General features: G+C 37.6%; 48 protein-coding genes and 1 pseudogene (2 of these 49 running past the window's edge). 20 read left to right on the plus strand and 29 right to left on the minus strand.

The features are described from left to right. From BMX24_RS08555 to BMX24_RS21335, 21 genes are all read right to left on the minus strand, one after another. On the minus strand, positions 1-1,957 hold the 5' portion of the coding sequence (locus tag BMX24_RS08555; protein WP_228404746.1) for a glycoside hydrolase family 31 protein. Its footprint begins 515 nt before the window's first position; only the first 1,957 of its 2,472 coding nucleotides appear in the window; its start codon is at positions 1,955-1,957; the stop codon falls past the left edge of the window. A 30-nt stretch (positions 1,958-1,987) separates the two neighbouring features. Beyond that, positions 1,988-2,860 carry an alpha/beta hydrolase gene (locus BMX24_RS08560; RefSeq protein WP_089791608.1) on the minus strand — a complete coding sequence of 291 codons (873 nt, stop codon included), beginning with the start codon at positions 2,858-2,860 and terminating at the stop codon, positions 1,988-1,990. Between the two features lie 74 nt (positions 2,861-2,934). Further along, entirely contained in the window at positions 2,935-4,554 is a 1,620-nt protein-coding gene (locus tag BMX24_RS08565) for a glycoside hydrolase family 43 protein (RefSeq protein WP_228404748.1), read from the minus strand. 85 nt (positions 4,555-4,639) lie between these two features. Further along, positions 4,640-6,358, minus strand: a complete 1,719-nt coding sequence (locus BMX24_RS08570; RefSeq protein ID WP_089791609.1) for a glycoside hydrolase family 43 protein — start codon at positions 6,356-6,358, stop codon at positions 4,640-4,642. A gap of 82 nt (positions 6,359-6,440) precedes the next feature. Then, positions 6,441-7,256 (minus strand): SDR family oxidoreductase, encoded by an 816-nt coding sequence (locus BMX24_RS08575; protein ID WP_089791610.1) that lies wholly within the window; start codon positions 7,254-7,256, stop codon positions 6,441-6,443. 60 nt (positions 7,257-7,316) lie between these two features. Further along, on the minus strand, positions 7,317-8,489 hold the full coding sequence (uxuA, locus tag BMX24_RS08580) for a mannonate dehydratase (RefSeq protein ID WP_089791611.1): 1,173 nt from the start codon (positions 8,487-8,489) through the stop codon (positions 7,317-7,319). Between the two features lie 87 nt (positions 8,490-8,576). Beyond that, positions 8,577-10,526, minus strand: a complete 1,950-nt coding sequence (locus tag BMX24_RS08585) for a RagB/SusD family nutrient uptake outer membrane protein (RefSeq protein ID WP_089791612.1) — start codon at positions 10,524-10,526, stop codon at positions 8,577-8,579. Positions 10,527-10,538: 12 nt separating this feature from the next. Then, positions 10,539-13,412, minus strand: coding sequence for a SusC/RagA family TonB-linked outer membrane protein (locus BMX24_RS08590; RefSeq protein ID WP_089791613.1), 2,874 nt, complete (start codon positions 13,410-13,412; stop codon positions 10,539-10,541). A 75-nt stretch (positions 13,413-13,487) separates the two neighbouring features. Beyond that, the gene (gene xylA / locus BMX24_RS08595) at positions 13,488-14,816 is read right to left on the minus strand and encodes a xylose isomerase (protein ID WP_089791614.1); all 1,329 of its coding nucleotides are present in this window, start codon (positions 14,814-14,816) and stop codon (positions 13,488-13,490) included. A 39-nt stretch (positions 14,817-14,855) separates the two neighbouring features. Continuing rightward, a complete protein-coding gene (locus BMX24_RS08600; protein ID WP_089791615.1) occupies positions 14,856-16,340 on the minus strand; it encodes a xylulokinase in 1,485 nt (494 codons plus the stop codon). Positions 16,341-16,360: 20 nt separating this feature from the next. Beyond that, a complete protein-coding gene (locus BMX24_RS08605) occupies positions 16,361-17,086 on the minus strand; it encodes an NUDIX hydrolase (protein WP_089791616.1) in 726 nt (241 codons plus the stop codon). 782 nt (positions 17,087-17,868) lie between these two features. Next, positions 17,869-17,997: a hypothetical protein gene (locus BMX24_RS21435; protein WP_262485636.1), complete on the minus strand. Its 129-nt coding sequence runs from the start codon at positions 17,995-17,997 to the stop codon at positions 17,869-17,871. 204 nt (positions 17,998-18,201) lie between these two features. Continuing rightward, complete coding sequence (locus BMX24_RS08615; protein ID WP_089791618.1) at positions 18,202-18,576, minus strand: hypothetical protein; 375 nt, start codon at positions 18,574-18,576, stop codon at positions 18,202-18,204. Between the two features lie 19 nt (positions 18,577-18,595). Then, positions 18,596-18,778, minus strand: coding sequence for a hypothetical protein (locus tag BMX24_RS08620; RefSeq protein WP_089791619.1), 183 nt, complete (start codon positions 18,776-18,778; stop codon positions 18,596-18,598). Between the two features lie 456 nt (positions 18,779-19,234). Continuing rightward, complete coding sequence (locus tag BMX24_RS08625) at positions 19,235-19,471, minus strand: bacteriocin immunity protein (RefSeq protein ID WP_089791620.1); 237 nt, start codon at positions 19,469-19,471, stop codon at positions 19,235-19,237. A 258-nt stretch (positions 19,472-19,729) separates the two neighbouring features. Then, the gene (locus BMX24_RS08630; RefSeq protein WP_139176794.1) at positions 19,730-20,317 is read right to left on the minus strand and encodes a hypothetical protein; all 588 of its coding nucleotides are present in this window, start codon (positions 20,315-20,317) and stop codon (positions 19,730-19,732) included. 152 nt (positions 20,318-20,469) lie between these two features. Continuing rightward, positions 20,470-20,958 carry an SMI1/KNR4 family protein gene (locus BMX24_RS08635; protein WP_089791622.1) on the minus strand — a complete coding sequence of 163 codons (489 nt, stop codon included), beginning with the start codon at positions 20,956-20,958 and terminating at the stop codon, positions 20,470-20,472. A gap of 6 nt (positions 20,959-20,964) precedes the next feature. Beyond that, positions 20,965-23,379, minus strand: coding sequence for a hypothetical protein (locus tag BMX24_RS08640; RefSeq protein WP_089791623.1), 2,415 nt, complete (start codon positions 23,377-23,379; stop codon positions 20,965-20,967). 56 nt (positions 23,380-23,435) lie between these two features. Next, positions 23,436-23,915 (minus strand): hypothetical protein, encoded by a 480-nt coding sequence (locus tag BMX24_RS08645; protein WP_089791624.1) that lies wholly within the window; start codon positions 23,913-23,915, stop codon positions 23,436-23,438. Between the two features lie 2 nt (positions 23,916-23,917). Beyond that, positions 23,918-25,480: a hypothetical protein gene (locus BMX24_RS21170; RefSeq protein ID WP_089791625.1), complete on the minus strand. Its 1,563-nt coding sequence runs from the start codon at positions 25,478-25,480 to the stop codon at positions 23,918-23,920. Between the two features lie 27 nt (positions 25,481-25,507). Continuing rightward, positions 25,508-29,167 (minus strand): hypothetical protein, encoded by a 3,660-nt coding sequence (locus BMX24_RS21335; RefSeq protein WP_228404750.1) that lies wholly within the window; start codon positions 29,165-29,167, stop codon positions 25,508-25,510. 620 nt (positions 29,168-29,787) lie between these two features. Here BMX24_RS21335 and BMX24_RS08660 point away from each other — a divergent pair. The 5 genes and pseudogenes from BMX24_RS08660 (at position 29,788) to BMX24_RS08675 (ending at position 33,842) form a co-directional block, all read left to right on the plus strand. Continuing rightward, positions 29,788-30,474 (plus strand): recombinase family protein, encoded by a 687-nt coding sequence (locus tag BMX24_RS08660; protein ID WP_089791626.1) that lies wholly within the window; start codon positions 29,788-29,790, stop codon positions 30,472-30,474. Beyond that, positions 30,474-30,740, plus strand: a pseudogene (locus BMX24_RS21510) (zinc ribbon domain-containing protein); the annotation flags it as partial. The gene BMX24_RS08660 and the pseudogene BMX24_RS21510, both read left to right, overlap by 1 nt. 96 nt (positions 30,741-30,836) lie before the next feature. Next, positions 30,837-31,238, plus strand: coding sequence for a hypothetical protein (locus tag BMX24_RS21340; RefSeq protein WP_228404753.1), 402 nt, complete (start codon positions 30,837-30,839; stop codon positions 31,236-31,238). 2 nt (positions 31,239-31,240) lie between these two features. Further along, the gene (locus BMX24_RS08670) at positions 31,241-31,477 is read left to right on the plus strand and encodes a hypothetical protein (protein WP_089791627.1); all 237 of its coding nucleotides are present in this window, start codon (positions 31,241-31,243) and stop codon (positions 31,475-31,477) included. Positions 31,478-32,159: 682 nt separating this feature from the next. Continuing rightward, positions 32,160-33,842, plus strand: a complete 1,683-nt coding sequence (locus tag BMX24_RS08675) for an NUMOD4 domain-containing protein (protein WP_089791628.1) — start codon at positions 32,160-32,162, stop codon at positions 33,840-33,842. Between the two features lie 144 nt (positions 33,843-33,986). On the opposite strand, the gene BMX24_RS08680 is transcribed toward BMX24_RS08675, so the two are convergent. Beyond that, entirely contained in the window at positions 33,987-34,616 is a 630-nt protein-coding gene (locus tag BMX24_RS08680; protein ID WP_089791629.1) for a TetR/AcrR family transcriptional regulator, read from the minus strand. A 211-nt stretch (positions 34,617-34,827) separates the two neighbouring features. Between BMX24_RS08680 and BMX24_RS08685 the strand changes: the two genes are divergently transcribed. The 3 genes from BMX24_RS08685 to BMX24_RS08695 all read left to right on the plus strand — a co-directional run bounded on the left by BMX24_RS08685 (position 34,828) and on the right by BMX24_RS08695 (position 37,561). Further along, positions 34,828-35,673: a helix-turn-helix domain-containing protein gene (locus BMX24_RS08685; protein ID WP_089791630.1), complete on the plus strand. Its 846-nt coding sequence runs from the start codon at positions 34,828-34,830 to the stop codon at positions 35,671-35,673. 89 nt (positions 35,674-35,762) lie between these two features. Beyond that, positions 35,763-37,307, plus strand: a complete 1,545-nt coding sequence (locus BMX24_RS08690) for a MauE/DoxX family redox-associated membrane protein (RefSeq protein WP_089792851.1) — start codon at positions 35,763-35,765, stop codon at positions 37,305-37,307. Next, the gene (locus tag BMX24_RS08695) at positions 37,304-37,561 is read left to right on the plus strand and encodes a DUF6520 family protein (RefSeq protein ID WP_089791631.1); all 258 of its coding nucleotides are present in this window, start codon (positions 37,304-37,306) and stop codon (positions 37,559-37,561) included. Before BMX24_RS08690 ends, BMX24_RS08695 begins: the two co-directional genes overlap by 4 nt. 14 nt (positions 37,562-37,575) lie before the next feature. On the opposite strand, the gene BMX24_RS08700 is transcribed toward BMX24_RS08695, so the two are convergent. The 6 genes from BMX24_RS08700 to dinB all read right to left on the minus strand — a co-directional run bounded on the left by BMX24_RS08700 (position 37,576) and on the right by dinB (position 49,930). Next, positions 37,576-40,068, minus strand: a complete 2,493-nt coding sequence (locus BMX24_RS08700; RefSeq protein ID WP_170835673.1) for an alpha/beta hydrolase family protein — start codon at positions 40,066-40,068, stop codon at positions 37,576-37,578. Between the two features lies 1 nt (position 40,069). Then, the gene (locus BMX24_RS08705; protein ID WP_317040874.1) at positions 40,070-41,359 is read right to left on the minus strand and encodes a RagB/SusD family nutrient uptake outer membrane protein; all 1,290 of its coding nucleotides are present in this window, start codon (positions 41,357-41,359) and stop codon (positions 40,070-40,072) included. Between the two features lie 93 nt (positions 41,360-41,452). Continuing rightward, positions 41,453-44,551 (minus strand): SusC/RagA family TonB-linked outer membrane protein, encoded by a 3,099-nt coding sequence (locus BMX24_RS08710; RefSeq protein ID WP_089791634.1) that lies wholly within the window; start codon positions 44,549-44,551, stop codon positions 41,453-41,455. A gap of 157 nt (positions 44,552-44,708) precedes the next feature. Beyond that, positions 44,709-45,347, minus strand: a complete 639-nt coding sequence (locus BMX24_RS08715; protein ID WP_170835674.1) for a FecR family protein — start codon at positions 45,345-45,347, stop codon at positions 44,709-44,711. Positions 45,348-45,702: 355 nt separating this feature from the next. After that, a complete protein-coding gene (locus tag BMX24_RS08720) occupies positions 45,703-48,765 on the minus strand; it encodes a DNA polymerase III subunit alpha (protein WP_089791636.1) in 3,063 nt (1,020 codons plus the stop codon). A gap of 10 nt (positions 48,766-48,775) precedes the next feature. After that, positions 48,776-49,930, minus strand: a complete 1,155-nt coding sequence (gene dinB, locus BMX24_RS08725) for a DNA polymerase IV (protein ID WP_089791637.1) — start codon at positions 49,928-49,930, stop codon at positions 48,776-48,778. Positions 49,931-49,991: 61 nt separating this feature from the next. Between dinB and BMX24_RS08730 the strand changes: the two genes are divergently transcribed. Next, positions 49,992-50,759, plus strand: coding sequence for an XRE family transcriptional regulator (locus tag BMX24_RS08730; RefSeq protein WP_089791638.1), 768 nt, complete (start codon positions 49,992-49,994; stop codon positions 50,757-50,759). A gap of 71 nt (positions 50,760-50,830) precedes the next feature. Here the strand turns inward: BMX24_RS08730 and BMX24_RS08735 are convergent, their stop codons facing one another. Continuing rightward, the gene (locus BMX24_RS08735) at positions 50,831-51,358 is read right to left on the minus strand and encodes an RNA polymerase sigma factor (protein ID WP_089791639.1); all 528 of its coding nucleotides are present in this window, start codon (positions 51,356-51,358) and stop codon (positions 50,831-50,833) included. An 895-nt stretch (positions 51,359-52,253) separates the two neighbouring features. Here BMX24_RS08735 and BMX24_RS08740 point away from each other — a divergent pair. The 11 genes from BMX24_RS08740 to BMX24_RS08785 form a co-directional block, all read left to right on the plus strand. Further along, the gene (locus tag BMX24_RS08740; protein ID WP_089792853.1) at positions 52,254-52,646 is read left to right on the plus strand and encodes a single-stranded DNA-binding protein; all 393 of its coding nucleotides are present in this window, start codon (positions 52,254-52,256) and stop codon (positions 52,644-52,646) included. Positions 52,647-52,699: 53 nt separating this feature from the next. Next, on the plus strand, positions 52,700-53,773 hold the full coding sequence (locus BMX24_RS08745; protein WP_089791640.1) for a DUF932 domain-containing protein: 1,074 nt from the start codon (positions 52,700-52,702) through the stop codon (positions 53,771-53,773). A 69-nt stretch (positions 53,774-53,842) separates the two neighbouring features. After that, positions 53,843-54,307 (plus strand): hypothetical protein, encoded by a 465-nt coding sequence (locus BMX24_RS08750; protein ID WP_089791641.1) that lies wholly within the window; start codon positions 53,843-53,845, stop codon positions 54,305-54,307. A gap of 59 nt (positions 54,308-54,366) precedes the next feature. Beyond that, positions 54,367-54,816, plus strand: a complete 450-nt coding sequence (locus BMX24_RS08755) for a hypothetical protein (RefSeq protein WP_089791642.1) — start codon at positions 54,367-54,369, stop codon at positions 54,814-54,816. Positions 54,817-54,877: 61 nt separating this feature from the next. Then, positions 54,878-55,213, plus strand: a complete 336-nt coding sequence (locus BMX24_RS08760) for a penicillin-binding protein (protein WP_089791643.1) — start codon at positions 54,878-54,880, stop codon at positions 55,211-55,213. 50 nt (positions 55,214-55,263) lie between these two features. Next, positions 55,264-55,542 carry a hypothetical protein gene (locus BMX24_RS08765; RefSeq protein ID WP_089791644.1) on the plus strand — a complete coding sequence of 93 codons (279 nt, stop codon included), beginning with the start codon at positions 55,264-55,266 and terminating at the stop codon, positions 55,540-55,542. A 42-nt stretch (positions 55,543-55,584) separates the two neighbouring features. Continuing rightward, positions 55,585-55,791, plus strand: coding sequence for a 3-isopropylmalate dehydratase (locus tag BMX24_RS08770; RefSeq protein ID WP_089791645.1), 207 nt, complete (start codon positions 55,585-55,587; stop codon positions 55,789-55,791). Beyond that, positions 55,772-55,987 carry a hypothetical protein gene (locus BMX24_RS21025; RefSeq protein WP_139176796.1) on the plus strand — a complete coding sequence of 72 codons (216 nt, stop codon included), beginning with the start codon at positions 55,772-55,774 and terminating at the stop codon, positions 55,985-55,987. The genes BMX24_RS08770 and BMX24_RS21025 overlap by 20 nt, the downstream gene beginning before the upstream one ends. Then, entirely contained in the window at positions 55,984-56,514 is a 531-nt protein-coding gene (locus BMX24_RS08775; RefSeq protein WP_089791646.1) for a PRTRC system protein E, read from the plus strand. Before BMX24_RS21025 ends, BMX24_RS08775 begins: the two co-directional genes overlap by 4 nt. Positions 56,515-56,542: 28 nt before the next feature. Then, positions 56,543-56,761, plus strand: a complete 219-nt coding sequence (locus BMX24_RS08780) for a PRTRC system protein C (protein ID WP_089791647.1) — start codon at positions 56,543-56,545, stop codon at positions 56,759-56,761. Positions 56,762-56,777: 16 nt separating this feature from the next. After that, positions 56,778-57,671, plus strand: the 5' portion of a protein-coding gene (locus BMX24_RS08785) for a hypothetical protein (protein ID WP_089791649.1). It continues 255 nt past the right edge of the window; 894 of the gene's 1,149 nt are visible here — the first part of the coding sequence; it begins with the start codon at positions 56,778-56,780; its stop codon lies off the right edge, out of view.

The following is a 57,671-nucleotide window of genomic DNA, read 5'->3' on the forward strand; positions in this document are numbered from 1 at the left end:
CTTCATTTTCATCGGTTTTTACTATTTTTTCAGGAGTGTATTGAGCCTTCAGAACCGGTGCAACTAAAAATGCTTTTCCGAACATATATTCATTATTGATATCCCAAACTTTTTTGTCTGAGGAAAAATCCATTGCAAGCGGCCGCATAAAACTCGACTGATTTTTGGAAACATCCCATGAGACGGAATAGATATAAGGCAGCATACTGTAACGCAGTCTGATGAATTTTTCTATCGCATCATACACAACATCTCCTTTTTTCCCGAACTGATAAATTTCTCTTGGTACATCAGTTCCATGCGAACGCATCATCGGGGTAAAGGTTCCGTATTGCAGCCAGCGTACATATAGCTCCTGAAACATCGGATTTTTTGACCCTGAACTTTCATTCCAGCCTTTTTTATATGTTCCTGCGAAAAATCCGCCGATGTCCGAATTGAAATTAGGATTTCCGGTGAGGGTAAAATTCAGACCTGCCGGAACTTGGTTGCGTAAAGATTCCCATGAAGAATTAACATCTCCGGACCATGTATTCGCACCATATCTCTGCTGACCCGCGAATGCCGATCTTGTGAGAATAAATACTCTTTTGTCACTCGTTGTTGCCCGCTGATGATCATATACACCACCAACAGCCATTAATGGATAAGCATTTCTTACCTTTCTGAATGATCCTAAATATGTTTTTGTGTTTAAATCTTCCGGTTTTTGGCTAAGATGGTCAGGTTCTGTAGAATCCATCCACCAGCTGTCTACTCCGAGACTGAAAACCCCTTTGTTCAGATATTTCCAGTAAATATCTCTGGCTTCCGGATTGTAGGCATCATAAACCCGAACTCCGGATGGGTAATTCATATCGGGAGGCCAGACCTCTCTGCCGGATTCCGGCCAGGTTTTAAAATTAAAAAGCATTCCTTTTTTATCCATTTCACGGTAAGGATTGGTCATCGGCCCGAATGACGACCAGATGGAAACAGACAAATGCGCATTCATTCCGTGGATGTCATTAATCATTTTTTTGGCATCAGGAAAATCCGGACTTATAAAATCCATCGCATTCCACTGATAATTATTTCCCCAATACTGCCAGTCCTGAATAATTCCGTCTAAAGGAACTTTCGAATCACGGTATTTTTTTACAACATCCACAATCTCAGTCTGACTTTTATAGCGTTCTTTGCTTTGCCAGAAACCATACGTCCATAATGGAAACATCGGGACATTTCCGGTAAGGTTGCGCATTAAAGCAACCACGCCGTCAGCATTTCCTCCGTACATAAAATAATAATCCACCCCTTCTCCCACTTCAGAAGAAAATGAAGTTTTCTGAATAGTATCGGTAAACTGAGTCGGAGACACATTGTCCCAGAAAATACCATACCCTTTCACAGACTGAAAAAAAGGCACAAAATCCCAGGTATTGTTCTGCACCATCCTGATGTCCTGATTACGTTGGGATAATTTTCCGTTTTGAAGAATACCCAAACCATAAATCGGTTCGTCTTTTTCCAACTGAAAAGACTGTGTTACAGAATAAGTGGGATTTCCTGCATCATCAAAAGGTTTAATATCACTTCCTTTTTCTTTCAGAAGCTGTTTTCCTGATATTGTGGCATAAGCTATTTCCCCGTTTTTTATATTAACAGATATTTGTAAATCATTTGTTTTTATTGATAAAATTTCTTTATTTTCTGTAACAGAGAATTTTGTTTTCTGCTCCTCCTTGATGACAGAAAGGCTGTTTTTAATAAAAGATTTTCCCGTAGGATATTTGATAACCCGTACTGTGTGAGGACCATAAAACTTCACTTCCACATTCATAGTAGACGCAGAAAAACTTAATCCTGTGTCCGTTTTTTTGTATGACTGCGCATTGATATTCTGGTTCATCATAGACACTAATGTGACCGTGATGATGTATGCTTTTATTTTCTTAACATTCATTCTCGTTATCATGGTTTGAATTAATTTTTCCGGCTGCTTTTGTTATTCAGACCTTAGCTGAACAGAAATTTGCTGCTGGTCGATATTCTTAAAAAGCAATTGAGAAAACAGGTACAGATCATTCTTCCAGACTTTGAAGTCGTGACCGCCCGGTTCTACATAAAAAATGTGAGGAATATTATTTTCTGTGAGATAATCACTTGTCCTTTTGCTGAAAGACATCAGTCTGTCCTGATCTCCGCAGGAAATCCAAAGGAGTTTTAATTCTTTAGCTTTGGCTGGATTTGGAAGAAGCTGTTGAGGTTCTTTGGTATTGGGAGCGGAAGAAAAACCACCGACCCAGGCAAATTTGTCGATATTTCCCAATCCAAAATTCAGGGATTGGCCCCCGCCCATAGACAATCCGGCAATCGCTCTGTTTTCCCTGTCTTTTTTTACAGGATATTTTTTTTCAATAAAAGGGATAAGATCACTCAGCAAATCTTTTTCAAAAGTCGCGAAAGCTTCCACTTTATCTTTTGCCATAATATCACCCGTCGCCCTGTCGTCTTTCATCGCCCTTCCATTGGGTAAAACGACAAGCATCGGAGTTAATTTTCCCTGAGCGTAAAGATTGTCGAGAATAATTTGGGGTGTTCCGTTCCTGAACCATTCTTTTTCGTCTCCGCCAATGCCGTGAAGCAGGTACAAAACCGGATATTGAGTTCCTTTTTTGAAGCCCGGCGGTGTATAGATCAGAGCTTTTCTTTGGGTTCCTACCGTTTTTGATTCGTATGTTACGGTATCAATTTTACCATGGGGAATTTCTTTCTTTTCAACATCAAAACCTTGCGGAGCTTTTTTATCAAAAGTTTGTGCAGAAATACCTATTCCTGACAAGATTAAACCTAATGTAAATATGACAGAATTTCTCATAAATTTTATTATTTGTATTTTTTACACTTATTAATTTAGATAAAAAAATATTTATCCAATTTTTACTTTACGTATTATTTTCCAGTTGAGGAATCCGATATTCTGAAAAAATCAACATCTACAAAACCTCCTCTACTTTTTGTGGCGTAATTAAAAATCGCAAATTTAGATCCCATAAACAACCTTCTGTAATCGAAAATCATTTTATAGCCCTTCTCGATGACAGTCCAGTTTTTTTGGTCGGTGCTGTAAGAAAAATCCGCCAGATCTTTTCCAAGGTTAAAATCGGCTTCAATACGAAGATAAACTGTGTCTAAAGTGAGAGGAAAACGCTTTTTTTCTTCTTTTTTTACCCCCAAAATAGCTTTTGTTTTATTATCAAGACTCACTTCATTGGTAGAAAACGTAAGAAATTTCTGACTGCCTTCTTTTACAACAGACAGCAACCCCGAATCACCGTTGAACGCGCTGAAACCTGCAATATCACCGTCTTTCATTCCTTTTACATCCAAAGCAACAACAGCACTTGATTTCGGGCCGGTCATTCTTTGCGTTAAAGTATTCGGAGCAGCGTACATATTATCCACTACCCGACTCGTTTTCAATCTCATAAAACCTTTTCTTTCAGATAAAGACCAGGCTTCGTTTACAGGATTATGGTTCCATTGCCACTGGATTTTCAATTTTTTATCTGAAAATTCGTCACTTTCTACGATATTATTTTTAGGCTTAAACGGAGGAAGCGGAACTTCACCATGCAAAGGGATTTTCCCGTTATCTCCCAAAACCGGCCAATCGTTTTCCCATTGTACGGGAATCAAAATCGGAACACGTCCCACTCCGCCTCTATCCTGAAAAATAAGCGAATACCAGTTGCCGTTTTTATCATCAATTAAAGCCCCTTGTCCGGCATAAGAAAATCCTAAAAAGTTGTCTTCAAGAATAACTTTTTTCTCATAAGGACCAGTCACTTTATCTGCTCTGTATACTTCCTGGCGGCGTTTTTCACCTTTAGGCCAGGAAATCATCATCATATAATATTTTCCGTTTCTTTTAATAATCTGATTGCCTTCTAAAAGTCCGGTTTCCGTAGAATCTTTCTGAAAAACTACAGTTCCTTCAGGATTTCCGATGACTTCTTTAAAATCTGAACTTAATTCAAAAACTTTATTGGAAGTGAAAACATACACCTTGTCATCATCATCAAAAAACAAAGAAGCATCGTGAAAATGTCTGGTTCTGGTGATCAGCTTCCATTTGCCCGTTTCAGGGTTGTCTGTTACATAAAAATACGATTTGAAAGGCTCATCATTCGGCGAAAATAAAACGTAATATTTCCCTTCATGGTAGCGGATGGAAGATGCCCATTGTCCGCGACCGTAGACCGTACCGTTAAGCAAATCATATTTGGAATTGTCATTAAGTGTATTGAAAACATAACTTGACATTTCCCAATGTACAAGATCTTTGGAATGCATTACCGGAGCTCCCGGCATCAGGTGCATTGTGGTGCTTATGAGATAAAAATCATCACCGCTTCTCGTCACCGACAAATCCGGGGCATCTGCCCAAATAATGGGATTGGTAAATGCTGTTGTCTGCTGTTTCTGAGAAGGATTTATCTGGGCTGAAAGGAGATTCAGCCCGATAAATCCGTAAAAAGAAACTATATAAAATGATTTTTTAATGTTCAAAGCTTTACTATTTTGATTGGTTATTTAATTTTTTTCTCTTGTCTATTTTACTGATTTGGCAGATGATTGTTTATCATTTTTAATATTAATTAGGTACAATATCATTAGACGAAGTGCTGTACAAACCAATCAGACTTCCGGTAAATCCACCTGCAACATCGGTAGAAAGAATATCTCCGGAGACTGAACCTCCAAGGTTTTTGAAGTTTTTGCCATCTAAAGAATAATTAAAATTATACTCATCTTTTTCACCAACTACCTGTAATCTGACCGTTTTTGAAAGTGAAATTTTTTCGCTGGCAATCAATTTGGATTCTCCTTTTTCAGTTCTCTCCAAAACGATATAATAATCTTTATCTTTTTTTGTAATTCCGAATACATAGTTGAATCGTTCACTTTGATAGCAGGTAATTCCTGCCAGTTCTTTTTCTGATTTCGGTTTAAAATCCAGCGTTACAGAAGTTTCAAAGTCTTCGTGCTGCAGCCTGTGAAATAGTGCCGAAACCGGTGCCAATGCTTTAATATTGGTCTCAAAAGGATTTATTTTTACCCCGTTTTTAGAAATATTGATGAAATTTTCACGTGGTCCGCGCATGGCGATCCATCGGTAATCCAGATTTTTATCGGTCAGCTTGTCAGAGTATGTGAAGTTTCCGTTCGGGAAAAATCCGTTTTGCCCGGTCTGATTTTTTACGCCTTCCGGTACTTTTAATTTTGGTTTCATCGGAACCAGTCCGTTTTGGAAAACAGGATATGTTCCGCTCCAGTCAACAGGAAGAATGAAAGTCTCGCGACCACTGTTTACCCTGTTGTTTACATTAGGACGAATGGCCAGAAAGACCCCGTAATATTGACCGTTCGGAGTTTCTACCAGATCGGCATGACCCGCCCAATCCACTTTATCTTTTCTGTCTTTGGGGAAATATCGCTGCGTCAAAATAGGATTATTCATTGCAGGAACAAATGGGCCTTTCGGAGAATCTGACATAAAAATGACTTCGCTGTGATTACCGCCAGTTCCGCCTTCTGCACACATCAGAAAATATTTTCCGTTTTTTTTATATAAATGTGGCCCTTCTATCCAGATTGGTTTTTGAGAAAGATCGACACCGCCATTCACAATAATTTTATCTGAACCTGCCACTACCTGGTCTTTTTCCAAATCATAATCCCACATCTTGATGACACGATGACCGTTGTACTGCTCGGTTACTTTCGGCGGCGCATCATTGTGAACGATATACGCTTTACCATCATCATCAAAAAAAATGGAAGGATCAATACCATCAAAATTCAACTTTTGCACTTCACTCCAGCCTTTTGCGGGATCTTTGGTTTTCACAACCATATTCCCGATTCCACTGGCAATCTGCGTGGTGATCATATAAAAAGTATCATTATGCTTATTATATTTAATATCCGGAGCGTAGATTCCTTGTGAAACGCCTGATTTTTCCACTTTCAGCTGTGAAGGCCTGTCCAGAACGTGACCCACCTGCTTCCAATTGACCAAATCTTTAGATGTAAAAATGGGAACACCCGGAAACATTGAAAATGAAGAATTTACAAGGTAATAATCATCTCCTTTTCTGGTAATACTTGGATCCGGATAGCATCCCTGGAGAATCGGAGAGTAAAATTCATCCTCTTTCAAAGGATTGTTTGTATATATTTTATCATTTCCACGATAAGAAAAGTCTGAAAAGGTCTGCCCTGAAATGCTGTCAAAAAATAATAGAGCTACAGCAGCCGTCAGCATGGTTTTCTTTTTTAAAAATACCGGATTCATTATTCTCTGTCTCATAGTATATTTTAGATTATTATTTAGTTTTTAATATATTTAATTTTCGGATTTTGGTCTTTAAAAATTAATCCTAAGACTCATCTTACACCCCGCTGAAAGCACTGAAACCACCATCAATAGGCAATAATGCACCAGTGATGAAGCTTGCGGCATCTGAACATAGAAATTGGACGGCACCGTTGAGCTCATCAGCATTTCCGAAACGTCCCATGGGTGTTTTAGCGATTACTTTTTTGCTTCTGTCAGTGAGAGAACCATCCGGATTTAGTAAAATCGCCCGGTTTTGATCTCCGATGAAAAAGCCCGGAGCAATGGCATTTACACGAATTTTGTCACCGTATTTTAAAGCTAAATCAGAGGCCAGCCATTGTGTAAAATTGGTAATTGCAGATTTGGCTGCCGAGTATCCTGCCACTCTTGTGATTGCGGAATATGCTGCCATTGAAGAGATATTCACAATGCTACCGCTTCCCTGTTCTGCCATTACTTTTCCGAAGACATAGCTCGGGTAAACCGTTCCGTTGATGTTTAAATCCGTCACTTCGTTCCAGGCTTCCATTTTCATGTCGAAAAAGCACTGGTCAGGAGCTAATGTCGCAGCAGGAATATTTCCGCCGGCAATATTGAGAAGAATATCGATTTTACCATATTTTTCGAGGATTTTTTTTGAAGCAGATTCAAGACTTTCAATATTCATCACGTTGGCTTCCACTGCTAATGCATCGCCACCCAGATCTTTCAGTTCTTTTACCCTTGCGCCTACTGTCTGTTGATTTCTTCCCAATGCAACAATTTTTGCTCCGGCTTCAATAAAACTTTTAGCCAAACTTCCGCCGAGTACGCCTGAAGCACCTGTAATGACGGCCACTTTATCTTTTATGCTGAATATTTCGTTCATACTTATAATTGATCAATAATGATTTATACATGATAATATTGAACCCTTTGGTTGTGTTCATTAATTTGACATTTCGTTTTGTATGGCTGCCATTACCCCTTCAATTTGCCCCAAAGCGAGCATTCTTCCTAAAAATGAGTATCCGGGATTGTAACCTTTATCAATATCGTCCGTCAATAATCTTCCGTGATCGATGCGCATCGGCAAATCCGGGTTTTCTTTTTCAAATATGCGGATGACTTCAATCAGTTTTCCCCGTCCACCCAAATGATGGGCTTCGATAAAATCTCCGTTTTCAAAAACATTGGTACTTCTTAAATGGACAAACTTTGTTCGGTAGGCATATTTCCGGGCAAGTTTCGGAACATCATTCTGAAGACCGGCACTCAAAGAACCTGCGCAGAAAGTCAGTCCGTTGTGAGGATTATCGACAGCATTTAAGAACCAGTCTATATCTTCTTCGTTGGTCACAATTCTCGGTAAGCCCAACAATGAGAATGGCGGATCATCGGGATGTACACACATCTGGATACCCCATTTTTCACAGACAGGCATTATTTTTTCCAGGAAATATTTCATATTCTCACGAAGCTGGTTTTTATCAACCCCATCATATAAAGCCAATAAGCTTTTGAAAATAGCTACCGGATTTTGATCTCCTTCTTTAATATTTCCATTAACAAAACCTTGAGTTTTTACAATAATAGAGTCTATTAAATCATCATTGTCTTCCTGCGTTAAAGTATTTTTTAATTGTTCTACTTTTTGAAGAATCTCAGAATTATAATCGTTTTCTGCACCTTCTCTTTGCAGAATATGAATTTCAAAATAAGCAAATTTGGCCTTATCAAAATATAAGGACGACGATCCGTCTTCCCACTGATAAAACAAATCTGTCCGAGCCCAGTCCAGAACCGGCATAAAGTTGTAACAAACGGTTGTTACACCAGCTTTACCGAGGTTTTCAAGGCTTTGGATATAATTTTCTATTAATACATCTCTGTTTTCCCCTCCATATTTTATCGCTTCACTTACTGCCAGACTTTCTACGACCGACCAGCGAAGTCCAAAACTTTCTATGTAATTTTTATAATCATTAATTGCCTCCAGCGACCAGATTTCCCCGTTAGGGATTTCATGAAGTGCAGAAACAATCCCTTCTACTCCGATTTGGCGAAGCATATCCAGCTTTATTTTGTCTTTTTTACCAAACCAACGCCAGGTTTTTTCCATCGTCTTTTAAATTTTTAATTAAAAAACAAGGCAGATATTTTAGGATCTGCCCTGCCAACTATATATAAATGTGAAATTAACCAAATTTTAATATCCTGGGTTTTGATATTTAGCCTTGATATCTGCAGAAACTTCCATCGCATCAAGCTGACTTTGAGGAATAGGTCTTAAATAATGGAATTTCTGAATATTACGTGTAACCGTCTGAGGCGTATGATCTCCATAATTAGATCCTCCTATCTGATAAGAAGATGCATATTCCTGCCACTTTTGCGTTCTAATAAGATCGTACCATCTATAAAATTCGCCATAATATTCTCTGGATCTTTCTGCCAAAATATAATCAATTGTAATGGTTGAAGGTGTGGCAGCAACCATCGCAGCACTGTTATCCGCTATATAGGTAGTATTTTGGGCATTACTAAATTTCCATTTTCCGGCTCTTGCACGAATTACATTGATAAGATCTCTTGCAGTCATCGCTCCTGAAGCTCCTTTTACAGCAGCTTCTGCCGCGATGAAATAAAATTCTGAAAATTTAGCTGCATTAAATGGACGTGTTAATCCTGCATTAGGAAATCCTAAACCATTACCGTTATCTGTACGGTAAGTTCCTATTTTCCATAAACCAGGGAAAACCATTCTGCTAATACCATTGGGCGCAATAACCCAATCTGCTCTTCCCGGTAATGTACCGGCTCCTACACCACTTTGCCCTGCTCCTGAAGGATAGGTTGGTGTTTGAGAATCATCATTCAGAAAAGTAAGAATGGCATCATTCGGCTGAACGGGTAAATTATTTGCATTGTATAATACCGGTATAGTGGTAAGACCTGTTGCTTCTTTATTCCAATTTCCTCTATAGCTTGTAACAAAAGTTCCATCATAGCGAGAATCATTTGTTTTGTCTGCAAAGGTATTTTTTATTACTCCAATGGTAGGACACATACGTACCCAAGGACGACCTAATGTCTGGGTAGCAGCACGCTGAACGGAGCTACCGGCATCCCAGGTGGTAGAAGACTTGCTGCTTTTAATATTGGTATAATTCCAGGTCTGCATCCAGGCTGCAAAGTTGTCCGGGCTCCAGCCGGAACCAAATCCTATAGGATCACTTTCATTATAATATGAGCTAGACGATGTGTGATCTGCATACAGCATACATTCATTATTTCTGTCATTGGAGCCTACATTTAAATCATAGTAAGTAGGCTGCAGGGCATATGGCCCAGGACTGTTAATTCCCTCTAATGCAATATCATAAGCCTGTTGGAAATACCATTGGGCATTATGACCATCAGGATCCGTTCTTGCAGCTTCCGGATAGGTGGGAATATCATTAGGATTTTGCAGCCACCAGCCATAAGTAAGGTATGCTTTTGCTAAAAACAATCTTGCAACATTTTTGGTAACCCCACCCGTAACCCGTGGAGAGGCTGGTAGATTATCTATAGCTTTTTTAAGGTCAGGAAATATAGCTTTGCTATACACCTCAGGCACTGTATTTCTTACTGACGTTGCAGACGGATTAATATTAAAAGCCAGTTCCCCGGAACCAAGATCTAATGGAACACCACCGTAAGTCTGCACCAATAAAAAGTAATCAAATGCTCTGAAGAATCGGGCCTCGGAAATAAGAGATTCGGAAATTCCGAAAGACGGGCCTTTTTCAATAATTCCATTGGCAGTATTGATGTACGGAAACACAGAATTCCAAATCATACTCGGAGGAAATGTTGATGGAGTAATATTTCCATTTCCTGACATATCCAATTCTTTAAAATTGCCATCAGCCTGTTGCCCAAAAGTTGATTCATCTGTACCATTCTGGCAATTGCTCATAAAATATCCATTCCCATACAACATACGGAGATGTCTGTATAAAGACGTAACTCCCTGGTTGATGCCTTGTTCTGTATTAAAATAATCAACAGTATAACTTGTTCTTGGCTCTTCATCCAATATTTCATTACATCCGGTGAAAGTTAATGATAAGAAGATTGCTCCTGCTATCATTTTTTTATTATATTTTATCATGACTCTATAGTTTTAAAAGGTTAAATTAAGTCCCATTAAGTAGTTTCTGGTAGATGGATTATTGGTTCCAATAATTAACTGTCTCGGTCTATAGCCGCTTACCGCCTGATTTTGATCGCCAACGGAATTTGGTTCCGGATCCATTCCTGAAAATTTATGATAAGGAGAGAATAATACAACAGGATTCGTTACAGTAAAGTATATTTTCAGTGCTGTAATTTTCATATCCTTTAAAAGTTCCTTATCAAAATTGTATCCCAAAGTAATGGTACGTAGTTTAAGGTATGAAGCGTCAAACATTGCTAATGTTGAAGAATACTTCGGATTATCACCACTCAAATGGCGACCTGGTCTTGGATAGTAAGCATCGGTGTTGTCTTCTGTCCAATAGTCTACATCCACGTTATTTCCTCTTCCGGTTAATCTGTTAAGGTAACTTGCAGATCCATATAATGAACTGATCAGAATTCCTCCTTTTTGGAATGCTCCTACAGTACTAAGTTCGAAATTTTTATAAGCAAAACGCATATTAAACCCTCCCTGGAATTTAGGTGCCGTATCAAAAATCTGTCTGTCTGCTTCCCCTATAGCTCTTACAGGAGTACCGTCTGCATTATAGCCTCCGGTGTAAAGAACTTTAATAGATCCTATAACGTCAGCTGGAGTTCCCGGCTCTAAAATACTTTGATAGGGATCACCTGCCTGCCATAAGCCTATATACTGAAAATCATATAGTGCGTTGATGTTATGTCCTACAAACCAAAGGTTATTGATATCTCTGTCAATTCCAGAGGCCAGCGCTAAGATTTTGTTCTTGTTGGTATAAAGATTAACTCCCGCATCCCATGAAAAGCCGTCGGGATTATCGAAAATAATTCCGTTTAATGAAAATTCCCATCCTTTATTTTCTGTTTCGGCAACATTTTTAGTTACGTATGAAAGACCGGATGAAGCTGGAAGAGATTTATTAGATAAGAGATCAAAAGTATGGGTTTTGTAATATTCAACAGTACCAGTCAACCTGTTATGAAACAATCCGAAATCAACTCCATAATTCTGAGTCTTAGAATATTCCCATCCAAGATCGGCATTGGGTGCCTGATTTACATACACTCCGGTACCATTCGTTGTACCAAAGTTATACGGAACAACCGTCAGTGAACCTAATGTAGAATACGGTGAAACTGCCTGATTTGAAGTCTGCCCCCAACCTGCTCTAATTTTTAAAAGATTAAGAGCTTTTATATTTTTCATGAAAGATTCGTTGGTAATATTCCATCCTACGGATAATGCGGGATAGGTATGCCATTTGTTTCCCGGAGCCAATACTGATGCTCCATCTGCACGTAATGTTGCCGTAAGCATATACTTATTATCAAAAGTATACATTACCCTTCCCATGGCAGATATAAGACCGGTCTGAGAATAGATCTGATCATTCGGATTAACTGAAATATCAGCTTGTGGAGATTGCCCTAAATTGTAATACTGGAAAAAATCTGCGGGAACGTTTTTTGCACTCATATAAGTACTTATATATCTGTTGCCCTCCGCTGAATATAATCCAACGGCATTGATCTTATGCTTGCCAAAGGTGCGGTCGTATGTCAGTAAGTTTTCCAACACCCAGTGGTAGTTCTGGTTATTTCCTCTTCCTGCAGACGATGCCGTAGCGGGATTTGTACTGAAAACACCTACTCCTACGTAATTTCCACTATTGGTCGTACGGTAATCCAAACCTACATTAAGTCTATATTTAAGGCCGTTAAGAGGCAAACTCACTTCTCCGTATAGATTATTATATGATGCAAATATTTTGCTTTCGTCAACGTATTTTTCATCAAGGTTATTTAATCTTTCACGAGTAAAAATCCATGTATTGTCATTACCACCTGCGGTATTCATCAAAGATCTTAAGCTTCCATCGGCATTATAAGGGTTTACAAGAGGAGAATATCCTACGACCGCTCCCGAATTTACGCCATTACCTTCTGTTTTTGTGTAGTTTGTATTTGTTGTAAAACCAAACTTGAATTTTTTACCAACCTGCTGATCCAAAGCCAGACGCATAGAAAATCGCTCATAATTTTGTAGAGGAATCAATGCATCCTGTTTGAAATAAGATAAGCCGGCACTGTAATTTCCTCCTTCTGTTCCACCGGAAACACTAATATCATGATTGGTCATCATCGCCGGTTTATAGTATAAGCTTTGCCAGTCTGTATTGGTATCATTAGATTCGTCTGCTCCGTTTGTATATATTCCTGCATCTGCACGGAGTTTCGCAAACGTTGGCCCGTCCATCATTGGATATTTCGAAAACAATGTCTGAACTCCTGTAAAAGTACTGTAAGAAAAACGCGGTTTTTGGCCTCTTGTTCCTCTGTTTGAAGTTACTAAAATAACACCATTGGCACCTCTGGAACCATAAATGGCCGTTGCAGAAGCATCTTTCAAAATGTCAATACTTTTGATATCACTTGAGCTGATGTCTGATAATGAGCCCGCAAACGGAATCCCGTCAAGAACCACAAGAGGATTGTTATCTCCCGATAAAGATCGTGTCCCTCTGATACGGATCTGCATCGCAGCACCCGGCTTTGTAGATGATTGAGAAATATCAACACCCGCCGTTCTGCCTTGCAATGCCTGTGTGATGTTTGCAGAAGGCACCTCACGAAGTACATCCCCCTTTACACTAGCCACGGATCCTGTCACGGATTCTTTCCTCTGAGTTCCGTATCCAATTACCACAACTTCTTCAATCTTCTTCTCTTTTGTAACGGTATCTTTTTTACTCTGTGCGTACATTAAGCCAGAAGGCAAAAGAGCCATAGCAAAAAACAGGGCTGCTCTGTTGGTTTTATTTAATAAAAATACATTCATAATTATTATTTTAAAGTTAGTGTTTAAGAGAGCCAATATCATTTCTAAAAATTCTATCGGCTTTCTTATTTTTTATTAGATGTGCATATTTACAATCGCCTCGAATAGTTCCTGCTTGCCGCTCTTTGGCTGAGGCTCCCCTATTTCGTGTGCTATTTTTTGTAAATCCTCTAATGTAAGTTTACCATCTTCAAAAGCTTTCCCATTTCCATTATCAAAAGATGAATATCTCTCTGTTCTTAATTTTTTATAATCTGAGTTTTCCAAAATATCAGCTGCTACAAGCAATCCTTTTGCGAAGGCATCCATACCGGAAACATGCGCTATGAAAAGATCTTCTGCATCAATTGAATTTCGGCGGATTTTGGCATCAAAATTAATACCTCCCGATCCCAGTCCTCCATTAGGAAGAATTACCAGCCATGCCTGTGCAAGCTCGAAATAATCTACCGGAAACTGGTCGGTATCCCAGCCATTCTGGTTATCACCTCTATTGGCATCTATACTTCCCAGCATACCTGCATCAACAGCTGCCTGCAGTTCGTGTTCAAAAGTATGTCCTGCCAATGTTGCATGATTAACCTCAAGATTAAGTTTAAAATCTTTATCCAATCCGTAATTTTTTAAAAAACCAATTACGGTTTCAGCATCATAATCATACTGATGTTTTGTAGGTTCCATTGGCTTAGGCTCAATTAAAAATGTTCCCTGGAATCCCTGCTTTCTTGCATAATCACGGGACATGGTAAGAAAACGGGCAAGATGCTCTTTTTCACGTTTCATATCGGTATTTAAAAGGCTCATGTATCCTTCTCTTCCGCCCCAGAAAACGTAATTTTCCCCGCCCAATGCAATCGTTGCATCGATGGAATTTTTAACTTGAGTTCCCGCACAGGCAACAACATCAAAATTCGGGTTGGTAGATGCTCCGTTCATGTATCTTTCATGGGTAAAAACATTGGCTGTACCCCAAAGAAGCTTGATTCCCGTCTCCTTCTGCTTTTCTTTGGCATATTCTACAATGGTCTGTAGATTTTTCTCGTAGTCTCTCCAGTTGTCTGCAGGGTCTACCAGATCAATGTCATGAAAACAATAGTACTCAAAGCCCATTTTATTCATAAATTCAAATCCTGCATCCATTTTGTATTTCGCTTTGGAAACAGCGTCAGTACCCTGACTCCAAGGGTGATGAATCGTGGGACCACCAAACGGATCACTTCCGTCTGCACATAGCGTGTGCCACCAAGCCATTGCAAAGCGCATCCACTCTTTCATTGGCTTACCCATCACCACTCTTTCTGCGTCATAATGACGAAATGCTAATGGATTTCTGCTTTCTTTACCTTCAAATTTTATTGGTGCAACACCAGGAAAAAACTGTTTTGTTCCTTTTAAAACGTTCATATATATATCTGATTTTTTATGTTATTGTAAAATTTCTATTTATACTATTTCTTTAAGATGCTCGTGCCATCTTGAATATGCTTCGAAATACTGTTCTCTTTTTTCTTTCTCAGGCTCAATGACCGCTAATTTCTCAAGTGATGAAAAGGCTTCATTAGAGTCTGCATAAAATCCTATTCCCATTCCGGCTGCTCTTGCAGCACCTACGGCTCCATCTGTGTCGTACAGCTCAATCACTGCATTACTCACACTGGAAAGTGTCTGACGGAAAATCGAGCTTAAAAACATATTGGCATTGCCTGCGCGAACCACCTGGATATCCATTCCCATACCTCTCATGATATTCATTCCGTATTCGTAGGAAAAAACGATTCCTTCCTGTGCCGCCCTCAAAATATCTCCTTTTGTATGAATATTAAAATTAATTCCGTGTATGGAACAGCGGGTATCCTTGTTCTCCAATACTCTTTCTGCTCCGTTTCCGAAAGGAATAATGCTTAATCCTTTTGAGCCGATTGGTGAAAGTGATGCCAGATCATTCATATCTCCATAGGAAGAAAGTGAGGTTGCAAAATTGTGTTTCAGCCATGAGTTTAAAATTCCTGTTCCGTTAATACACAGCAATACGCCTAATCTCGTTTCCTCCGGACTGTGGTTGACGTGGGCAAAGGTATTTACCCTCGACATGGTGTCATACTCCAATTTATCCAGTACTCCATAGACTACTCCCGAAGTTCCTGCCGTCGAGGCAATTTCTCCCGGGTTGAAAACATTTAATGATAATGCATTATTAGGTTGATCTCCGGCTCTATATGAAATAGGTGTACCTTCTTTTAAGCCTAATTCCTGAGCTGCCGTTGCAGAAACTGTTGATTGAATCCCGAAAGTAGGGATGATTTCAGGGAAAAAGCTTTTCGGAATCCCATAATAATTGATAACATCTTCCGAGATACAATTATTTTTAAAATCCCAGAAAATCCCTTCTGATAATCCTTCTACCGTCATTCCGATTTCTCCGGAAAGTCTCATGGCGATATAATCTCCGGGAAGCATTATTTTATCTATTTTTTCGAAAATTTCAGGTTCGTTTTCTTTAACCCAAGCTAATTTTGAAGCGGTAAAATTTCCCGGCGAATTCAATAAATGTGATAAACATTTCTCTTCTCCAATTTCTTTAAAAGCCTTTTCACCATACGGAACAGCACGGCTGTCACACCAGATAATCGACGGACGCAGCAGATTCTGATCTTTATCGACTAAAATCAAACCGTGCATTTGCCATGTAATGCCAATTCCCTTGATGTCTTCAGGGTTGATTCCAGATTCATGCATCACCGACTCATGTGCCAGTTTTAGATTCAGCCACCATTCAGCGGGGTTCTGCTCGGCCCAGCCTGAGTTGATGGCCATAATTTTCATTTCCTTTTTTGGAGAAAAATCTGATGCAATAATTTTTCCACTGGATGCCTCAATGAGACAAACTTTTACAGAAGAACTGCCTATGTCATATCCTAGCAAATACATAATTTGATAAAAGGGGGAATTTATTTAATTAGTTTAGTGTTGTTTTTCTTGTAGATCTTAGCGTCGAACTTGTAATATCTTGCTGCCCGATGCGATACATTTTTTTCTATTTCTTCTAAAGGAATAATATAATTAAATGATGAAATTTTTTTATGAAAATTCTTGATATCGATCTGTTTTTCACTTAATGCGCTGTACAGCTGATACAGCTGTCTTATGGTAAATTTTTTCGGCAGCAATTCAAAAATAATTGAAAAATCTGTCTCAATCCATCTTCTTATCTCGGTTAAAGATTCGTTGATGATTTTATTATGATCAAAAGGTAATGCAGGTACCTGATCGATAGGATGCCAGTCTACGGTCTCATACTTGGTACTGTTGATTTTCTGATCTATTTTACATAAAGAAAGGTAGGCGACTGTAATAATCCTATCAATATTATGCATATACTCGGTTCCCATCCACTTGATATCGCTCTGATTGCTTGCACGAAGCGGATCGGCAAAGCACTTGAACTGTTTCAGAACCATTTTTTTTATTCCCGTTAACTCGTGAAGAACTCTATGGGCTGCATCATCGACATCTTCGTTACTAAAAATCAAGCTACCTGGCAATTTTCTTTGCTTATCTGCAGGTACATCATCTATGTATCGTTGCACAAGTAAAATATTGAGTCTGTTATCATGATCAAATCCAAATACCACACAATCGACAGAGACATAAGTATGAATAAAATCCTGGTTCATTTTTTATTAACATTTACGTAACATGACAAATATAAAAATTCAATCGAGAAAAAAAAATAAAATCTACACTACAGACTATATATCAATAGTTTACATATCTATTTTTTATGATAAGAATGATATAAAAAATATGATAAGGTTATCATATTTTTAATGATTAATATTTCAGAATAGCTTAATAGATAGTTATTTAAATGTAAAATTAACACTTAAAAAAAATAATATTTATTTATATATATCTTATGATAAGAAAATTTTAATTTTTATTGATTTTTTTTAGAAATTCATTAAGAAAAACAAATATTTCTGTCAAAATACGTACTTTTAAGACGTGTATTTTTTACAATTATTCGAGCCAAGATCCAAAATTTCTCAAAATTGTAAATTTCAAATACAAAATCGGGACAAGTTTTAAAGTTTTCCAAAAGTTGAAAAAATCTCCTGTATATAAGGATAAAATAATTGCTAACAACCTATATGAACAACAATCCTCTCCTGTTGTTTTGATCTCTTTTTTTGAAATATCAAAGAAAAATTATTTCAAAGAATTGAAATCTCCATTTAATACATCTTGACAATATTTTGATAATATCAAATAAAATACATAAACAGATATTTTAATTTGGTCATCGAAAGATTTGCATTTTTGTTTATCTTCTTCCGTTAAATATGAATTATTAAATATTTTCTTTTTTTCAATTAAGTCTAAGGCATCATATGATTTTCCAGATGGAGACTTAACGACAATTATAGCACCCTCCTCCCTGTAAATAGTTGAAAATTCAATAGTTACATTTGTTTTTTTCTAAAAATAGAATATCTGAGTTTTGCTGTCTCCAGCTAAATCCATACTCTTTAGCAATATCTTTAAATTGCTCCTTTATAAAATCTACATATTCTGTTATTTCCATTGTTTTAATTATCTTATGATTAATCTACTATTTTATGTTCCTCAAATCGGGTTAATGTAGGCAGTTTCCTTCGGTTAAGTTCGCTTGGTAAAACATTCGTTTGGTTTTTGGATCAAATCGATACCCATGTTTCCATTCAAAAAGATTAAATTCTTTTCCAAAGCCTGTTAAAATAAAAAGTCGCCATTGCTGACGACCTTAAAATTATTTCAAAGAATTGAAATCTCCATTTAATAAATCTTGACAATGATTTTTAACAAATATTGCTACATTAAATATTAAGGATTTATTATCATCATTAAATTCAATGGATTTTGTTATTTCATCTTCTGTTAAAAAATCAGGATTCCCTAATTTTTTTATAATGGATTGATATAAACTATAATAAGTTCCTTTTTTAACATTTCTAAAATATGCATTCATTCCATCATCATATTTTTCAGTTGAAAAATAAATTTCTAAAAATTGATTTTTCAGTGCCACTATGCCCGCATTTCTATTTTCGAATATCATATTATTTGCAGTTGCTACTTCTTTAAACTGTTCTTTTATAAAATCTATATATCCTGTTATTTCCATTGTTTTAATTATTTTATGATTAATCTACTATTTTATACTCCTCAAATTGGGTTAATGTAGGAAGTTTCCTTCGGTTAAGTTCGCTCGGTAAAAGCATCCGCTTGGTTTTTGGATCAAATCGATAACCGTGCTTCCATTCAAAACGATGAACTTCTTTGCCGAAACCTGTAAGTTTTTCACCAATTACATTTCCATTTTCCATTATTGGATTTCTTAAATTAATTAAATCCGACATAATCACGACTTCCACTTTCTGTCTTACCGCCGCATCTACCCATTTGGCTCAATTCTACATCTATTGTGAAATTTGCCTCATCGATAACTCTGGATTCAAATTTAGTAATTTGTAAAGCAAACCTTCACCTCTGGCTTTTGTATTACAACAAAAACCACTACAAAATGTGGTGGTTTTATTTATTGAAATTTGTAATGATGATTGTATACTATAAGTTCTCCTTCATTTCAAAAACAAGAATATTTTTCCACCTGTCTCTAGTACGGGTGCCATAAAAAAAGTATTATCTCTTCTTCTTCAGTTGCAAAACAGGCAAAAAAAGAGGTTGTTTCAAAAGTAATCACTGTCTCAGACTCCTTATTTAAGAGATTTCTAAAACATTATTTTACCTTTTAAGACATCCTCTATATAAGATATATGGTCTTATACTTCTTTCGCCTTATAGGATAACGCAAGCTCAACTACTTCTTCAACAGATGGATTGTATTTAGATAAATCATCTGTTCTTGCATTGTAATTTTCAGGGTAAAAAAATAGATTTGCTCCATTAGGATGAGGAACGTTTTTACTGAATAGTTCATAATACTCATCTATTTGCTCTTCCGTTCCTTCAGCATTTACAATTTTATATCCTAATTCTATTAATTCTTCCTTTGTCATATGTTATAATTTTTCAAAACCCATAGGTAATCGGAGATTCAATATCTTTATGAAATAATCTATCTGTTTATGAAGTCCCAGAGGTTTGGTTCTCCTTAATAATCTTTAAAATTAAAGTTTTATTTTCTACAGTTTAATTTTTTAGAATTGAACGTCAAGACTAATCTCTGAAGGAGATAATATGCTTTAATAATTCTACTAAACAATAAAATAGAAAGAGCAGTCTTCAACAAAAAAATATGCTATTAGGAGAACAGATCAAGTTTGGAATGTTTTTATTTTTTCTTCCAACCAAGAATATAATTCCTCTGGAGTATTTAGTCGTTTTTCACATCCTTGTGTAATTAAGTTTTTGGAGTATTCTTGAACTTCAACATATGATATGTTAGAAAAATCTTCAAAATCTTCAACTAAAAACTCATCAGACTGATAGAAAAAAGTGGACATAAAATATCCATATTTGAGGCAATTCAATAAATTATTCCTACTGATTTTATCTTTATTTTCAAGTAAAATACTAAACGGATTTATTTTTAAAAATTTATTCAAGATGATCAAATCATCATATTCATATAGATCGATAATCCTTCCATCCGGATTGTCAGGTATTGCTGGCCTATTAGTGTTTTTTATCAAAACCTCTTGCCAATCCTGCTTTGTAAAATCTATCCATAATTCCGTATTTGATATAAATAAACCTTTAGTGACCTTATATAAAGTCATAGAATATATAAAAGCATCAATCCTTTCTCTTTTGGAGAATTGCTTGAAGTATTCTTTATATAATTCCGAATAATCAATATTAGGATTGCTATCCATCATTTTTATAAAATTTATTGCACTCATATCATTACTTTATTTTTGTTGTAATTTCTTTCCATCTTTACAAATTTTTTTAGTTTGATAATCCTAATGATGATTTTAATTTTCTATCTAATCTAGACCATCATAAAAGTCAGTATTGCTATTTCTTCCATAAGTTCCATCGAAATTCATTTTTATTTATCAGATGTATGATTATATTGATTAATAAAACTTTCTACATACTCAGTAAAACTATTAGCTATCTTTTTGTGATATCTTTTTGGGTCGGAATTATCATCAGTATACCCTTCCATATCTAGCCCGTAAACAGGGGGGTTCTCTCCTTCATCAAAAAAAATGTAATGTATATAAACTCCATCTGATTCTGCGATTACCCAAAACTCTTTATTTATTAAGTTTTTCAAACCATAATCTTCTAATTGTTCAAGAGCATCAGCATTGGCAGATTCTAAAAAATCAAATGCGCCCCCTAAGGCTGTATTAGAATTATGAAGAGGATAAAAGTGCATACCCGTTAGCTCTAGAAATTCTTTGTATGCTTTAGGAAAGCTCTTTTTTATTTTTAATTCTAAACCGTTTATTAATGAAGGATCAACATTGCTATTTTGCCATTTGTTTTTAATGAGATAATCATTAAGATTTTGAAAGTATTGTAAATTCATAATAAATTATATTTTAATTCCATTTTGTTTTAAAAACAGTACGAAGGTTTCATTATTAGTCACGGGCTCAATAATATTCTTATTATTCTTATACATTGGCCTTACTACTTTGATTTCAGATTTTGGATAAACAATAGCTCTGCTAAGAATCTCTCTTTTACAAACATTACACGGATCGTAGGTTGTAAGAATTCTTATTTTTATTTCTAATTTATTTAGGTCAATGTTATGTTCTGTTGCAATTTTGGCAATGTCTTCATCCATTAATGAAGTAATTTTCACCTCAGAGTCATCAATTCTTGATCTCGAAGGATCTAATGCAGAATCTTCAAACATTTCTTTTTGAATTGGTTCTAAAGTTCTTTCAATACCTTTTCCATTATTCATTAGATCTTTTTTAGATGCACTTGCCCAATAATCATGCTTGGAAAAAAGCAGTTTGCCTTCAAACCATATTTCTAATTCTGCATTTGCAATATTTGTGAATCTAGCCTTCCCACTTTTTAATTTTGCTAAAATTTTAACTTCTTCTAATGAGATTTCTACTTTCTTAATTCTATTAGACAATTTACCATAATACCATTCATGTCTTACCTTTCTGAAGTCCAAACCCGCTCTTTCCCTTTGAAAGCTTTTTCTGGCGTATTTTAAATGACTTTCTATTCTCTGTATGTTTAGATTTGTTGATCTAAACTTTTTCCTTTCTTTAATTTTTTCATCTAAAATCTTTCGTGGATCTTCTTCAATCTCTTGTTTAGAGAGCTTTTTGTCTATCTCTTTTTCAGCATTATCAAAAGATTCTTTAACTTCACTTTCAGCCGTTTTCGCTTCCAGTTTCTTAGAAAAATCATCAGACTCTTTCCTCAAAGTTTCATAATAACCTTCAAGATATTTTTGAGTTTGCTTTTCTAGTGCCAACTCTTTTTCTGCTTTGGAAAGATTTTTCAATAAAGAAATTTCCTCTGCAACCTTGCTTGCTTTTCCAGCCTTCAATGCCGGAACTAAAAGAGTAATGATATCTGGCATTAGCTCTCCAAGTTCTTTATAGCGATAATACTGATTACTGCCATATTTCAAATACCAATTAGGAATTTCTTTTATTGCAATGCGAAACTTTTCCCATAGCTTTTTTATAAAATCCTCAAAATTATAAACGATTTCATTTAAAAGTTCCTCAAAAGCTTCTCCTAATGCATCTGTAAGTGCAAAGCCAATTCCATCTCTTGCAATGATCATTATTAAAGAGACTAAATCTACAATTCCGGCAGCAAACTCTATGCATCCATTCCAAAGACCAACTAAAAATGCATTGAGATTATAAATCTCATTAAGCATTTCTCCTTCAGGTAAAAGATCATCTAATATTTTTAAACCTTCATCCAATAAAGAAGAAAACTTATCAAACAAATATAATAAAACATTGCCTAAAATTTCTTTGAAAATCTTATCTATAGCAGCATCATTTTTATCAGGCTTCGAGATATTATCAATATGTTGTTTGAATTCATTTTTTATGGTTTCTTTTATACTTTTTCTGTTTTGGGGAGCTATAATATCTGGAAGAAAAGCCGGGGTAAAATCTTTTTCTAATAAGGCATTCCAATATTTTTCTTCATTATATTTTTTTGTTCTCATCCATTGTGAGATTTCCAAAAGCTTTTTAGGTGTGTTCAATCCTAAAAATTCTTCTCCTTGCAAAAGAATTAAAAACAATAACATGTCATCGAATTTCTTCTTCTTATAATCATATTGTATGGCTTTTGCTAAAAGATTTTTTAATTCCACAGCATTTAGCTTTCTTTCTTTTTCCGCTTCTGAGAATGCAAGACTTGAATCAGTTTTTATTTCAAAAGATCTATTCAAAAATTCTTCGGCTAAATGATCTTCGTCAGTTTGTCCTAAAAAAGGATATTTAAAACGTAGCTTTTCTATAGCTTTTTCCCCAAGTTTGACTCTTACAATTTTTCCAAAATCGAATTTTCCGTCGTCTGTTTCAATAAGAAACATGACTTGATTATCTTCGGGTTTAAAATCAGGATTTGCGTATTGTTTTAAAACTTCTTGTCCATCAGGATTCGCATATACTACAAACTTTATGTCATCCCAATTTTCTTCTATGGAATTGTTATATAATGAGGCTAATGCAGAACTGAGCTTCTTGGAAAGATCTATAATACTAAAATTGGACTCGTTTAAAACTCGAGAGGGACCATAATCTGAAACTGCAAACGCGGGTAATCTTTTTTCCCAATACTGCCCAAAAGGACTGTCTTTAAATGCACTTATTTGATCAAAAGTTTTCTCTTTGGTTTTAAAGAAGTTTTGTTTGTTGAGTAATCCATTTTGGATATCATTTTCTGAAAGAAGTTTAGAACCGGATAACCCGATACTTCCTTTACTATTTAATATTTCTAAACTCATTTTGTGATTTTTAAGATTAAAAAGGCAGAGTTTTTCAGGCTCTGCCTAATATTAATTTATGAGAGTTTATCCAGTTCATCTTTGTGGTTTTCCACAAACAACTGCAGGTAATAGTCTAACAGTTCTAAAAACCTGATCTTATTACTTTTCAAAAGCCAAAGCATGTATTTATAGCTCGGCACTTTTACTTTATCTGTTGTCTGGTCACCCTGAGGCTCTTTTAAAGGAAGCTCGATGGGACTGTTGGAATCATCCAGGAGATAGCTGGCTGTTTCTTTATAGATGATCCATTCCGGAGCCGGCAAAGAGATCTTAACTTCTTCACCGGTTTCCTTATTTTTCAAAACCTGCTCATATCTGAAATAGATAAACTCTTGCTCAGATTTGGCGTCGATATCTAACACACGGATACTTCTGTTGAATTGGGGAAGGATCGGGTGTGCATGCATCGGCAATTCTGCAAGGTTTAAAGAGGTATTTCCGATACTATTTAGGATTTCCTGTATATTTTCTGGTATTATTATATGATCGTTCATGGTTAAAATTTATATTGTTCTAAAATGTTAAATGATGCTGAAGTAGCAGATGGTGAGTTTCCTATCATGGCAAATAAGCTTAATGCAATTACCGGAGCTGATTTGGTATAAATCCTCGTGGTATTATTCATCGTAACGGATATGGTAAATAGTCCATTGTTGCGTATGATCTGCATTTCACCCGTATAGATACCCCAAAAGGTAACCCCTTGTGAGCTTAAGTCTGGAAAGATAGAAATTCCTCCTCCTCTGTAGTTGATACTCCCTCTTCCTTTTATCACTGATAAATCGCTAAGGGCAACCGCATCAGCATTATTACAAAGACCAATGACAAAAGGGGTATTGTTGTCGGCTCCGGATTGAACATTGGTAATATTAATTCCTATTCTTAAGTAGAAATTGTCATCTTCACCAAATAGTTCACTTGATTTCCCTGCCGAAACAGTTGTTAAATCATTGCCTTGATACGCCTTATTTGCAGGGTTACTGTTATAGGTAACCGAACTGTTCCCTCCTATCATCGTATTAGAACCTGGCGTATATTCTGCATAAGTCCAGGTTAGTGGAGGGATAGAAGGTACAATTGAATTAACAATCTGAAGCATTGTATTGGCTCCGGTTAAATAATATGCCACACCATTCCACAATCGTATTTTGTATTTTCCTTCTGCAATGGTTGAAAAATTAAACCAAAAAGAAAGATCAATACCGTTGTCGTACAGCTGTACCTGCGATGCAGGGATCTCAGCAACTACAACAGGATTCAAATCGGTGCTTGATTCCGTACAGAGTTCAATTTTAAAACTGGTAGGAGGTAAATTCAAATTGGCTCCCTTTAATGTTATCCAAGTGGGTTTATTAGCCCTGTCAACAATAGGCGGGGATATAGAAGCTACACTCATCGTAGCTGTTGTCCATCCACCGTTCATCGCTGTTTTCCAAGCTGTTTTTTCTGCAGTAGAAAGGGTTGTCGGTAAGCTTAAAAAAGGCTGCTTTCCATTAGTTTTCCCCACCCGTCCTGAAGCATTCTGGGATAAAAATGTATTGAATGTGGAATCATTCGAAACATCACTCAGTCCTGTAATTGAATAATACAATCCGAATGTATTAAGCGTCCAGTTGGCTCCCAAAGTAAGTCCGGCTCCTGCTACAGTTGTAAGTGATGAATTGGCAACATTCTTTCCCAAATCTCCCGCAGGAAGTTTTGCCACTTCTCCATTATCATTCAAACCAATAATCTTGGGATAATCCTGTGCATTGCCATCTACTGAAGGAATATCTAATTTCAGGGTTAATCTTTCACGTGTATTTGCATTGTAGTCTGCCTGGCTTGCAATACCTTCGGCAATTAAATCCGGATTAGAAATGCTTACATGTTTATCTGAAAGTTCCACCGGAATTGATCCTTCTACAACAGCATGGGTCTTTAAATCTCCATTAACATCAATCGCGTAGTCTGTATAAGTTGCTCCGCCCGGTTCTGCTACCTGGTAAATAACATTGGTTTCTCTTTCTCCTATCGGAGGTAATGCATTTACTCTTATAATTTTTCCAATATTGGACATAATCTTGTTTTTTAGTTAATAGTTTTCTTAAAGCCAATCGCCCGTAATGATTTTTTCTTCTTCTCCGGGCTGAATACCAAGCAGGTTGTCATTCTTTTCAAAATTGAATTTCCCCGGAGTAATCACTTCAGATGGAACTTCAAAATCATCAGGATTTTCCGTAGTAAATGGTAAAGCGTGTGCTACTTTCAATCCAATGCTTTCTGCCTGAAGAATATTTAATGTTGTAGGAATTCTTGTTAGCCAAGCCTTTCCTTCTTTTTTTCCTTTTGGCTCTTTCATTTCGTCTACGATCGATAAATACAACTCATCCCCGATTACAGGAACTTCACCGCCATTCCAGATTTTACCGGTTGCCAGATAGAACTGTACTGCATCTTCAAAGCCGGGACGAACCGTTACAATCACTCTTGCCATACCGCTCTGCAGGAAATTTCTGAACAAAGGATCCGTATTTTCTGATTGATAGAGATCTACCCAATTCTGTTTCTTTCCCCAGTAATACGGGTACAGGTAATAAGAAAGATTATCCCATTCAAACGCCTGTTCCATGAATTTTACAAAAGCAGTGTACTTATCTAGTTTTGAAGAAAGCACAGTCTCATAATCATTAAATGAATTTCCCTGAGTGAGTCCTGATAAACCATATCCATGAGTAGAATCAGTGGCTCTGTCTGCCATATAGGAGATACAGTTTTTACGTAATACTGTATTTTCAATCTGTCTGTAGAAATTAGGATTTGAATCTTTAATCACTACCGCTTTGTTATCCGCTTCAGCTTTAGCATTATTATAAGCTATAAGAGCGTCTTCATAGGCATTGATAATAGCATTGAAAGTTTTTTGCTGCCATGCATTTCTAGCCTTCTGAGTAAGTCTGCAGGTGATATTTAAAGCGCCCTGAATAATTGGGCTCTCTCCGGTGGCAAATGAGAATTCCAATTTATCTTTTACATTTAATCCATCGATAGTACCGCTTTTTTGGGTATCTGCAGTACTCATAATCCATGACGAACTTTTACCTGCAATAGACATGAAGGCAGCATGATTCCCATAAAAACCATGAGGCCAGGTATTGAACACATACTCAACATTAGTAGCAGTATATCCTTCAGGAATAAGAACTTCACCATTTCCGTTCACTACTTGAATCTTTTCATCATCTTTACCGCTAAATGCAGGATCTCGCCCCGTAAAAGCTTTGGTGATAGAAAAAGATTCCATTGGTTTTTCATCAAGCTCTGCATTGTATTTCCCCATCCAGTACTTCAACTTCACCTCATTGGCTAAAGCGCTGTAATCACTGATCTGCATATCACCCTCTGCCCTTGGATCAACAGGTTTTATCAAATCAATTTGGTCAGGATCTTTTATTTCTTTCATTCCTAATAAATGAAGCCTGGCGGGTTCGGGTATCATGAATTCGAACATTGTTCTTATGCCATAATTATAGATCTGGTTTTTCATAAGCTTATCAACCCATCTATATACTCCAACAACATGCTTGTCGCCTTTTCGGTTATCCAGGCCGTGAGAATTACTTTCTTCAAATTCATCAATGATTTTTTCAATTCTTTCTTCATGAATTTTTGTTACGATCCTGTCCATCGCTCTCGCTGTGATATCCTGAGCTTGTATAGTTGCCTGTCTTGTACTTTCTTCTTTCGATGTATGATTAGCAAAATTTGCAGCAATTCCAGTATTAAAACTAGCTCCCATTCCTGCTCCTCCTGTCTTCCAAGAGGCATCAAAATGAGTGCTTAGACTCATATCTCTAGCTTCCTGTGCCATTTTTGAGATCTCGCTCTGCATTTCAAAACGATTGGCAGTAGTGGTATCCGTAAGCTGTTCCCGTTCCGTATCTGATGATGTAGTGGTCGTATTTTCACTTCTTCTCAATCTTCTGGTAGATTTTTCACGGTATTCTCTTGCCATTACGTTTTCGATATGGGCAACTTCGCCTTCTACATAAGCGTGGGTGCTTTGCTCTACCTTTAAATAATCTGCCACACCAATATTTTTAAACCCGAACCCGGAAGGAATAAAGTTGTTTTCATCGTCAATGATCACAGGATCTTCCCCTTCTTCAACCTGCAGGACAAAATCTCCTGTATTGCATGCTCTGGCCGTAACACCGGGAACGGTAAACTCGGCGACCCTGCCATTGGCAAATACCACTTTAACCCTTAATGTAGAATCCTGAATAGTGTAAAAATCCAAACCTGGACTGTACAAATCATTTAGGAAAATGGTATTCCCTGTTCTGGTTTTTACAAAATACACCCCATCAATTGAGGATGGCGTTCCATTGGGAGTAAGAGCATAGGATAATAAATTTACATCCCATGAAGAGTCCGGAACATTCAAAGCCAGATTAAGAGTATATCCTTTATAAATAAAATTCGGGCAAACCTGGAAGGTAAAAGGAACAGAAATAGTTTTTGATGCAGGGATGAGAATACCTCCGATACTTTTATAAACTTCTTCATTTCCCTGAAAACTCTGAACGATCAGATTATTCAGCTCTTCTACATTTTTATCGACTGCAGTATTGATTTCTCCAAATGTATTCCTCCCTTCTAAAACAGATTCAAGGTCATTAATGCTTTCTTCCACAGAACGTGAAGATGATTCTCTTTCGGGATCGAACGTATATCCTAATACATCGAGTAAAGCTTCTAAATTTTCCGGTTTTAGTTCTGTTACTAACGATTCTGCGCTTACTTCATCCTTAAACTTGAATTCAAATTCCGGAAGTCTTGGAAAAGGAACCACCGGCAGCTGCTGGCATGGATCTTCAGGGTTATACTCTGTTCCGGGAGGTCTGGTACTGCAATATTCTTGTTTAGAATCAGCAACTGCCTTATTATATTCTTCAAGAATAGGAATTATTCTCTCTTGATGTGCTTGATTCTGAATCTTAAATTCTGTCTCATAATCCTTTTTATATTGTTTAATGACGGCAGAAAGATTCCTGTTCAACAGTTCGATTCTACTGAGTTTTGTTTTTGCAGCGGAAATTTCCTGCTGTTTTTTCATATCATCAGTAGGCAAGGTTTGCATAACTTCACTACCCAGAGCTTTAGAGCTGGAGGTTATAGCTAGTATGTTATTATCATCCAACATTAGTTCTTTTGGAAGAACTACTTTTGCTGCAAGAGCCAACAAAACATCATTCTCCCCTGTAACAGAAAGAGTATGAAGTGCCAAAAGCATTTGTATAAGGGTTTCTTTAAGATAGAAATTTTCCTGTGTAACTACCTGGTAAATTAAGTTATTCCATAAAACATGAATTTCTGGAATCAGGTAGCCCGGCGGTAACATCTCTTGTTTTGCTGCTTCAAATTCTTCGTAAGTACATCTTGTCTTATTTACCGCCAGCCAAATGGCGAATGTATACAGTTCAGGATAGCCGGCTTTAAAATCGGTCAAGCTTTCAATACGGTCGGCGTTTGTTTTAAAAACTTCAGCCCTCTCACGTAAGAGCTTTTGTTTAGGTCCTGTACCTTCCGTTACCGGTTCATAAAAAGCGGTATCGGACTTCATTTGTTCAGGAAAAAAAATAAATCTTTTATCCTGATCTTTTTCATCAGAAAGTTGAGGGCTACGTAAGCTTACAAATCTAAAAAGTGTCTGGGTCGGGGTGTTCTCTGCAATTGGATCTGCAGCGCTTTCATTTTCTGTCATTTGGTAATCTTGTTTTGGGTTATTTTTTAGTGAGTTCTCCGTTTATACGGATAGGTAATTTGCTACTATTGTGGAAAAAAAGTATCGGTTCTTATGGTTATTAAATTATATTATCAGTTTTGTTAAATATATAAAAAATACATAATATTAATTCACATATTAACGTATATTAATACACAAAATCAAATAAATCAACCAAATAAATCAATATAACTAAATATTTACTAATATAAATACATTATTATTTATCGTATTAATTAGTTTAAATACTCACGTTAATTTTTTATAATGAAGTAAAAGTTCAGATCTTTATCATTCTATTTTTTTTCTTAATGCAAAGATCTGAACTGGAAGCGACAGAACTTGTCGTGTTAAAATTATAATTTGAAATTTTTGTAAGAATTTTTAAATCCAGTCATTCTTTTTTAGACAACTTAGATGAAAATTCTTATCATATTGCACGTATACATTCTTCTCCAATTCTGTTGTTATTATTAAAAACATGTCTGCATCATTTTACACATCCGTGAAGGACAGATAAACAAACGAGTATAAAAGTATTCTTAACTAATATAAAGCAGTGCTATTAAAACGTTCATACTTCATAAATCTTAATATTTATGAAAACAGCATATTTATATGTCAGAGTAAGCACTGACGAACAGAAGAGAAAAGGTTATTCTCTTCCTGAACAGGAAGATAGACTACTGAAATATTGCGAACAGAACCAAATTGTCGTCAAAGGAATCTTCAGAGAAGATTTTTTAGCAAAGGATTTTAACCGACCCGAGTGGAAGAAAATTATTAAGAAATTAAAAAGTAATAAAAAAAGACCAGCTGAAAATATACTTTTCATCAAATGGGATCGTTTTAGCCAAAACATTGAATATGCCTATCAAATGCTTGGTATATTAAGGGGGCTAAATACTAAGCCATTGGCTATTGACCAACCAATTGATTTTGATGTACCTGAAAGTATAGTGATGCTTGCGGTATATCTTTCAATACCCGAAGCTGAAAACAACAGAAGAGGTAGAAATGCTTCCGATGGGATACGTAGATCCCGGAAAATGGGCAGATGGGCAGGAAGAGCCCCCATGGGATACATAAACCAGTCAACACAAGAAGGAAGAAAAATCATCGTACCAAAGCAACCACAGGCAGGTTTGATTAAGTGGGCTTTCGAACAGTTTGTAAAAGGTACATATTCTATCAATCAAGTTAGAATCATGACTGTTCAGAAAGGATTACAGTGTAGTAAGAACAATTTTGGAAAATATTACGCAATCCTATTTATTGCGGGATAATAACGGTTAAAGCCACTAAAGATGAAGATGTTCAATTTGTAAAAGCAATCCATGAACCTATTATATCTGAAGATCTTTTCCGAACAGTTCAGTTTCTTCTTAAAAGCAGGCGTAAACAAAATGAAGCAAAGCTTTATACAAAATTCTTATTCCCACTTAGAGGACTCATAGACTGTCCTTTCTGTGGGCAAAAGTTTACAGGAAGTACCTCTAAGGGGAAACGGGCAAAATACAGATATTACCATTGTACAACTTCGAAATACAAGGGCAGATTTAGAGCGGATATTCTTGAATCTTCATATGGAAATTACTTAGAAAATATTACTCTCCTCCCCAATCTATACAAGCTTTTTAATCTTATATTGGAAGAAGAAAATATATTCTCTGTAAGAAGACAATGTTTAGATGAAAGAAAAACTATTTTTTCAGAAATTTCCCAGCATAAGCAATTCTTAGCAAAAGCTAGAAGATATCTACTTGCAGGAAAAATAGATTTTGAAGATTTCAGGGACACAAAAAAAGAACATAATCAAATTATGCATAATCTAAATGACAGATTACAACATCTTACTCGTAAACTAAGTATAGATAATTCTGAACATGCAGATATATGGTCTGATAATGGAATTAATATTTTTCAATTCTATAACATCCAAGATTTCGTAGGTAAAAGATACATTGCAAGTATGTTTATACCTTCTGAAATAGACATATTTGAAAGAAATTTTAGATCAATACAAATAAATCCAACTCTAAAAAAATAGTAATGTATGATGCTACAATCGAAGATAGGACTAAAAAACCATTACAAATTACAGAAAAGGATATTAATAGAATTACACAATCTTTTTCTGAAAGAATGGTTTCTATCAATCAGGCAATAAGAATACTACGGGATAATGACATACGTATTAATAATGACGAGGCAATCATTATCTTAGATTTTCTCTATATGTTAGCAGCATCTTTTAAAAAGGATACTAATCTGGAATTGAGAGATTGATTGAGTAAAGGATTATTGAACACAAAATAATGGATAATGCGAAAATTATCAAGACAAATATTTTTTCGTCAAAAAACAGTAGAAAACTCGAACACTTTTTAACACAACAACAAAGTAATGTAATCAACTGAAAATCAACACACATAAAACACAAAAAAAGGAGACGTTAAAAAATAAACGTCTCCCTAAGCGGAGAGTGAGGGATTCGAACCCTACCTTCCAATATGCGATGGATATTGACTTTTTATGTTGATGATTTAAAGAGTGCCACAAATGCGCCACAACTTTCAATTGTCTCCTAAAAAGTCATCTTAAGAACTTTCTTTTTTTTGGTGCGGAGAAAGAGGGATTCGAACCTAACTGATAAACGCTGTGGTGGTGCTGATTTTCACTTGTGAAAATTAATCAGAGCCACGAATACGCCACAACTTTCTATCGGATGTTCTAAAACCAATTCTCCTTATAAGCACATATTTTACATACCTGCAAAATACTAACGACTATATTCAAAGAGCATATATTTCGAGTTATAAATATAATTAAAATTAATGAGTTAAGTACAAAATGTAACAAACATTATCAATGACATCTTATTGAGATCTAGTTTTGGTATTAAAAATAATTATTATAAATTAGGATCAACCTATATGTAAGCCAAATTGATAAAATATATTTTGACCCCGTGAAACTACCTAGTGAATTTGAAGACCAATATGTAAAAGATGTTCTTTATAATAGATCATTAGAAAACCTGCCGGATGAAAAATGGGAACCCATAGAAGGTTATGAAAGTTATAAAATTTCGAATTACGGAAGAGTGAAAAGTCTTGCACGTGAGACTTTATCATTATTTGGTAAAGAGCGAACACTCCCGGAGATGATAATGAAACCCGGTTTTGTAAAACATTTTAACAAATACCTCAATAAGTATTTTTATAATATCAATTGTAGATTATCACGGGATGGCAAGAAAACCAGTAAACCTGTATCTCGTCTCGTATATTATCATTTTGTTGAGGAATTTGATTTCTATGACCAACGTATTCACATTGAGGCTAAGGACGGTAACAGGCTTCACGTGCATAGTTCTAATTTAAAAAAAAATTCAGCCAGTGAGAGAAGTTTGAAGACCTTTCGTATGGACAAAGCTAAAAATCGACATGTCTTTTACCAGCAAACTGTCAGCCAATATACCACTGAAGGAGAGCTTGTTGCTAATTTTGACAGCTTTTATGCAGCAGAAAAAGCTTTCGGCATAGATGCAACAGCTATTTACCATGCAACCACTAAACAAACTTTAGTCGCAGGAGCATATCGCTGGTTCTTACAAAGCAATCCTCCTAAAAAGGAAGATTTTATCGTCTCTGATAAATCCGGAAAATGGTTTAATGAAGAACTATGGATAAGATTGGGTAAGCCCCTAATTGATAAAAAGAGCCCACCCTCTTGTATGAATCTCTCTATTGAAGATCTCCCAAACGAAAAATGGAAACCGATACCCGGTTTTAAGGGACGGTTCAGTATTTCCAATAAAGGAAGGATAAAAAGATGGGGTAGCTGGAATCCAGTCGGAAGAAAGTTTTTTCAGAAAGATAGCATCGTCCCCCAGTTTGTTGAGTTTAAAGGGGATACTATATATTCAATGTGTGTCGTATTAGATGATTTATATGATAAAAAGAAGAAAAGCCGAATTGAAATTGCTAGATTTCTTTTTCATTGTTTTGTCAAGGCTATTGACCTCAATGATAAAACGCTTATTGTACTCAATGAAAATAATCCCCAGTGGGAATTAGATCTGTCAAAGCTTGTATTACGATCTGTCAAAGATATTCCCAAAGGGAAAAAATTAAAATCGATACGTATCCTACTTAATTCAAAAAAAACATTTAACGATGTTCTTTGGGAAAAACTAGGCAAACCAGACGTTAAAAAAAAAAATCCTCCACCAATTCTGAATTTGTCTCTATCGGATCTTCCTAATGAACATTGGAAGCCCTTGCCTGGTTATGAAGGGAAATATGTTATTTCCAATAAAGGAAGAGTAAAACGACTAAGTGGCTGGAAAATGGGAATTCAATTTTTTGCTGAAGAGCAGATTTTGACCATCAATACAGATAAGTTCAAAGACAGTCTTTATCTATGCTTTCGGTTACATGAACAGATACGTAGAAGGTCGATGAGACTTCACCGCCTACTCTATCATTGCTTTGTGGAAGAATTTGATCTGAACGACACCTCAATGGTTGTGGTTAATGATAATATCCCACTATGGGAAATGGATCTCTCAAAACTATCATTACACGATTCCAATTCACGGCTTAATCAAAAGAGACTGATCGCACAAAACAAATCGGGAAATAAATAATTATCAGGTTACGTGTAGTAAAGCCCTGGATTACTACTCTATTACATTTATTCATACTCTTTCGTTTAGGATTCTTTTAGGACGTACAATTCTATAGGAAGGCATGTAAGCACATAAGCTACCTTATTCTTATGTAAAGCATCGTTATATGTCAGAATATGCTTTATCAATAATAAAAGAGATGGCCTCCTTCACCTTTTGTCTTCCTTCTTTGCTTTTAAGATCCAGCCCACAAAACGTATTATTATTGGTCGTGGCATAAATATCGAGATAATAGATACCCGAAACAAGCAGAGCCGTTATTGCCCGGTAGCGTCCCGCCTTATCACCAAAATGTGGATCACAAACATTCTTAAAAATCACCTCACCTTCTTTCTCCCGGTTGTCTGCAAGTTTTTTCAGTGATTTTCTGTTTTCGGTCAGCCCCCACAGAATAATTTTCTGAAGTTCCTTGTTTTCAAAAACGTAATCAAACTGGGACTGTAGAAGTTCCTTAGAAATAGCCTGCCCGCCATCCCGGATATCCGGACTGTCCTCTTCCTGCTTTACATTGCTCCAAAAATCCTGAGTGCTTATGTACTGGTCGATCAGCTGCTCCGTACCTCCAAAATAATTATAAATCAGCTTTTTATCCAGTCCTGCCGTTGCTGCTATGTCATTTACTTTAAGCGCTGAGACGCCCTTTGTCTTCAATATTTTCCCTACCGCATCCAAAAACTTCTTTTTACTCCTTTCTTTATTTTTGAAAACTCCATCGGTAATTTTTCTTTTCATAAATTCTCAATGCATGGATAAAAAATATGATACAATAAATATAGTATTATTTTATCACCAAATGGTGATATATTTGTTACGATTGCATAATTTATTTTGGTATAGAACATTTGACTTAAAGAGTAAATATAAGTGATCCGGACAACTAGAGCATAAAGAATAGCCCTGTAATTCCTCATCATAACCCTTTAGTTATAAAAACAAATGCACCATGCACGTACAACTAGTCACTATTCTCGACAGCAAATTAGAGGAAGTGATCCGCAAATTCGCCAGGATGCCATTTCAGCTGTCGGCCGCCAACTTCAGCATTGCTGCACAGATACTTGAACATAGCTCGTTAATGTTGAAAAATTATATAGACCTGTTAATAGCCCTACGACTGCTCCCAGAAAAACACGAATATTATAAGCAGCAAATTCATATCACACATACCCACAGTAAAATACACCTGGTATCGGGCGATATTAATGAAAAAATCCTTATTGCTATTAAGGATAGAGTAACCCTGATGCTTCATAAATATTCGGAGCATGAACTGAACCCGGTTATTTCCATATATCAGCATTACAATAGTCCTGATGAATTAATACTTGTAACTGGTTTAAGTATTATTGATAAAAAAGCATCGACCGCAATAAGCCTCCTTCATCAATTGAGTTTACCGGTGAACCTATTCGAATTCAATACGTACAGACCGGTTTACCTCATAGAACTCCTGAAATCCTATCAAAAAGATACCAATCTCTCCGTACATAGGCTGGCAGCACAGTATGGAAAAAGTTATAAACAAGTCCAGAAAGATTCGAAGTCATACTTTGGAAGTACACTGTACAGCTTTATTTTGAAACTCAAAATGCTCGATACTGTTGAGGACATTATGTTTACGGATCTTAGCTTAAAAGAAATCGCTTATAAGAACGACTTTGCAGACTATGGCAGCATGTATAGGTTATTCAAGCAGTATCGATTTTCTTTAAAACAGATTCCAAGATTTTTAGAGTTTAGTACCAGTGGAATTATATGCTATGTTTTGGCTGCTTTTTATTATATGTGAAGTACTATTTACAATAACATGGTAATTATTTGTCTCTTTTAGTTTTAGGGGGAATCCGAACTTTACAACAGATTCTAAAACATAGTCCGTTGAAAAAGATATTCCCTCATTTAACCCAAATACTAAGTTATTTCTTTGTACTTCTGTTCTGCTACGCAGCAGTAAGCAAGGTTCTGGACTTTGAAAACTTTACGGTGCAATTAGCCCAGTCTCCACTCTTAAGTGCATATGCAGGAATTATTTCTTATACTGTCATTATTGTAGAAATTGTAACTGTCATTATACTATGTTTCCCCCAAACAAGATTGTGGGGGTTGTATGCTTCACTTGGATTGATGGCAGGCTTCACAATCTATATTTACCTGATCTTGTACTACAGCGATTTTGTACCCTGCAGCTGTGGGGGTATTTTGGAAAAGCTGGGATGGACAGAGCATCTTATATTCAATATAGGCTGCATTATCATAGCTCTATTAGCAATTTCCTCCTTTTACCAACGCAAACAAATCAGTTTGCTCAAACCTCTATTCTACTCTGCGTTACTAATAATAATGAGCACCAGCATCGTTATTTTATTATTCATCACTTCGGAGCATATCATAAAAAAAGAAAACAACTTTACCCGGCGTTTTTTGCTCCATCCGGTTTTAGAAGACAAAACATTCGATCTTGGAATGAACTCATATTACTTTGCAGGTTTGGATGGAGGAAAGATCTATTTGGGAAACGTTACTGCTCCACTTCTATTAACAACTGTTGATACGTCCTTTGTTAATCTCCGGTCAGTAAAAGTAGACCTTGATAGGGAGAACTACCCTTTCCGAAGTCTTCAACTACAAGTAAAAGATTCAAACTATTACCTATACGATGGAAGTATTCCAGTTATTTTTCGCGGAACTTTGGGTAACACAATCGCTCACACCATCAGCTATCGAGATGCCTTTTTTACCCAACTGGTTATCCTGGATAGTTCCTATTTTGCTATCCGAACCCAAAGCAGCCATAACCGCCAGTATATGCTTGCAGCGCTTAACCTACAGCAAAATCCTAAACTACAAATGCATCCTTCTATCCTTAAAAAACAAATTGATGGTGTCTTTGATTCTGATGGAAAACTCGTTACAGCAAATAACAGTTCAGAAATCCTCTATGCATATACCTACAGGAACGAGTTCATCGTTTTGGATCAACGACTTACTATCCTAAAGAAATTACATACCATCGATACAACAACGGTCGCCAAAATTCAGACACGCAGGCTTTCTGACGGAACTCATAAAATGAGTGCACCGCCGCTTAAAGTGAACGGCGCAATAGCTGCTAACCACAATCTGCTCTTTATTCATTCCAACCTAAAAGGCAAACATGAATCTTCACAGATGTGGAAGAAAGCAAGTGTGATAGACATCTATCGGACAGACGAACAAGAATATGTTGGCAGCTTTTATGTTGATAAGCAAGGAGAAAGTGCATTGTCCTATATGATAGCAGACGATAGATACTTATACGTCCTCATAAGAAATGACCTTAAACGTTATCGGTTTCGGGAACCGATCTCCAAATACTTTAAAGCAGGGAATGCCGAAAACCTGATCCAGAGTAGGCAAAAACTAATAAATTTAAAAAAAAAATGAAAAAACTAATCCTTCCTGTAACCCTTTTATTACTGGGTACAGGCGCAGCTTTTGCAACTAAAATGAACAGCAGTAAAAGAATTCTTGTAGATGCTTATCGTATTGATGCGGTATCTGGTCGATGCGTAACTGCTAACCAAAAATGTAGTACAGTTCAATCAGATCCATGTACTTGGAACGAAAATTCATCAATCTTCCTACACGACGCACCTCTAACTCAAACCATGTGCGGTGATGAGTTATACAAGCCTTAACAATAAGAAGGGCGCTATAACGCGCCCTTCTTCATTTGTTTATCAATCCAAGTAACATTTTTTTTATCCTTTAAAAAATAGTCCCACCACTCCATCACCTTTATGTATAAATCTTTCTTTTCAATAGAATTGTATGCGAATGCATGTCTTCCATTGGGATAAAATATAGCAATGACGGGCTTTCCATTTCTTTTAAGTCCAATAAAGAACTCGGTGGTCTGGTCCCAGGGGACATTTTCATCCTGTTTTCCTGTCCATAATAAAATCGGCACCTTCACTTTGTCCACATGAATGATAGGGTTATTATCAAAATAAATGGCCTTGTTCTCCGAAAACGGATAATTCATTTCAAACTGCCCGGTTTCATACTGCCAGTAATAAGGCCCCGGAAAGTGATAGTTGTATGAAAAATACGACCGGGTGATATCACTAATACCAGAGCCTGAGATGTAGGTCTCAAAACGATCAGAGTGCGTGGCAATAAAATTAGTTTCATAACCGCCGAAGGAATGCCCCACTAACCCCACTTTCTTCATATCAATATTCGGATTCTGCCCGACCGCATCCAACGCTTTATGAACGCAATCCAATGCAGACAACCCCGGTCCTGCAGGTCCCACTGCGGTATCCGGCAACAAAACAAAATATCCCTTCTGGATCAGGGTACGGATATCCAGTCCGTCACTGTTATGGTACCCTGGAATCATATATTCATTAGATTTCTCACTTTGAATTTGGTAAATATAAACGACCATCGGGTATTTTTGATGAGGCTTGTATCCGACAGGATAATATAAGATTCCTTTAAGAGAGCGCCCATCCGTTGTTGCATAATGAATAATATCTTGCTTGAGTAGAGGAGCTTCAGAATCTGAACTACCGCCATCCAATAACAGCTGCTTTTGACCTTCACTTTTTATATACAATTGGGGAGGTTTATTAAAATTTTCTTCGAGTGTTAAAAAATGGGTTAACCTGTCATTGTATGTCAACCTTCCTACCTTGTCCTTTATTGGCGGCATGATCACTTCCAAATTCTTGCCTTTAAGGATGTAATAAGAAGTGTCGCTACCCCTCTCTTTAATCTCCAACAGCAGTGGCTTCTTAGTTTCAAAACTTCTTATACCGATTTGCGAATTATAAGAAGTTTTATAGTCAGCCACATTAACCATTGACACCGCTTTGTTTCCTGCAATATGAGATTGGAAAAAGGATTTCTTTACTATATCGTACTCCCACAAACCCTTTTCACTCTCAAAAAGAACTAGGCGGTTATCGTCTGAGAAAACAGGATTACGCAATCCGGTTTGATCAATCAGGTGCTTTTCTTTTTTTGCAAGGTCAAAAATTGTCCATTTCTTCCGCTTCTCACTAAACAAGATCCACATGCCGTTTTTGGAACAGATGACCTCAGGTGATCCGTACGTGACACCCTTTAAAGCACCTAAAGGACTGTACTTCTTTTGCTTCGCATCATAAATAGAAGCATCCATAAATTGGGGTTGAAGGGTGATGAAATTATGTCCTTGTGTTGAATAGGCTAAGAAATATCGCTCACTATTCAGAGATGCTATTTCAGGATAGACATCATCAGGCAGCGGATCAATGTGGTCGGAACCCAATTTCCAGAGCCAGAATCTTCCCTTTCTGCTTCCTCTCTTCTTAGCATCTAATTTATCATCGTTGCCATACCATATGTCCACTAGCTCGCTTTCCGCTTTCTTCGCACCATATAGGGCAATAAATAAGGCTTTTCCATTCTGTACTCTCGTGACATTAAAAAAACTTTCATCTCCTAACCGCGGAGCTGTAAGTGATACTGATCTGCCATTTTGCGTATCAATAATACTCATTCTCGGATCGCTCGATTTGCTATCTTGCCCCATTACAAATACCTGCAGCCCCGAAGGGCTTACCTCCATTTCTTTTACTGCATACTCAATTATATAAAGCTTCCTCTGTTTTTTACCTGAAATTATCCAAATTTCACAGCTATTTTCAAACAGCTTGCATATATACAAGTTACCCTTATCATCAGTAACCGGCAGCCCCTGTATTTCTGTAATGCGATGCTGTAGTTTTCCGTCTATTGAATATATGCTTAATACAGCATCTTTTGTGAGTAAGGCATATTGACTGGATTTAGGAAGAGGATAGGCAGACCGGATATTATCATAGTGTTTTACGGCTCCTGATTTCAGGTCTAAAAACTTTGCTTTACCCGCTCCGGATATTAAAAGACCATCATCTTTAAGGAAACTCACCGTGCCATCTAGTGCCAGCGTAGTGGCAGGAACCCGGGGCTTACTCGTATTGACAACAATTAATGTATCCTGCGAGATGTCATATCTTTTCCTCACTGCCGCCCATTTTCCTCCTTCTGAGAGAACAGGATTGGTAAGGCGGTAAAATTTGGACATCCAGCTTTGCAGCGTATCTTTTCTGTCTTGAGCAGGAATGCTGATACCTGTGAATAATAATACGTAGATCCAGATTAACTTTTTCATTTTAATAGCCTGCATTTTGAGGGTTAAGCTGAGGGTTAAGTAACAAATCCTGCTGCGGCAGAGGCCACAGCCTGTGAAAATCCTTCCAGTTGGTTTTTACTGATGTAAGGTCAGTTAAACGGTCAAAGCGTTTCAAGTCGAGGAAACGGTGTCCCATTTCGGTAAAAAATTCTTTGCGGTTTTCCAATAGAAGCTCATTGAGCAAAACCTCCTTTGTGATCCCGCTAAGGGCCGAAAGCCCTGCCCTCTGTCTTGTCGCATTAATAAAAGGCAGTGCTTCCACAATCTTATTCTGCTGCGCCAACGCTTCCGCTAATAAAAGATAGGCTTCTTCCAATCGGAATATAATCGAGTATTCAGTACTGTTGTTAGCCCCGTTCTTATACTTATCCGATCTATACCAGGTATTAGGCCCAACCGTAACCAGTGCTGTCCAGCTTGTCTTTCGCAGGTCATTACCAGAGAAACTGCCGATTAGATTTTGTGTAAGCGCATAGGAATAAGGTGCCACGCCATTAAAATAATAGGTCTGATTTTCTCTTGTCGGATCACCGGGATTTTTTGGCTTCAGCTGCCAGAGGATATGAGAACTGGATTTTATGAATACTTTCGTGATGTCACTTTGAAATTGATATAAAGGACTTTGAATAATACTTTTCAACATAGATTCTGCCTCTGCCCAACGGTGCTGGATCATATAAACTTTAGCCAGCATCAACTGTGCTACCTTACGGTTCGGGTAGATCCGTTCTACATTTCTGTACTCGTCTTTTAAAAAACCTATCGCTTCATTAAGGTCATTCTCGAGCTTCAAGCCCACTTCCGAAGTAGGAGTCTTGGATAAAGTTTGATTAACCTGGTAATTAGTGGTCACAGGATATGGAAAATCCCCAAATACCTGCCAGAGATAAAAGAAGAGTACAGAACGGGCCAACAGTGCCTCTCCTTTGATCCTGTTTTTGTCTGAAACTGATAATGAAGATGAACCAGAGACTCCTTCAATAATGCTATTGGAGAGGTAGACCTGTTGGTATGATCCACTCCAAAATGAATAAATATCTACATTGGCCGCAATATGCTGGTTTCGGTACAAATCATATACTCCGTTGGAATTCGCAGTAGCGTAAAAATCTAAATCATCAGTATACGTTCCAAGTATTGCTCCTGAATTATCTCCAGCAATAGGGGAGCTGTCTCTCAGTCCAGCATATAACGCAGCTAAAGCCGCATCTGCCGTCTGAACATTTTCAAAAACCAATCCTGATTCAATTTGGTTATCAGGAACGTCCACTTCAATCAATTTTTCGCATGAAGAACAAATAGCGAAAAAAATTGCAGTTAGTGGTATTGATATAATTTTTAAAGATTTCATAGGTTGGGGGTTTTAAAGGTTAAACTGAGCTCCAAAGGAAAAGGTTCTTAACGGGGGCAGAAAGCCCATAAACAGAAATTCAGGGTCAATACCAAAGTATTTCGTCCAAGTGTAAAGATTCTGTCCTTGAAAATAAATTTTTACTTCTTTTAATACACTGTCTCGTAAAGGAATTCGGTATCCCAGCTGTAGATTTTTTAAACGGATAAATGAAGCATCAGAAATAGCAGCATCACTATTTTGAAACAATATTTGCGAGGCACTGCTTCCCGAACGGTATGGCATATAAAAACCATTTGGATTTTCAGGTGACCAAACATCAAGTACCTGTACCGGCTGGTTATTCATACTTCCGGGTACAGGCATGATGTTATTATAGTTTCTGTTTCGCTGTGTAACAAACTGTATGAGAAACGAAAAGTCCCAATTTTTATACCTTAAAGTATTGTTCCAACCGCCAAAGTATTTCACGCCTATATTTTCAATGACCTTATTGTCATCGGGAGATGAGATCTTCCCATCTCCATTAAAGTCCGTAAACTGGTATTGGCCTGTTTGGTTGATTCCTTCCAAATGATAGACTTTGATAATCGAAGTCGGTCGTCCAATAAGATATTGATTGGCATAAGTTGAACCTTCGAGTCCGGGAAAAGAAATCAGTTTATTCCTCGGAAAACTGATGTTCATGCTTGTTTCCCATTGAAGACCTTTACCGGAAAGAGGACGGGCACTAGCCTCAAACTCCAAGCCCGTATTCTGTACGACAGCATCTAAATTGGCAAGCACACTGGTAAATCCTGTCATTGCTGGTAATTGATAACCCACCAGCTGGCTGGAAGAACGGTTCCTGTACCACGCCGCCGTGAGATTCACCTTATTTTTTAAGAATCCAAGTTCCAAAGCAATTTCAAGCTTGCGGGTCTTCTCCCAGCTGTAATCAGGGTTGTAAAGGCGTGACGGGGTAAGTCCCGTAATTCCGTTATATAGAGAAGAGGAAGAAACCGTATAGGTATCTAAATACTGATAATCACCAATATTATCACTTCCCGCTGTTCCATAACTTCCACGAAGCTTACCGAAACTGAGCCATTTGGTTCCGGAAAGAAAATTTTCTTTGGAAAATAACCATGCTGCACCAACAGCTCCAAAGTTGGCAAATTTATTGTTGGGACCGAAGCGGCTGCTGCCATCCCTTCTTCCGGTAATATTGAGAATGTATTTATTTCTATATTGATAATTTACTCTTCCAAAGACCGCCGCGTAACGGTATTCTGTTCTCAATTGATCGGAGATGATCTTGGTCTGCGCAGCACCGATATTCCCAATAAATGCATTGCTTTCAAATCCTATTCCCGTCATCGTGCCTTGCTCATTAATCTCACTTTGGAAAGTTCCGCCAACTAAGGCATCCAATTCATGACTGTTTTTTTTAAAAGTCCAGTTCACCTGTGGTTCGAGGATATAGGAAAATCGATCCTGATTGCTTTTTGAGGCTCTAGAAGTGGCACTCGACTGACCCAGGGCAAAAGTGGGATTATACATGGTATTAGGTTGAAGCGCAGTCTCTTCGTAATCCTGATAATTAAGTCCTCCATTCAGCTTAATACGTAGTTGGGGTAAAATTTCATAGCCCATATTAATGTTGATGAGTAGTTGTTTATTCTCATTGGAGTACGTACTGTTAAACAGTGCCGCAGGATTGGCAAATGTATTGTTCTCCCAGTTAAGACCGCCGTCAGCATGGTATAATTCCGGTGCATTGGGAGAAAGGAAATACGCCTGTCTCGTCATATCCGTTCGGGGTACATTATTTTTCTGCAATGAGAAAAGATTGGATATGTTAAGTTGGAAACGTTTATCTTCTGAATGATGGGTTATACTATTGGATAAGGTATTACTGACGTACTTAAAATCCTTCATAAACACTGTCGATTGCTCGTTATGTCCCAGACTGAGTAAAAAGGTAGTAGTACTGCTACCTCCATGTAATGAAAGCTGGGTATTAGATAAAGTGGCAGTATTTCCCATGAGTTTTTTGGGCCAGTCGGTATACCTGTTCTGGTTCCATGCGCCGTTAATATCATACGCAGCGGCAGGATAAGTAGAAATTCCATCATTGGCAAATGCCTGTTTTCGCATACCGAGGTACTGCGCGGTATTCATAAGTTCCAAGTTGGATAAGGCGTGACTAAGCGCATATGAAGTATTCACATCCAGTCCCAGCCTTCCCGACTTCCCTTTCTTCGTCGTGATCAATACTACTCCATTCGCTCCCCTTGATCCATAAATGGCCGTGGCATCAGCATCCTTCAGGATTTCTATGCTTTCAATATCACTGGGATTAATACTGTTCAGGGGATTAATATTCGCTCCCGGCAGAATAACACCTGAGTAAGGGGAGATCATTTTCCCGCCAATCGGTACGCCGTCCACAACATACAACGGCTGGTTGCCGTCTATATCACTGTTGGTAATGCTACGCAAGCTGTTTCTTCCCCTGATCTGGATGTCATAGCCTCCTCCCGGAACACCCGAACCCTGGGTAATATTTACGCCTGCCATGCGGCCCTGGATAGCAGAAAGGACATTGGTTACCGGCTGGTTTTCAATAGCCTGAGCCTTTACTTTTACAATACTCCCTGTGCGCTCCCTGTCTTTGACCGTATAATATCCGCCATTGAGAATAACTTCCTCAATTTTCTGTTCTTTTTCAGCAGATAAGCTCAAAGCTTTTTTTAGCGTGTCTTTTTCAATGCTGTAAACAGTTTGAGAATGATCTGCTGTTTTCTTATTGTCCTTCGACCTGATAATAATGACCTTATCCTCATTGACGAAAATTTCAAAGGGCAGTCCTTCCAGTATTCGTTTCAGGCAGCTCACCGCTGCTTCATCCCTACATTTTACTCCTTCGATCGTATATTTTCCAAGGGATTCTTCCGTATACACATAAGGTATACCGCTCTTTTTGAAAAACCTTTGCACAGCGTCTTTGGCAGAAGTTTTCCCAATTTCAAAGTTTACCGTATGTTCGGAAACTCTTTGCTGCTGCGCATATAGGACTGAGAAGTCCATAAAAAATAATGCCGCGATGCAGCCAAAAACATTTTTCATATTTTTGCATTGCTTAAAATTAATAACTCATTCGATGTTGTTAGTTTTTCGGACCGGCACTGCAATGCCGGTCTTTTCATTTGGGATATTCATTCCTGATATACCTTAATGTCCTCAGTTTCCTGTGATGAGTGTAAAAGCCAGCAGTTGCCAGAGTTTACTTTTCCAGTTGATATGTTGTTCCATGTTGTTGTAATTCTAATCGCATAGACAAAGCAAGACTTTGCATAACAATATCAGGAGACATGTCTGTGAGTCTGGTAGTAACAAGCTTATCGCTGTATTCTTTAGGGAATAGAACCTTGATATGGTATACCTCTTCGATAACCTTTACGGCGTCTGCAAACCGGCATTCTTTAAACTGTAATGAAATAATTTCAGGAGCCTTTATTTCGTTTTGAGCAGAAGGTAATGGAGCTTGCTTTAAGGGAACTATCGCTGCTATCTTCTGTGTTCCGTAATTCGTAAACGTTTCATTAGGGCTAAGGATATAGATTTCCTCTTTATCGCCATTTTTTGTAACCGACACTTTTCCTTCATACAAATCAACTTTAAATGCACCTTTTTGTTGAGTTACCTTAAATACTGTTCCCAGTACTGTAGTAGCATAATCGGTACCATGAACAATGAAAGGATGTTCTTTCGATTTGGCAACTCTGAAAACGGCATTTCCTTCCAGGTATACATCCCTGGTTTCGCCGGGAAAAGATTTCTCTACAGTAAGCTTTCCGCCTTCAAACAGACGGATCACAGTACCATCTGCGAGTTTCATATCCAGCGGACTAAATTGAGCCATATAAACATCTGGGCTGATATATCTGTCATAGCCAGCAAAGCCGGCAATACCCAGTAACAAAAGCAGTGATACAGCAACTCCCAGGTGTTTCCATCTGTTCTTTTCTTCCATTTTCTGAATCCTGGCAGAAACAGTTTCCCTTAGTAGCTCTGATTCTTGTGGGGTTAACAGAAAGGGGTCTTTTTCGTTAAATTTTTCTTTTTTATTCATAGTCTAATTAAGAAGGACTTGACAGAGGCCTCTACTTATATATAGGAAATGATGTCAAAAAAAAACACCCCCGAAGAGGTGATATTTAACTTTATTTAACAATTATTATAAATATTTAACACTTATCAATACAATCTATTGTCTATTATTCTAGACCGTTCATCTTATTCCTCGGCAGTCCAATTTCGTGCTGCTGAGGATAGGGCTCACGATGAGTCATGCTCACATCTTCTCTGATCTGGCGATGAATATCATACTGTTTTTCTTTATCATAGGCATACCTTGGATCAGGAATAAAAGGCATCTTAGCCATTTTCTGAATAGTAATGGTTGGAAAATGAAAATCTACTTCAACAGTCCCTAATAATAAATAACAGCCGCCTCCCTGAAATGGGTAGGTTTTTAAATTATCCGGAAAATGCGCTGTATCAAAATAATCCCCATTGCTATCTATCCAGGTTCCAAAATACATCGTTCCTTTCTTAGTTGGCACATGCTTGCGGGAGATTAAATACGCCAGCATTTTTACCTGCTTCTTATGGTACTGCAACAGGTCTTTTACCAAAACATCACCTCTATAGCCGGTTTTCAATAAATCAAAAGGGCTGCAGGAAACCGGAAATCCCAACAGTTCTAATTCATCAAAGGCATCTTCAAAAGGTTCCCTTTTCAGTTGTGGAAGCTGATACTCTTTTACAGGTTCCTCAATTAATACTAATCCCCGACTCTCAGGTTTAAAAGTGCTTTGCAGAAGTCTGGCCTGGACAAGCAATTCATTTTTGGGTTTACCGGTAAACCGGAAAGCGCCAATAAAAATCAAGAGCTGTAGTGTTTCAACTCCAATGGGAATACGGCGGATAAAATCGTCCAGCGACTTATAATTCCCATTATTGTTGCGCTCATCACTAATACCCTGTGCAATTGCAGTTTCCAGCCCCTGCAAGTGTTGAAACCCGAGATAAATATCATTCCCCTGCAACGTAGTCTGGTATTCACTCGTGTTCACGCATGGATTTTGAATAATTCCCCCCGACATCCGGGCTTCATGCACATAAACCTCCGTACGGTAAAAACCTCCCATATTATTGATAACAGAAACCATAAACTCAAGCGGGTAATATACTTTTAAGTACAGGCTTTGGTAACTTTCTACCGCATAAGATGCAGAATGTGCCTTACAGAAAGAATACCCTGCGAAGGATTCTATCTGCCGGTAAACTTCTTTAGAAAGTGCTTCAGGATGTCCCTGTCTGCTACAAGATTCAAAAAAGTGATCTTTTACTTTCTGCAATGCTGATAAGGATCTTCCTTTTCCACTCATGGCTCTTCGTAAAATGTCACCATCGGCGGCCTCCAATCCTCCATAATACAAGGCAATTTTGATCACATCTTCCTGGTACACCATAATACCATAAGTTTCTCCTAATTGCTCTTTAAAGACCTGGTGGAAATATTCAAATTTGTCCGGATTATTATGCCTGAAAATATACTCGCGCATCATGCCACTCTGTGCCACGCCGGGTCTGATAATGGAAGAAGCAGCCACTAATGTTCTGTAATCCTCACATTTCAGTCTTCTTAAAAGTCCCCGCATAGCAGGGCTTTCTATATAAAAACAACCAATAGTCCTGCCCTGAGCAAGGTATTCATTTGTTTTTTGTTCATTTTTTGATAAGGTCGTATCACGGATATCAACAATGGTTCCCTTATTTTTTCTGATCAATTTGACCGTATCATTAATTGTCCCAAGTCCTCTTTGAGAAAGGATGTCAAATTTTTCGAACCCAATATCTTCTGCCACATGCATATCAAACTGAACAATCGGAAATCCTTTAGGAGGCATCTCCAATGCCGTAAAATTGGTAATGGGTTCTTCGGAAATCAGTATCCCACAGGAATGCATGCTTCTCTGGTTTGGAAATTTTTCAAGCAGCTTACCATACTCCTGTACCAGTCTTACCACGGAATTCTGATCGTGAGATTCTATAGGCTTTGTAGCCAAATCGTCAAGCTCTTCTTTCGGAAGTCCGAATACTTTACCGACTTCCCGAAAGATAGAGCGGTATTTAAATTCCACATTGGTGCCGCAAAAGGCAACATAGTCTTTACCATACCGATCGAAAATATATTGTAAAATAGTATCTCTTTCCTGCCAGCTCCAGTCAATATCGAAATCGGGTGGTGACTTCCGGTTCAAGTTCAGGAATCTTTCAAAATAAAGATCCAGCTCCAACGGGCAGATGTCGGTTATTCCTAAACAATATGCAATAATGCTGTTTGCACCGCTTCCCCTTCCAACATGCATAAAGCCCATGCTGTTGCTGTATCTGACAATATCCCAGGTAACGAGAAAGTATCCACTGAAATTCAGTTGATCAATAACTTTCAGCTCTTTCTCTACTCTTTCTCTGGCCTTTTTATGATCCGATCCATACCGTTTTTCCAGTCCGCTAAAAGCAAGCCTGCTCAGAAGTTTACGGTCATCTTCCTTAGATCGGGTGTAATATTTTTTATTCCTGGGCGTCGAAAATTCAAAATCAAAACGGCATTCACTGAGAATCCGGCAGGTATTATCAACGATCTCGGGATAACTCTCATAGGCTCTTTTTATGGAATCAACCGGTTTAAAAACCTCAGAATACCTGCAATAATCTGTTTCCTGTTGTTTTGAAAGCAGTATATTTTTATCTATAGCACGTAAAATACGATGTAAGTTATACTGCTTTTTTGTACTGAAAGTAATGGGATGCCATACTACCATTTTATGAATAAGCTTCTTAAGTTCCGGACGGATCAAAAGGGTAAGCTCTTCCTCACGAATCCCGATAAACTCATTTTCCCGTAAATGTTCAGGAATATTTTCTTTAGGATAAACAATGAATACATTCTTCAGCACGGGTGCTGTCTCCGATAAATCTTTTCCCTCACAATGATAATCTGTTATCATCCGGTTTATTTCCCCAATTCCTTTAAACTCTCTGGCAATGGCAACATAAAGAAGTCTGTCTTCTTTTCTGATTTCAACCCCCGCAATAGGCTTTATTCCGTATTTCTCACATTCTTTCTTAAAATCATAAATCCCTGTAATCGTATTAATATCTGTCAGTACCAGCTCTCTGGCACCTGATTCATGGGCCTGCCGTACCAATTCTTCAAGGGGCAAGGTTCCATAGCGCAGGCTATGATATGAATGGCAGTTAAGAAACATAGGTAATAATTTAATGCTTATTGTCGAAATCAAATCCTGAAGCCCTGCCTACCGCCTGGCTTCCGAAGCGGTTTTTAATATGATCCATACTCTGATAAAGACTGATCATCTCAGCAGTATCCTCAAATAAATTCATCTGATGCAAGCCATGAACAAGACCCGTAAAGCGTAACCCGACCAAGCGAAGCCGCATCCTCCGTGTATAGGCTTTATTAAATAAATCCAGCGCTACCCGCGATAAGGTGTGGTCTGCAGATGTATAACTGACCCTGCACTGTTTAGTTTCCGTATCAAAATTGGCATAACGGATCTTGATCACCACCGTAGAAGTCAGCCATTTTTCTTTTCGTAGCTGATAGGCCAGTTGTTCTGCCATTCCCGATATCAGCACTCGCAATGCTGTAACATCCATCGTATCAGTACTAAAAGTTCTTTCCGTTGAAATGGATTTACGCTCGGAATAGGGAACAACCGGATTTTCATCGATACCGTTAGCCTTCTTCCATAATTCCGTCCCGTTTTTACCGATCATCTGTTCCAATACCTCTGCAGGCATTTCGGATAAGGTCTGTATGGTCCGTATTCCGATTCTTGAAAGAAGCCGAAACGTTGCATCTCCAACCATAGGAATTTTCCGGATCGATAATGGATTTAGAAAAGGCTTTACCTCATGTTCTTTTATTTCAAGCCTTCCCACAGGTTTTGCTTCACTGGTTCCTATTTTTGAAACGGTTTTATTGGTGGATAGGGCAAAGCTTATCGGAAGTCCCGTTTCCCTGGTCACTGTTGAAGCTATCTCCTGAGTCCATTGATAACAGCCATAGAATTTATCCATACCGGATAAATCAAGATAAAATTCATCAATACTCGCCTTTTCCATTACCGGAACTTTTTCCTGGATAATTTCCGTGACAGTATGCGATAATTTCGAATACATTTCATGATCCCCTTTGATTATTTTGACATCAGGACAAAGTCGCTGTGCCATTCTTATAGGCATCGCGGAACGAACCCCGAATTTCCTGGCCTCATAAGAACACGACGCCACTACTCCACGGTCGCCACCTCCGATGATTAAGGGGATTCCGTTGAGTTTTGAGTTTAAAAGACGCTCACAGGACACAAAAAATGTGTCCATATCCATATGTACAATCGCTCGGTTCACAGGACAAAATTAGATACTATTTGTATCACTTTTTGTATATTTGCTGATACAAATTGTATCAATGTCTATTTTTTCAGATAATATCAGGTTTTTAAGAACTCAGAAAAACTTATCCCAACAGGAAATTGCGGATGATCTTTCGATGAGCAGGGTTCGTTATTCTAAATATGAAGACGGACGTTCTGAAGCGCCTTATGAGATTTTGATTAGAATTTCAAAATATGTCAATATAAGTATTGACCTGCTTCTCACCGTTGACATTCGAAAATACTCTTTAGAAAATATATTAAAACTTCCCGATAACAGAATTGTCCTGCCTGTGATTGTCGATCCTGAAGGAAACAATTTTATCGAGATAATTCCGCATAAAGCTTCAATGGGATACCTAACAGGCTATAGTGATCCCGGATATATAGAAAGCCTACAGAGAATTTCTTTACCTTTTTTATCCAACGGAAAATACCGCGCATTTCCTGCTGACGGTGATTCCATGCCCCCGTTTATGGACGGTTCTTATATCATTGGAAAATATGTTGAAAAGCTGCAGGATCTGAAACCGGGCAAAGCATACATTTTTGTGACCCGAAATGAGGGCATTACCTACAAAACATTGATGTCGGGAAATAAGAAATCAATAACCGTATGTGCCGACAATTCATTTTACGATCCGTATGAGATTCTATTATCTGATATTCTGGAAGTATGGCTGTATGTTTGGGGGCTTCTGCCTGAGGATTACAGAAAATACAATTCCACAGATAGCATGAGTGTCCAGGATATGTTCCTGGAACTTAGAAAGGATATTAAAAAACTGAATGAGAAATTATGAGTGTGATAGTCTTTTCTTACGTCGTAGGTAGCAAAACTATAATTGTTTGATTATAAATTACAGGAGGTCATCTATCGTCTTAATTTACCAATAAGAAATTGCATCGCTTTATCGATCTGATTTCCGATAGCTGAACCGGACATTTTCATCTCCACTGCAATTTCCTTTCTCGTTTTTCCTTCCAGCTTATTCTTCAAAAAAATTTCTTTCCGTCTGGCAGGGATGAGTTCTAATGCGGCATACAATTGTTCCAGCCTCTCTTCTTTCTCTATTTTATATTCCAATTCTTCCACGGAACAATCGATCAGAGTAGACTCTGTATTCTCCAGTGAAATGGTCTGCGTACGCATTTGCTGATATCCGCTTTTATAAAACTTATAAATTTCCTGCCGGCATGCCTTAATAATCAATCCCCGATCTTTTCCATCCTGCTTAATGCTCTTTCTGTATTTCCACAGGTGTACAAAAACTTCCTGGGCAATATCAAGCGCATCAACTCGGTCTCCCACTTTTTCAAGTATATAAGAGAATATCATCTGACTGTAGCGCTCAAATACTTCCTTAAAGAAGTTATCATATGTTTTTCTAAAGCTGAACATTTTTATAATACCATCCGGCAATCAGTTTTGGGGTTAATTATATTGTGCTGCCTATATGTTGTCAATATATAATCTATGAGGATACTTTCATAAGGGATTGATAGGTCCTGCCTTAATTTTCTGTTTTTCTTTTATCAATCAAGAACCTTTACTTTATAAACGACACTTCTTCTCAGCTATGAAAATATTAACCCTAATAAGATTTTTACAGCAATATAGAAACAATAAGCTAACAAATATAGTAATTTTTCAACATATCAAACTTTTACATACTAACGGGTAAGGACATATTAAAACACGAAAATAAAATTAACACAAACCCGTATTCTTATCTCCTTTATAAAGGTTGTAACCGGCTATAAATATTCATTGTTAACTCAGGGAATTAATTATTGCATCTTCTTAGTAAATGATCTTATTGTTTACGGTATTTAGTTATTGCAATCTCTTTTTTGCCTTTCTGCCTGTATTAACCGCTTATCGCTTCCCCACTTTCCTTTATCCAAAGTCAGCCGATATGCTTTTTGTTCTCATTTCTGGAGCGAAAGTATTTCCGTGCTCTTAACGCACAGGCAAGGTCGGGGCCTTATGGTTTGGAAAAAAATCTCCACCCTAACGGGTAGTATTTTTTCCCAAAACCTTGCCTTTTGCTAAGCACGGGTCTTTCTGGCTCCCGAAAAGAAAACAAAGCATACTCCGGCTCTTTAGACGAATAAAAAAAATGTCAGCTATGAAACGGTTCAATACAAATACAGGCAGAAAGGTGAAAAGAAACAGCACCTCCTCTCATTACCGAATAAATCGGGAAAAATCAGGGAGCCTGAAAGTAACCGAAACCGCACAGGATAGCGCAGAAATCAATCTACACAAATTCACAAACTTAAAAATCAACATCATGAACATCATCGGAAGACTAACAAAAGATGCGAAGGTGTATACCACCTCAAAGGACAAACAGGTCGTGAACTTCTCCCTAGCTGTGAACGACAGTTATCGAAACAAACAAGGCGAACGCATAGAACAAACCGCCTTTTTTGACTGCGCGTACTGGCTCAGTACTGGCGTTGCCCAACACCTTACTAAAGGAACACTGGTTGAACTTTCAGGAAGAGTAAGCGCGAGAGCGTGGACAAACGCTAACGGTGAAATCCGTGCAGGACTCAACTTCCACACTTCGGAAATAAAATTCTATACAGGCTCTAAGAAATCACAAACCTCGCAGGATACTGCAGGAAGTGAAAACAGCAACGTGGTAGCCTATGGAATCACGGACGATCTCCCTTTTTAATTACCAATCAGTAGAACCCAAATAGTATTTAACCCTTTTAAAATCCATTTATCATGGCACATAATTTAAATTTCAACGAAAGAACAGGACGCTATTCATTTTTCAGCGTGAAAGAAAAAGCATGGCACAACTTAGGACAGGTTGTAGACCAATACCCCACAAGCGAGGAAGCGATCAGACACGCAGGACTTGATTATGAAGTTTTAAAAACCCCACTCTATACCAAAGGTTCAGGAATTATCGAAACCGCTGGCGGTATCGAAATAGTATCGAATGAACTTCACGTACCCGACTACTTTGCCAATATCCGTACCGACAACAATACCGTACTGGGCGTGGTGGGTAAAGATTACCAGATCGTACAAAACCGCGAAGCCTTTTCCTTTTTCGATGCGATTGTAGGCAGTGGCGAGGGGATTCTCTACGAAACCGCAGGAGCATTGGGACAAGGGGAACGTATATTCATTACTGCAAAACTGCCCGATTATATCCGTGTCGGAAATGGCGATGATGTGACAGAAAAGTATATCTTCCTCACTACTTCTCACGATGGCAGTGGCAGTATCACCGCCGCATTCACTCCCATCAGGATTGTTTGTCAGAACACCCTTAACGCTTCGCTTAGAAACATGACCAATGTGGTACGTATCAAGCATACCGCAGGAGCTAAGCAACGTCTGGAAGATGCCCACAAGGTCATGGGACTCGCCAACACAATGAGTAATCAGTTAGAAGGCATTTTCAACAACTGGGCAAAAGTAAAGATCAATGACAGCGAAGTCAGAAAACTTATTCAACTAGCTCTCTGTCCTAATAAAGAAACATTTGACTTACTGGCGAAAGGGGCTGAAGATGAAATTTCTACCTTATTTAAAAATACCGTAGAAGATGCCTTCGCCTATGCCATGACAAGTGATACGCAACAGATGGAAACCACTAAAGGAACGTTATTCGGAGCGTACAATGCGGTAACAGGCTACTATCAGAATGTACGCAACTACAAGAATGATGAAGCTAAACTTCAATCCATCGTACTGGGAGGAACAGCTCAGGCAAAGACCCAAAAGGCTTTTGAACTCTGCACCGCTTTTGCCCTTGAAGGTACTGACACCCTGAATTTTAATTAACCTACCACAAGGCAACCGCCTTCGGGTGGTTGCCTTCTCAAAAATTATGCACAACTAAACTCAGAAAAAATGGAAAATCAATTTCAGTTCAGAATACAAAACCTTCTCTCCCAAAAAGGAGATACTATATCTGCACCCACTTCGCCCATGCTCTTTGCGCAGGACATGGCAAAACTGGGAGATGAAAAATTCAACAGGCTGGCAAGAGTTTGGTTTGAGGATGAAACCATCCACCAATATTGGGAGGGTGACGGATATACAGGTCATGACACCCTCATCATAGGCACACAATACAAGAATGACATGCATTTAGGATTATGGGTCGATGAAGGAGTGAGAGGAGTACCTGTAGCAATGGCTTTTCAGTCTGACAAAGAAGCCATTATTACACCTGTATACAAGAAAAAAGAATATCACAAAAAACTTTCAGAAGAGCAGATACAGGAAATTTTCAATTACCTGTTTGATAATACGCACCTGCTGGAAATCAGGCAGGACACAGATATAACAGATGAAAGTAATTCTAATCAGTAATCCCTATTGGTAACTGCCTTCGGGCAGTTGCCTTTTAACAACCTTACAATTAAAATTAAATGATTACAAAAATAAATTGGTTTGGAATTGAAAACCTGATGTATTACAAAGGCAAGAATAAAAAAATGATGGCTCCCCCTGAAGCCCTGCATTTTGCCAGAGAAATGACATTCCCTAATCATGAAGCATTTAACAGGCTTGCAAAAATATGGTTTGAGGATAAAACAATCTTTCAATACAAAATAGACGGGGAATTGACAAGTCATGAGGTATACATGATAGGAGACAGGCTGTCTGAAACAAGACTAACACTCACTTTATGGGTGGACGAGGGAGATAAAGGAGTACCTGTAGCAAGGGCATATCAGACAAAAAGGGATATATATATCATGCAGGCTTACGAGGAAAAAAACTATTACTATAAGCCATCAAAAGCGCAGATACAGGAGATTTTCAACTATCTGTTTGATAACCCCAACCGACTCGAAATAAACCGATTCGAAAGATAACACAGCATCAGAAACACTCTAAAACGCGACAATTGATTCGTTAACCAGTGAACCCAATAAAATGACACGCGCAAACCTTCATATTATATTAAGTAACGGAAAATCCATTATCTGTGTCGCTGAAAATAGTAGCGCACCCGAACAAGGATACATCGTGGAACAGGTAATACTACCTCTTCTTTCAATGGAAGACAGTGAGAAAGAACTGGAATTGCTTGCAGAACACTGTACAATGGATGAAAGACGCGCCAATGCCACCTACCGCTACACCATAGACCTTACCACTAAGGAAGTGAGGTTATTTGAAGAAAACTTCAATTACCGAAAGGAAGCTTTCCATAAAGGCAAAGAGATTACCCATCGATATAACGATTATCTCGAAGCGCTTGACAGGTAGTCTGTCACTCTATGATTATCAATTTTTTCTAAACTAAAATTTCATACAACATGAAACAGAACGCTAACGAAAAGAGATATGATACCCGTGAGAAGAGAATACAATTCCTGAAAAGTAAAGGCAGTATCATCACCTTTAAAAGTCCTTTCTACCCACGTGGAACTGCTAATGGAAGCAGGATACAGATTATAGTGGAGCGAATAAATGAGCAACGTACCGGAGGAATTAAAATTGTCGGAGAGTTCTATGATAGTGACTGGTATGACAGTTTTGACGATTTACTCAATGCTATCGACTGGGATGAAATGGAAGTGATGCATTCATTCTGACAGTTGGTTCACAAATATCGATAATATGTAAAACAAAAAGCAATGAAAATAACAGATTTAAACGGGTATCAAATTGAAATACCCGATCTCAATAGAGCCATACAAATGGCAGAGTTTTTCAAGGATGCAGGGCATTCACCCCCGCATCCTACGGACAAAGAGAGACAGGAATATTGGCGCGATTTCCATGAGAAATTATTGAAGTTAAAAGTAAAAAAGGTAAATCAAAATGAGCAACCTCGCCAATAAAACAGAGTACAAGGCGCTAAACATTATCGCCCGAATGGTAAAGGAGTTTGAAAGGCTTCATTATTTAGATATGACCAAAATAGATGATTTTGATGCAACTCTTGCCAGAAACCTATTGGAAAGTATTATCCATAGCAACGGCTTTAAAGTCAATTATAACAAAAACACCAAAAAACCTTTAATAAAACAGCAATGAATACACAATTTTTTAATCAGATAGGAGAAATGAATCTTAACGGAACTATTCTCTTAACCATTGCCAAAGGAGTGGAAAACAATCTTATTGTATCGGTGACACTTCAAAATGATGGATGCGGGGATGATGCTAAAAACATCATCCCACCACTTACCCTCAAAGGAACTGCTGATGAACTGGATAGCGGTTTTTTTGAAAGAATTACCACGCCCTTGCAGACTACTTCGGGTTTATTGGATAACATGGAAGAGTATATGAAAAAATTAGATGAAACCCGAAAAAATTCCGCAATGGAAAAGGAAAAAACAGACAAAGAGAAAAAAGTGCAAGATGATAAGGAGAAAAAGTACAAAGAAGCCATGTCCAAAGCGGATGCCCTTGAAAAAGAAGGAAAATACAAAGAAGCATGGACGGCACTTCCTAAAACGTCCGAGTATCCCGACCATGCCGAAATCATTCGTAAACGGCAAAATGATTTTGCAAGGAAGTTTGCACCCTCTTTCTTCGATCAGGAAACAGCAGAATAATTGAGTCTAATCATAAAAAAGAAATACTATGTTACTGGCAACACAATTAGAACGGGTATTTATCTTCAAGGATAAAGATCAAGAAATAACCTTAACTGACCCCGAACCCAAATGGAGTACTCAGGCAGTACTGAATTTTTATTCCAATACGTATCCTATCCTGACCACGGCTAAAATATCAGCCCCCATTATCAAAGATGATACCATACAATATCGTTTTGAAAGCGTGATCGGAACCAAAGGTTAACTTAAAATCAATAGCAATGAATTATGACACCTGTTATAACGGGAATGATACAGCTTCCCCAAAACCCAAAGCAAAGAAAACTGCATTACCAATTGGGAGAATTCATCCGATGGATGGAAAGACCCAAAGACGCGGGAGAGATCAAAAAGGACAAACAGCAGTCCGTCCCTGTCTCAATGCTCCCCATGCTTTTCTAAGGACAGCTTTTCTGCCCAGACTGGAAGAAACTGAATTCGTACAGGATTCTAATAAAATGGTTATAACGGAAAGGGATTTTTATAAATCCCTTTCCCACCTATCCGAGCATTACGGGATGGAAATAATACCTACCCAATCTTTGAGTTATCCCATGAATGTCGCAATGGCATTACGGGATGCCGAAGAAAAGCTTAAAAGCAAAGTAAAAGAATTTGGAAAAATAAGATTGTTGAAGGATGAGGAAAAAACCTATCTCACCATTGAAGAACATTACGATACAGGAGCATGTCTCTATTATATTCCCGTCGTACCCTTGTACAGAATGCTGAACGATTCAAAACATAGAGCAAGTGCCATTCTTTTACTGTCAGTTTGTACCTATCTCTATCATATTGCAGATATTCCCTACTACCGTCAGGAAGACTCTTATCTCTTCTGGCAATACGATATACTGAAAGATTGGATAATGCAAGATGAACCCGAAGAAAATGCGGACTATATGGGTGAGATAGATCAGGCAGAAATGATTGGCACTTATATGGAAAAGAAAATCTTCAACCTTTCTAATTTAACCTATTTCGAAAAAAGGCTAACCTCTTTTAAAGCCAAAGACCTTATTGACTGGGATTGCCTGAAAGTAGCCGAAAAAGCTTTTCATCTTTATCAGCAATATCCCAATGAAACGGTTTTCAGAAATATTAGCACCAATGAA

The organism is Chryseobacterium wanjuense (genome assembly GCF_900111495.1).
In the GTDB taxonomy this organism is placed as follows: Bacteria; Bacteroidota; Bacteroidia; order Flavobacteriales; family Weeksellaceae; genus Chryseobacterium; species Chryseobacterium wanjuense.

Excerpts from the sequence above, each read along its gene's own strand:
- BMX24_RS08560 (WP_089791608.1), bottom strand. The coding sequence starts at position 2,860 with ATGAGAAATTCTGTCATATTTACATTAGGTTTAATCTTGTCAGGAATA.
- BMX24_RS08570 (WP_089791609.1), bottom strand. The coding sequence starts at position 6,358 with ATGAGACAGAGAATAATGAATCCGGTATTTTTAAAAAAGAAAACCATG.
- BMX24_RS08575 (WP_089791610.1), bottom strand. The coding sequence starts at position 7,256 with ATGAACGAAATATTCAGCATAAAAGATAAAGTGGCCGTCATTACAGGT.
- uxuA (WP_089791611.1), bottom strand. The coding sequence starts at position 8,489 with ATGGAAAAAACCTGGCGTTGGTTTGGTAAAAAAGACAAAATAAAGCTG.
- BMX24_RS08585 (WP_089791612.1), bottom strand. The coding sequence starts at position 10,526 with ATGATAAAATATAATAAAAAAATGATAGCAGGAGCAATCTTCTTATCA.
- BMX24_RS08590 (WP_089791613.1), bottom strand. The coding sequence starts at position 13,412 with ATGAATGTATTTTTATTAAATAAAACCAACAGAGCAGCCCTGTTTTTT.
- xylA (WP_089791614.1), bottom strand. The coding sequence starts at position 14,816 with ATGAACGTTTTAAAAGGAACAAAACAGTTTTTTCCTGGTGTTGCACCA.
- BMX24_RS08600 (WP_089791615.1), bottom strand. The coding sequence starts at position 16,340 with ATGTATTTGCTAGGATATGACATAGGCAGTTCTTCTGTAAAAGTTTGT.
- BMX24_RS08605 (WP_089791616.1), bottom strand. The coding sequence starts at position 17,086 with ATGAACCAGGATTTTATTCATACTTATGTCTCTGTCGATTGTGTGGTA.
- BMX24_RS21435 (WP_262485636.1), bottom strand. The coding sequence starts at position 17,997 with ATGGAAATAACAGAATATGTAGATTTTATAAAGGAGCAATTTAAAGAT.
- BMX24_RS08615 (WP_089791618.1), bottom strand. The coding sequence starts at position 18,576 with ATGGAAATAACAGGATATATAGATTTTATAAAAGAACAGTTTAAAGAA.
- BMX24_RS08620 (WP_089791619.1), bottom strand. The coding sequence starts at position 18,778 with ATGGAAAATGGAAATGTAATTGGTGAAAAACTTACAGGTTTCGGCAAA.
- BMX24_RS08625 (WP_089791620.1), bottom strand. The coding sequence starts at position 19,471 with ATGACAAAGGAAGAATTAATAGAATTAGGATATAAAATTGTAAATGCT.
- BMX24_RS08630 (WP_139176794.1), bottom strand. The coding sequence starts at position 20,317 with ATGAGTGCAATAAATTTTATAAAAATGATGGATAGCAATCCTAATATT.
- BMX24_RS08635 (WP_089791622.1), bottom strand. The coding sequence starts at position 20,958 with ATGAATTTACAATACTTTCAAAATCTTAATGATTATCTCATTAAAAAC.
- BMX24_RS08640 (WP_089791623.1), bottom strand. The coding sequence starts at position 23,379 with ATGAGTTTAGAAATATTAAATAGTAAAGGAAGTATCGGGTTATCCGGT.
- BMX24_RS08645 (WP_089791624.1), bottom strand. The coding sequence starts at position 23,915 with ATGAACGATCATATAATAATACCAGAAAATATACAGGAAATCCTAAAT.
- BMX24_RS21170 (WP_089791625.1), bottom strand. The coding sequence starts at position 25,480 with ATGTCCAATATTGGAAAAATTATAAGAGTAAATGCATTACCTCCGATA.
- BMX24_RS21335 (WP_228404750.1), bottom strand. The coding sequence starts at position 29,167 with ATGACAGAAAATGAAAGCGCTGCAGATCCAATTGCAGAGAACACCCCG.
- BMX24_RS08660 (WP_089791626.1), top strand. The coding sequence starts at position 29,788 with ATGAAAACAGCATATTTATATGTCAGAGTAAGCACTGACGAACAGAAG.
- BMX24_RS08670 (WP_089791627.1), top strand. The coding sequence starts at position 31,241 with ATGTATGATGCTACAATCGAAGATAGGACTAAAAAACCATTACAAATT.
- BMX24_RS08680 (WP_089791629.1), bottom strand. The coding sequence starts at position 34,616 with ATGAAAAGAAAAATTACCGATGGAGTTTTCAAAAATAAAGAAAGGAGT.
- BMX24_RS08685 (WP_089791630.1), top strand. The coding sequence starts at position 34,828 with ATGCACGTACAACTAGTCACTATTCTCGACAGCAAATTAGAGGAAGTG.
- BMX24_RS08695 (WP_089791631.1), top strand. The coding sequence starts at position 37,304 with ATGAAAAAACTAATCCTTCCTGTAACCCTTTTATTACTGGGTACAGGC.
- BMX24_RS08700 (WP_170835673.1), bottom strand. The coding sequence starts at position 40,068 with ATGAAAAAGTTAATCTGGATCTACGTATTATTATTCACAGGTATCAGC.
- BMX24_RS08710 (WP_089791634.1), bottom strand. The coding sequence starts at position 44,551 with ATGAAAAATGTTTTTGGCTGCATCGCGGCATTATTTTTTATGGACTTC.
- BMX24_RS08715 (WP_170835674.1), bottom strand. The coding sequence starts at position 45,347 with ATGGCTCAATTTAGTCCGCTGGATATGAAACTCGCAGATGGTACTGTG.
- BMX24_RS08720 (WP_089791636.1), bottom strand. The coding sequence starts at position 48,765 with ATGTTTCTTAACTGCCATTCATATCATAGCCTGCGCTATGGAACCTTG.
- BMX24_RS08730 (WP_089791638.1), top strand. The coding sequence starts at position 49,992 with ATGTCTATTTTTTCAGATAATATCAGGTTTTTAAGAACTCAGAAAAAC.
- BMX24_RS08735 (WP_089791639.1), bottom strand. The coding sequence starts at position 51,358 with ATGTTCAGCTTTAGAAAAACATATGATAACTTCTTTAAGGAAGTATTT.
- BMX24_RS08740 (WP_089792853.1), top strand. The coding sequence starts at position 52,254 with ATGAACATCATCGGAAGACTAACAAAAGATGCGAAGGTGTATACCACC.
- BMX24_RS08745 (WP_089791640.1), top strand. The coding sequence starts at position 52,700 with ATGGCACATAATTTAAATTTCAACGAAAGAACAGGACGCTATTCATTT.
- BMX24_RS08750 (WP_089791641.1), top strand. The coding sequence starts at position 53,843 with ATGGAAAATCAATTTCAGTTCAGAATACAAAACCTTCTCTCCCAAAAA.
- BMX24_RS08755 (WP_089791642.1), top strand. The coding sequence starts at position 54,367 with ATGATTACAAAAATAAATTGGTTTGGAATTGAAAACCTGATGTATTAC.
- BMX24_RS08760 (WP_089791643.1), top strand. The coding sequence starts at position 54,878 with ATGACACGCGCAAACCTTCATATTATATTAAGTAACGGAAAATCCATT.
- BMX24_RS08765 (WP_089791644.1), top strand. The coding sequence starts at position 55,264 with ATGAAACAGAACGCTAACGAAAAGAGATATGATACCCGTGAGAAGAGA.
- BMX24_RS08770 (WP_089791645.1), top strand. The coding sequence starts at position 55,585 with ATGAAAATAACAGATTTAAACGGGTATCAAATTGAAATACCCGATCTC.
- BMX24_RS21025 (WP_139176796.1), top strand. The coding sequence starts at position 55,772 with ATGAGCAACCTCGCCAATAAAACAGAGTACAAGGCGCTAAACATTATC.
- BMX24_RS08775 (WP_089791646.1), top strand. The coding sequence starts at position 55,984 with ATGAATACACAATTTTTTAATCAGATAGGAGAAATGAATCTTAACGGA.
- BMX24_RS08780 (WP_089791647.1), top strand. The coding sequence starts at position 56,543 with ATGTTACTGGCAACACAATTAGAACGGGTATTTATCTTCAAGGATAAA.